This window comes from Streptomyces sp. DvalAA-43 (assembly GCF_900091725.1).
Lineage (GTDB): Bacteria > Actinomycetota > Actinomycetes > Streptomycetales > Streptomycetaceae > Streptomyces > Streptomyces pulveraceus.
Genome location: NZ_FMBW01000031.1, coordinates 1 through 56,034 on the forward strand (window position 1 = coordinate 1; position 56,034 = coordinate 56,034).

52 protein-coding genes (1 of these 52 only partly in view) are annotated in these 56,034 nt (G+C 70.9%); 14 read left to right on the forward strand and 38 right to left on the reverse strand.

The window, feature by feature from the left end:
• Positions 1–10: 10 nt before the first annotated feature.
• From GA0115234_RS07940 to GA0115234_RS07955, 4 genes are read right to left on the reverse strand one after another with little or no spacing between them, the layout of a single operon-like run.
• A complete protein-coding gene (locus GA0115234_RS07940; protein ID WP_093540173.1) occupies positions 11–676 on the reverse strand; it encodes a response regulator in 666 nt (221 codons plus the stop codon).
• Positions 673–1,965, reverse strand: coding sequence for a sensor histidine kinase (locus tag GA0115234_RS07945; protein WP_093540457.1), 1,293 nt, complete (start codon positions 1,963–1,965; stop codon positions 673–675). The genes GA0115234_RS07940 and GA0115234_RS07945 overlap by 4 nt, the downstream gene beginning before the upstream one ends.
• Positions 1,966–2,012: 47 nt before the next feature.
• Positions 2,013–2,834 carry an ABC transporter permease gene (locus tag GA0115234_RS07950; RefSeq protein ID WP_093540174.1) on the reverse strand — a complete coding sequence of 274 codons (822 nt, stop codon included), beginning with the start codon at positions 2,832–2,834 and terminating at the stop codon, positions 2,013–2,015.
• Entirely contained in the window at positions 2,831–3,775 is a 945-nt protein-coding gene (locus tag GA0115234_RS07955; RefSeq protein WP_093540175.1) for an ABC transporter ATP-binding protein, read from the reverse strand. Before GA0115234_RS07955 ends, GA0115234_RS07950 begins: the two co-directional genes overlap by 4 nt.
• 141 nt (positions 3,776–3,916) lie before the next feature.
• Here GA0115234_RS07955 and GA0115234_RS07960 point away from each other — a divergent pair, with 141 nt between their 5' ends.
• Positions 3,917–4,477 (forward strand): GNAT family N-acetyltransferase, encoded by a 561-nt coding sequence (locus tag GA0115234_RS07960; RefSeq protein WP_093540176.1) that lies wholly within the window; start codon positions 3,917–3,919, stop codon positions 4,475–4,477.
• A gap of 109 nt (positions 4,478–4,586) precedes the next feature.
• On the opposite strand, the gene GA0115234_RS07965 is transcribed toward GA0115234_RS07960, so the two are convergent.
• The 7 genes from GA0115234_RS07965 to GA0115234_RS07995 form a co-directional block, all read right to left on the reverse strand.
• On the reverse strand, positions 4,587–6,158 hold the full coding sequence (locus GA0115234_RS07965) for a type IV secretory system conjugative DNA transfer family protein (RefSeq protein WP_093540177.1): 1,572 nt from the start codon (positions 6,156–6,158) through the stop codon (positions 4,587–4,589).
• 1 nt (position 6,159) lies between these two features.
• Positions 6,160–7,578 (reverse strand): ATP-binding protein, encoded by a 1,419-nt coding sequence (locus tag GA0115234_RS07970; protein ID WP_093540178.1) that lies wholly within the window; start codon positions 7,576–7,578, stop codon positions 6,160–6,162.
• 87 nt (positions 7,579–7,665) lie between these two features.
• Positions 7,666–9,216, reverse strand: a complete 1,551-nt coding sequence (locus GA0115234_RS07975) for an SCO6880 family protein (protein WP_093540179.1) — start codon at positions 9,214–9,216, stop codon at positions 7,666–7,668.
• The gene (locus GA0115234_RS07980; protein ID WP_093540180.1) at positions 9,213–10,586 is read right to left on the reverse strand and encodes a hypothetical protein; all 1,374 of its coding nucleotides are present in this window, start codon (positions 10,584–10,586) and stop codon (positions 9,213–9,215) included. The genes GA0115234_RS07975 and GA0115234_RS07980 overlap by 4 nt, the downstream gene beginning before the upstream one ends.
• Positions 10,576–11,451, reverse strand: coding sequence for a hypothetical protein (locus GA0115234_RS07985; protein WP_093540181.1), 876 nt, complete (start codon positions 11,449–11,451; stop codon positions 10,576–10,578). The genes GA0115234_RS07980 and GA0115234_RS07985 overlap by 11 nt, the downstream gene beginning before the upstream one ends.
• A gap of 186 nt (positions 11,452–11,637) precedes the next feature.
• Positions 11,638–11,946, reverse strand: a complete 309-nt coding sequence (locus tag GA0115234_RS07990) for a hypothetical protein (protein WP_018101695.1) — start codon at positions 11,944–11,946, stop codon at positions 11,638–11,640.
• A 303-nt stretch (positions 11,947–12,249) separates the two neighbouring features.
• Positions 12,250–12,876, reverse strand: coding sequence for a DUF402 domain-containing protein (locus tag GA0115234_RS07995; protein ID WP_176729108.1), 627 nt, complete (start codon positions 12,874–12,876; stop codon positions 12,250–12,252).
• 211 nt (positions 12,877–13,087) lie between these two features.
• Between GA0115234_RS07995 and GA0115234_RS08000 the strand changes: the two genes are divergently transcribed.
• Positions 13,088–17,182: a hypothetical protein gene (locus tag GA0115234_RS08000; protein ID WP_093540182.1), complete on the forward strand. Its 4,095-nt coding sequence runs from the start codon at positions 13,088–13,090 to the stop codon at positions 17,180–17,182.
• A 294-nt stretch (positions 17,183–17,476) separates the two neighbouring features.
• Positions 17,477–17,854 (forward strand): VOC family protein, encoded by a 378-nt coding sequence (locus GA0115234_RS08005; RefSeq protein ID WP_093540183.1) that lies wholly within the window; start codon positions 17,477–17,479, stop codon positions 17,852–17,854.
• A gap of 160 nt (positions 17,855–18,014) precedes the next feature.
• On the opposite strand, the gene GA0115234_RS08010 is transcribed toward GA0115234_RS08005, so the two are convergent.
• From GA0115234_RS08010 to GA0115234_RS08020, 3 genes are read right to left on the reverse strand one after another with little or no spacing between them, the layout of a single operon-like run.
• Positions 18,015–18,266 carry a DUF397 domain-containing protein gene (locus GA0115234_RS08010; RefSeq protein ID WP_093540184.1) on the reverse strand — a complete coding sequence of 84 codons (252 nt, stop codon included), beginning with the start codon at positions 18,264–18,266 and terminating at the stop codon, positions 18,015–18,017.
• On the reverse strand, positions 18,259–18,450 hold the full coding sequence (locus GA0115234_RS08015) for a DUF397 domain-containing protein (RefSeq protein ID WP_093540185.1): 192 nt from the start codon (positions 18,448–18,450) through the stop codon (positions 18,259–18,261). The genes GA0115234_RS08010 and GA0115234_RS08015 overlap by 8 nt, the downstream gene beginning before the upstream one ends.
• 12 nt (positions 18,451–18,462) lie before the next feature.
• Entirely contained in the window at positions 18,463–19,314 is an 852-nt protein-coding gene (locus GA0115234_RS08020) for a helix-turn-helix domain-containing protein (protein WP_093540186.1), read from the reverse strand.
• A 209-nt stretch (positions 19,315–19,523) separates the two neighbouring features.
• Between GA0115234_RS08020 and GA0115234_RS08025 the strand changes: the two genes are divergently transcribed.
• Positions 19,524–19,958 (forward strand): ATP-binding protein, encoded by a 435-nt coding sequence (locus GA0115234_RS08025; protein ID WP_093540187.1) that lies wholly within the window; start codon positions 19,524–19,526, stop codon positions 19,956–19,958.
• Positions 19,959–20,057: 99 nt separating this feature from the next.
• Positions 20,058–20,966 carry an endonuclease/exonuclease/phosphatase family protein gene (locus GA0115234_RS08030; protein ID WP_093540188.1) on the forward strand — a complete coding sequence of 303 codons (909 nt, stop codon included), beginning with the start codon at positions 20,058–20,060 and terminating at the stop codon, positions 20,964–20,966.
• 36 nt (positions 20,967–21,002) lie between these two features.
• Here GA0115234_RS08030 and GA0115234_RS08035 read toward each other — a convergent pair whose 3' ends face one another.
• Both GA0115234_RS08035 and GA0115234_RS42775 read right to left on the reverse strand, forming a co-directional pair.
• Positions 21,003–21,389 carry a hypothetical protein gene (locus tag GA0115234_RS08035; protein ID WP_093540189.1) on the reverse strand — a complete coding sequence of 129 codons (387 nt, stop codon included), beginning with the start codon at positions 21,387–21,389 and terminating at the stop codon, positions 21,003–21,005.
• 119 nt (positions 21,390–21,508) lie between these two features.
• Complete coding sequence (locus GA0115234_RS42775; RefSeq protein WP_237541149.1) at positions 21,509–23,692, reverse strand: polymorphic toxin-type HINT domain-containing protein; 2,184 nt, start codon at positions 23,690–23,692, stop codon at positions 21,509–21,511.
• Positions 23,693–23,891: 199 nt separating this feature from the next.
• Between GA0115234_RS42775 and GA0115234_RS08045 the strand changes: the two genes are divergently transcribed.
• Positions 23,892–24,482, forward strand: a complete 591-nt coding sequence (locus GA0115234_RS08045) for a TetR/AcrR family transcriptional regulator (protein WP_093540191.1) — start codon at positions 23,892–23,894, stop codon at positions 24,480–24,482.
• A 41-nt stretch (positions 24,483–24,523) separates the two neighbouring features.
• Here GA0115234_RS08045 and GA0115234_RS08050 read toward each other — a convergent pair whose 3' ends face one another.
• The 8 genes from GA0115234_RS08050 to GA0115234_RS08085 all read right to left on the reverse strand — a co-directional run bounded on the left by GA0115234_RS08050 (position 24,524) and on the right by GA0115234_RS08085 (position 33,253).
• Positions 24,524–25,747: a DUF4185 domain-containing protein gene (locus GA0115234_RS08050; RefSeq protein ID WP_093540192.1), complete on the reverse strand. Its 1,224-nt coding sequence runs from the start codon at positions 25,745–25,747 to the stop codon at positions 24,524–24,526.
• A 64-nt stretch (positions 25,748–25,811) separates the two neighbouring features.
• Positions 25,812–26,804, reverse strand: a complete 993-nt coding sequence (locus GA0115234_RS08055) for an alpha/beta hydrolase (RefSeq protein WP_093540193.1) — start codon at positions 26,802–26,804, stop codon at positions 25,812–25,814.
• A 66-nt stretch (positions 26,805–26,870) separates the two neighbouring features.
• A complete protein-coding gene (locus GA0115234_RS08060) occupies positions 26,871–27,857 on the reverse strand; it encodes a hypothetical protein (protein WP_093540194.1) in 987 nt (328 codons plus the stop codon).
• A gap of 58 nt (positions 27,858–27,915) precedes the next feature.
• On the reverse strand, positions 27,916–28,884 hold the full coding sequence (locus GA0115234_RS08065; RefSeq protein WP_093540195.1) for an LGFP repeat-containing protein: 969 nt from the start codon (positions 28,882–28,884) through the stop codon (positions 27,916–27,918).
• Between the two features lie 124 nt (positions 28,885–29,008).
• Entirely contained in the window at positions 29,009–29,482 is a 474-nt protein-coding gene (locus GA0115234_RS08070; RefSeq protein WP_093540196.1) for an RICIN domain-containing protein, read from the reverse strand.
• Between the two features lie 112 nt (positions 29,483–29,594).
• Positions 29,595–31,049, reverse strand: coding sequence for a serine/threonine-protein kinase (locus GA0115234_RS08075; RefSeq protein WP_093540197.1), 1,455 nt, complete (start codon positions 31,047–31,049; stop codon positions 29,595–29,597).
• Between the two features lie 45 nt (positions 31,050–31,094).
• Positions 31,095–31,931: a serine/threonine protein kinase gene (locus GA0115234_RS08080; protein ID WP_370804128.1), complete on the reverse strand. Its 837-nt coding sequence runs from the start codon at positions 31,929–31,931 to the stop codon at positions 31,095–31,097.
• Positions 31,932–32,491: 560 nt separating this feature from the next.
• Positions 32,492–33,253, reverse strand: coding sequence for a DUF4232 domain-containing protein (locus tag GA0115234_RS08085; protein ID WP_093540198.1), 762 nt, complete (start codon positions 33,251–33,253; stop codon positions 32,492–32,494).
• A 487-nt stretch (positions 33,254–33,740) separates the two neighbouring features.
• Here GA0115234_RS08085 and GA0115234_RS08090 point away from each other — a divergent pair, with 487 nt between their 5' ends.
• From GA0115234_RS08090 to GA0115234_RS08105, 4 genes are all read left to right on the forward strand, one after another.
• On the forward strand, positions 33,741–36,029 hold the full coding sequence (locus tag GA0115234_RS08090; protein ID WP_256088671.1) for an alpha/beta hydrolase: 2,289 nt from the start codon (positions 33,741–33,743) through the stop codon (positions 36,027–36,029).
• Positions 36,026–36,640: a hypothetical protein gene (locus GA0115234_RS08095; protein ID WP_176729109.1), complete on the forward strand. Its 615-nt coding sequence runs from the start codon at positions 36,026–36,028 to the stop codon at positions 36,638–36,640. Before GA0115234_RS08090 ends, GA0115234_RS08095 begins: the two co-directional genes overlap by 4 nt.
• Before the next feature lie 255 nt (positions 36,641–36,895).
• Entirely contained in the window at positions 36,896–37,858 is a 963-nt protein-coding gene (locus tag GA0115234_RS08100) for a C40 family peptidase (protein WP_272922051.1), read from the forward strand.
• 335 nt (positions 37,859–38,193) lie between these two features.
• A complete protein-coding gene (locus GA0115234_RS08105) occupies positions 38,194–38,925 on the forward strand; it encodes a phosphatase PAP2 family protein (RefSeq protein ID WP_093540199.1) in 732 nt (243 codons plus the stop codon).
• Positions 38,926–38,944: 19 nt separating this feature from the next.
• Here the strand turns inward: GA0115234_RS08105 and GA0115234_RS08110 are convergent, their stop codons facing one another.
• Positions 38,945–40,576 (reverse strand): FAD-binding oxidoreductase, encoded by a 1,632-nt coding sequence (locus GA0115234_RS08110; protein ID WP_093540200.1) that lies wholly within the window; start codon positions 40,574–40,576, stop codon positions 38,945–38,947.
• Positions 40,577–40,691: 115 nt separating this feature from the next.
• On the reverse strand, positions 40,692–40,883 hold the full coding sequence (locus GA0115234_RS08115) for a hypothetical protein (RefSeq protein WP_093540201.1): 192 nt from the start codon (positions 40,881–40,883) through the stop codon (positions 40,692–40,694).
• Positions 40,884–41,016: 133 nt separating this feature from the next.
• Between GA0115234_RS08115 and GA0115234_RS08120 the strand changes: the two genes are divergently transcribed.
• Entirely contained in the window at positions 41,017–41,925 is a 909-nt protein-coding gene (locus GA0115234_RS08120) for a hypothetical protein (RefSeq protein WP_093540202.1), read from the forward strand.
• A 137-nt stretch (positions 41,926–42,062) separates the two neighbouring features.
• Entirely contained in the window at positions 42,063–42,245 is a 183-nt protein-coding gene (locus tag GA0115234_RS08125) for a hypothetical protein (protein WP_093540203.1), read from the forward strand.
• 30 nt (positions 42,246–42,275) lie between these two features.
• On the opposite strand, the gene GA0115234_RS08130 is transcribed toward GA0115234_RS08125, so the two are convergent.
• Positions 42,276–42,626 carry a metal-sensitive transcriptional regulator gene (locus GA0115234_RS08130; RefSeq protein WP_093540204.1) on the reverse strand — a complete coding sequence of 117 codons (351 nt, stop codon included), beginning with the start codon at positions 42,624–42,626 and terminating at the stop codon, positions 42,276–42,278.
• A gap of 200 nt (positions 42,627–42,826) precedes the next feature.
• Between GA0115234_RS08130 and GA0115234_RS08135 the strand changes: the two genes are divergently transcribed.
• Positions 42,827–43,447: a DUF47 domain-containing protein gene (locus tag GA0115234_RS08135; RefSeq protein ID WP_072488031.1), complete on the forward strand. Its 621-nt coding sequence runs from the start codon at positions 42,827–42,829 to the stop codon at positions 43,445–43,447.
• 5 nt (positions 43,448–43,452) lie between these two features.
• Positions 43,453–44,451: an inorganic phosphate transporter gene (locus tag GA0115234_RS08140; protein WP_093540205.1), complete on the forward strand. Its 999-nt coding sequence runs from the start codon at positions 43,453–43,455 to the stop codon at positions 44,449–44,451.
• Positions 44,452–44,574: 123 nt separating this feature from the next.
• Here the strand turns inward: GA0115234_RS08140 and pstB are convergent, their stop codons facing one another.
• From pstB to mshD, 11 genes are all read right to left on the reverse strand, one after another.
• Positions 44,575–45,351, reverse strand: a complete 777-nt coding sequence (pstB, locus tag GA0115234_RS08145; RefSeq protein WP_093540206.1) for a phosphate ABC transporter ATP-binding protein PstB — start codon at positions 45,349–45,351, stop codon at positions 44,575–44,577.
• A gap of 28 nt (positions 45,352–45,379) precedes the next feature.
• Complete coding sequence (gene pstA, locus GA0115234_RS08150; RefSeq protein ID WP_093540207.1) at positions 45,380–46,465, reverse strand: phosphate ABC transporter permease PstA; 1,086 nt, start codon at positions 46,463–46,465, stop codon at positions 45,380–45,382.
• Positions 46,462–47,457, reverse strand: a complete 996-nt coding sequence (gene pstC, locus GA0115234_RS08155) for a phosphate ABC transporter permease subunit PstC (RefSeq protein WP_093540208.1) — start codon at positions 47,455–47,457, stop codon at positions 46,462–46,464. Before pstC ends, pstA begins: the two co-directional genes overlap by 4 nt.
• A gap of 156 nt (positions 47,458–47,613) precedes the next feature.
• Positions 47,614–48,750: a phosphate ABC transporter substrate-binding protein PstS gene (gene pstS / locus GA0115234_RS08160; RefSeq protein WP_093540209.1), complete on the reverse strand. Its 1,137-nt coding sequence runs from the start codon at positions 48,748–48,750 to the stop codon at positions 47,614–47,616.
• 188 nt (positions 48,751–48,938) lie between these two features.
• Complete coding sequence (locus tag GA0115234_RS08165) at positions 48,939–49,385, reverse strand: NUDIX hydrolase (protein WP_202553498.1); 447 nt, start codon at positions 49,383–49,385, stop codon at positions 48,939–48,941.
• Positions 49,382–50,380, reverse strand: a complete 999-nt coding sequence (locus GA0115234_RS08170; RefSeq protein ID WP_093540464.1) for a CHAD domain-containing protein — start codon at positions 50,378–50,380, stop codon at positions 49,382–49,384. The genes GA0115234_RS08165 and GA0115234_RS08170 overlap by 4 nt, the downstream gene beginning before the upstream one ends.
• Positions 50,367–52,616, reverse strand: coding sequence for an RNA degradosome polyphosphate kinase (locus GA0115234_RS08175; RefSeq protein WP_093540210.1), 2,250 nt, complete (start codon positions 52,614–52,616; stop codon positions 50,367–50,369). Before GA0115234_RS08175 ends, GA0115234_RS08170 begins: the two co-directional genes overlap by 14 nt.
• A 269-nt stretch (positions 52,617–52,885) precedes the next feature.
• Positions 52,886–53,851 carry an ABC transporter permease gene (locus tag GA0115234_RS08180; RefSeq protein WP_176729107.1) on the reverse strand — a complete coding sequence of 322 codons (966 nt, stop codon included), beginning with the start codon at positions 53,849–53,851 and terminating at the stop codon, positions 52,886–52,888.
• Positions 53,848–54,747, reverse strand: coding sequence for an ABC transporter ATP-binding protein (locus tag GA0115234_RS08185; RefSeq protein ID WP_093540211.1), 900 nt, complete (start codon positions 54,745–54,747; stop codon positions 53,848–53,850). The genes GA0115234_RS08180 and GA0115234_RS08185 overlap by 4 nt, the downstream gene beginning before the upstream one ends.
• Positions 54,744–55,154 (reverse strand): GntR family transcriptional regulator, encoded by a 411-nt coding sequence (locus GA0115234_RS08190; protein WP_093540212.1) that lies wholly within the window; start codon positions 55,152–55,154, stop codon positions 54,744–54,746. Before GA0115234_RS08190 ends, GA0115234_RS08185 begins: the two co-directional genes overlap by 4 nt.
• A 106-nt stretch (positions 55,155–55,260) precedes the next feature.
• Positions 55,261–56,034, reverse strand: partial view of a mycothiol synthase gene (gene mshD / locus GA0115234_RS08195; protein ID WP_093540213.1) — the 3' portion only. Its footprint extends 150 nt past the window's final position; only the last 774 of its 924 coding nucleotides appear in the window; its start codon lies off the right edge, out of view; its stop codon occupies positions 55,261–55,263.

The following is a 56,034-nucleotide window of genomic DNA, read 5'->3' on the forward strand; positions in this document are numbered from 1 at the left end:
ACGGGCCTTTCTAGGCCGGCGCCACCAGGTGGGTGTCATAGGCCAGGATGACCGCCTGCACGCGGTCACGGGATCCGGTCTTGGCGAGGATGCGCGTGACATGGGTCTTCACCGTCGATTCGGCGAGGTGGAGCCGTGCGGCGATTTCCGTGTTGGACCAGCCCTGGCCGATGACGGTGAGGATTTCCCGCTCCCTTTCGGTGAGGGAGGCGATGCGGGCGTCCAGAGGGGCGGGGCCGCCGGGAACGGTCGGGAGGTGCTGGACATACGCGTCCAGCAGACGGCGGGTCAGGCTGGGGGCCACCACCGCGTCGCCGCCGGCCACGGCCCTGATTCCGGAAAGGAGCTCCTCCGGCAGCGCGTCCTTGATGAGGAACCCGCTCGCTCCGGCGCGGAGGCCGTCGTATGCGTACCGGTCGAGGTCGAAGGTCGTGACGATGAGGACGCGGGTGCGGGCACCGGTCCTGACGATGCGGCGGGTGGCTTCGATGCCGTCCAGGAGCGGCATGCGGATGTCCATCAGAGCGACGTCCGGGCGATGCTGCTGGACGAGGCCGAGGGCTTCGAGGCCGTTGCCGGCCTCGCCCACGACGGTCATGTCGTCCTGGCTCTCCAGCAGCATGCGGAAGCCGAAGCGTTGCATCGGCTGGTCGTCCGCGATGAGCACGGTCGTCACGAGGGTGTGTCCTCCAGAGGGAGTCGGAGTCGTACCTGCCAGCCGCCCACGGGTGCGGATGCCGGCAGCGGGCCCGCTTCGAGCGTGCCGTCGTAGAGGGAGGCCCGCTCGCGCATCCCGGTGATGCCCTGGCCACCCGCGTCGGGCCCGTGACGGCCGACGGTGCCGGTGCCGGTGTCCGTGACCAGGGCCTCCAGTTCGGTCGCCCGGTACGTCAGGGTGACCTCCGCGGTCGGCGACGGATCCGTGCCGCCGTGCTTCAGCGTATTCGTCAGAGCCTCCTGCACCACCCGATAGACCGTCAACTGCCGTCCTGCGGTGGGCGGGGAGGGCGGTGGCGTGCCGTGGACGCGCAGACGTACGGGGAGGCCCGCTGTCCGTACGCCGGTGAGGAGCTCGTCCATGTCGTCCAGGGTGGGCTGCGGGGCGCGGTGCGCCTCGGCGGGGTGGTCGCGCAGGACGCCGAGCAGACGGCGGAGTTCGGTGAGGGCCTGGCGGCTGGTGGTGCCGATGGCTTCCAGGGCCTGGGCGGCCCGTTCCGGGCTTCTGGCGGCCGCGTAGGCCCCGCCGTCGGCGAGACCGGTGATGACCGACAGGTTGTGGCCGATGATGTCGTGCATCTCCCGGGCGATCCGGGTCCGTTCGGCGGCGGCCGCGAGCCGGGCCTGCTGGTCGCGCTCCAGCTCCAGCCGACGGGCCCGGTCGACGAGGGCCTCCGTGTACTCCTTGCGCGTACGGACCACGATCCCGAGCATCGCCGAGAGCGCGAACGCCCAGACGTGGGGGGCGATCAGCGGGTCCCAGCTGTGCGGGCGGTGTGCCGCGCCGGCCAGGAGCGGGGCGGCCACCAGGGCGCCCGCCCACGCCAGGGCCCGGCCGGGCAGCCGCAGCGCGATGTTGAAGACGACGATCTGCTGGACGTAGGCGGCCTGGACGACGGCGCCGGACCAGACGTTCACCAGTGCGACCGGTGCCGTGAACGCCAGCACGGCCAGGGGATGCGTACGCCGCCACAGCAGTGGTACGGAGAAGGCCACGCTCATCAGCAGGACCAGCGTCCCGGACACGTCCGGGTCGAGCGCCACGGTGCGCCAGCCGCCCGAGGTGACATCGAGTACGGCGAACAGCACCCAGCACGCGGTCAGCAGTCCGTTCCAGAGCAGTGGCCGGCGCAGGTCGAACGCGCGGACGCGGCGGAGCAGGCGTTGGATGGGCCCGGTGATCGGGGTGGTGCCGCCTTGCGTGCTGCCCTGGGTGTTGTCGGGGGGCGTGCCCGGGGCCCGGTTCATGTCGTCGTCCGTCACGCGTCCATCCTCGTGGCCGGTCGCCCCCCGGGTCATGCGTCGCGTCGGCTGAGCAGCAGGGCGGCCGCGCCCAGGCTCGCCCCGGCCCACAGGCACAGCGCGATCACGGCGCCGCCCACGGAGGCATCGCCTTCGAGCGGGGTGGCGGAACCGAGGACACCGGCCGCCTGGGTCGGGAAGTACGTGAGGGCGCTCTTCACCGCGCTGTACGGAAACATGGAGAGGACCTCCGGCAGGATCAGCACGCCGCCGATGTAGGCGCCGATGGCCCCCGGCACCGAGCGGAGCAGGGCGCCGAGCCCGAGCGCGATCAGGCTGAGCAGGGTGATGCCCGCCGCGTTGCCGACGACCGCGCCGAAGACGCCCGGGTCGCTGAGTGAGGCCGCCTGGTCGGTGTCGTGGAGGAAGAACTGCGCGACGAGGAAGGTGACCAGGGAGGTGGCGAGCATGGTGACGAAGACCGTGGCGGCGAAGACCGCTGCCTTCGCCCACAGGACCGGGAGCCTTCGGGGGACCGCGGTGAGCGAGGCGCGGATGAGGCCCGTCGAGTACTCGCCCGCAGTGACCAGGATGCCCAGGACCACGGTGCACAGCGTGCTGAGCATCGAGCCGTAGAGGACCAGGACCACGGTGTCGACGTCGGAGTCGCCGCCGTCGCTGGTGTAGGTCGTGCCCATGAACAGGCCGACGGCGAGCATCAGGACGGCCGCCGATCCCAAGGTGATCCAGGAGGAGCGCAGGGACCGGAGCTTGTGCCACTCAGAGCGTACGACCCGGGCGGGGGTCACCCGGTACGTGTGGGGCTCGTGGGCCGTGTGCGAACGGTGGTCGGGGTGGGCTGTCGGGGTGGTCATGCGGGGGCTCCGGTCGGTTCGGGGGCGGTGATCCGGTACTCGACCGACTCCTGGGTCAGGTCCATGAAGGCCTGCTCCAGGGAGGCGGTCCGCGGGGTGAGTTCGTACAGCGGGATGGCGTGGGTGGCGGCCGTGCGGCCGATGTGCGCCGCGTCCGTGCCGCGGATCTCCAGTTCGGCGGGGGAGGCGCCCTGGTCGGCGGTGATGCCGATGTCGATGCCGGGGCCGGTGAGGAGGTCGCGCAGGGCTTCGGCCTGCGGGGTGACGACCTTGACCGAGGCGTCACCGGCCGTGGCGACGAACTCGGCGACCGTGGTGTCGGCGAGGAGCCGGCCGCGCCCGATGATGATCAGGTGGTCGGCGGTGAGGGCCATCTCGCTCATCAGATGCGAGGAGACCAGGACCGTACGGCCTTGCCGGGCAAGGGATCTGAGGAGGTTACGGATCCACCGCACGCCCTCCGGATCGAGGCCGTTGACGGGCTCGTCGAGGATGAGCGTCGCCGGGTCGCCGAGGAGCGCGGCGGCGATGCCGAGCCGTTGGCCCATGCCGAGCGAGAAGCCCTTGACGCGTTTGTGGGCGACCGCGCCCAGCCCCGCCAGGTCGAGTACGTGCTCGACGCGGTCGCGCGGGATGCCGTGGGTATGGGCCAGTGCCATGAGGTGGTGGAAGGCGGTGCGGCCGGGGTGGACGGAGCGGGCCTCCAGGAGCGCGCCGACCTCGGTGAGCGGCGCGCGGTGGGTGGCGTACGCCCGTCCGCCGATCGTCGAGCGGCCCCGGGTGGGTGCGTCCAGGCCGAGCAGCATGCGCATCGTCGTCGATTTCCCGGCGCCGTTCGGGCCGAGGAATCCGGTGACGGTGCCGGGCCGGACCGTGAAGTCGAGGTCCTGGACGACGGTGTTGTCCCCGTATTTCTTGGTGAGTTCGTATGCCCTGATCATGCGGTCGACGCTACGGAGCGGGGCCCGTGGCCGGCGTCGGACCTGGGGCGGGATGTGGCGGTGCGCGTAGTACCGGGGTACGACACAGGGCCGTGCGGAATGTTGTTTGCGCAGGTCGGACGGGCGGGGCAGGATCGGCGGATGGAACATGTGATGCGGGTCGTGCGCGCCGATGAGTGGCCTCTGGTCAAGGAGTTGCGGCTGGCTGCCCTGCGGGATCCGGCCGCACCGGTGGCGTTTCTGGAGACGTACGAGCAGGGCGCGGCCTACTCGGACGAGTTCTGGCAGGAACGGGCGCTCGGCGGGTCCGAGGCCGGGGGCGGTGATGTGCGGCAGTTCGTCGCCGTCGCGCCGGGCGGGCGGTGGGACGGCGGAATCACCGTGCTGATCGAGCGGCCGGACGCGGAGGTGCGGTTCGGGGAGGCGGTCGACGTCCACCAGGCGCATGTGGTCGGCGTGTTCGTACGGCCCGGGGCGCGGGGCGCGGGGCTGGCCGAGGCGCTGTTCCGGGCCGGGATGGACTGGGCGTGGTCGCTGGCGGAGCCGCGGATCGAGCGGGTGCGGCTGTATGTGCACGAGGACAACGCGCGGGCGGCGGCGTTCTACCGGCGGATCGGGTTCGTCGCGACCGGACGAACGGTGCCGATGCCGGGTGACCCGTCCGCGCGGGAGATCGAGTACGCGGTGGAGCGGGCGGGGTAGGCGGGGCTGCGTCGGGGCGGAGCGGATGTCGTTTCGCGGCGGCGCTGTGGTGTGGCGGCGCTGTGGTGCCGTGTCGGGGTTTCGCGGGTGCCTTGCGGGCTGTTTCCCGTCAGGGTGACGTGGTGAGTTCCTGGGGCCAGCGGGCGCGGGCCTGCTCCTGGGAACGGAGGAGGGCCAGGGTCGGCAGCCCCATCGCCTCGCCGGTCGCCAGGAGCTCCGGGAGCCGGGGGAGGGGGGCCACCGCGGCGACATCGTCGAGCACCAGCGTCATTGGTGGGTCGAGCCGACCGTCGGTTGACCGTGCGGCCAAGCGGCGGCCGTGCTCGACCACGTGTGAGGCGAGGGCCGTGAGCAGGGGCATTGCTCCCGGTCCCGAGCGGGGGTCCTCGATCGGCTCACCCACCACATAGAGGGTGCCCCCCTCGGCCGCGAAAGATTCCAGTACGAGCGAATCGGCTCGGTTCGGTGTGCACGCGTCACGGATGTGGACCGAGGAGAGCGCGCCGAAGGCCCGTACCGTCAGCTCCTGGGCCATTTCGCGGCGTTCGGGGTGGGCGGTCAGTGCCGACTCCAGCAGGCCGGCGAGTCCGGAGGCCGCCTTGGGGTGGGTGCGGAGCAGGCGCACCGGTTCGTGGGCGCTGCCGCCGAGTGCCCAGCGGTGGACCTGGCGGAAGGGGCGGCCGTCGACGGCGGCGGCATGCAGCCAGCACTGAAGGAGCGTTTCGGCGGTGTCGGCGGTGGCCGCGTCGATACGGGCCTGCGGCCGGACCGGGGCCAGGAGCGCGGCGGCGCGGGCGGCGGCCGTCTCGGGCTGCTCGCAGCCTGCGGTGGGGGACCAGTGCAGACGGGCCGGGGTGTCGCAGAGGTGGCCCGGGTCGTAGACGAGCACCGGTCCGAGCTTGGCGCGGGCGTCCTTCGTCTCGGCCCAGACGGTGGGGTCGGAGGTGACGACGAGCGCGGGGCCGCTGGCCTCCAGGATGGCCTGGACGACGGCGGGGCGGCGCGTCGCGGCCGGTCCGTAGACGACGAGGGGGGCGCGGGGGGAAGGGAGCGGGGGGAGGACGGGGGCGGGAGTTTCGCTTCCGGAGCCGGAGCCGGAGCCGGTTTCGATGAGCAGAGTGGTCTCGGCCGGTGTGTGCTCGACGGGGGCGGCAGGGACTGGGGCTGGGGCGGGGATCGGGGCAGGGGCAGGAACGTGGGGCTGTGCCTGGTGGTGGGGTTCCTGGTGTTGCCGGGACCGTACGGAGGCGGCCTTGGACCCGTTCTCGGCCCCGTGCCCGTCCCCGGCCCCGTACCGTCGCTCGTCCCGCCGGCGTGCCCGTACCGCCCGCCAGCGGACCACCGAGCCCAGTACGAAGATCACCAGCACCCCCAGCACCATCAGTTCGCCGATGAACAGGCCCCAGAAGAGCCCGTACCCGGAGAGTTCGCCCGCCGGGGTGTTCGGCCAGGCGGCCGGGAGGTCGTGCGGTGCGGTGACGAGCCGGCGTATCGACAGGGGCGTCTCGGCGAGCGTGACCCCCTCCGGCCAGGCGCCGTGTGCGAACAGTCCGGCCAGACCGGTGGCCGTCCACGCCAGCAGCGTCAGCCCGAGCAGGAAGGCGAGCAGCCCGATCAGCAGGCCGTCCGGGATGCCTCCGCCTCCGTTGCCGCCGGTACGTTCCTCAGGGCGCCCCGCCATGTCATGCCACCGTTGACTCGGACGACTCGTTCAGTCGTTGTTGGTTCTCGATCCGCGCGGCGCGCTGCTCCGCCTCCAGGTCCGCGGCGAGTACGTCCTCGGGGAGGAGCTCGGTGGCGGAGGATTCGGTCATCGCGCGGTCGGTGAAGACCAGGGGGCGTTCCGCCTCGGTGATCAGGTGCTTGACCACCTGGACGTTGCCGTTGACGTCCCAGACGGCGATGCCGGGGGTGAGGGTCGGGATGATCTCGACCGCCCAGCGGGGCAGGCCGAGCACCCGTCCCGTCGCTCTGGCCTCGTCGGCCTTCTGGGCGTAGATCGTGCGGGTCGACGCCATCTTGAGGATCGCCGCGGCCTCGCGGGCCGCCGCTCCGTCGACGACGTCGCTGAGGTGGTGGACGACGGCCACGAACGACAGTCCGAGGCGGCGTCCGAACTTCAGCAGGCGCTGGAAGAGCTGGGCGACGAAGGGCGAGTTGATGATGTGCCAGGCCTCTTCGACCAGGAAGATGCGCTTCTTCCGGTCGGGCCTGATCCAGGTGTGTTCCAGCCAGACGCCGACGATCGCCATCAGGATCGGCATCGCGATCGAGTTCCGGTCGATGTGCGAGAGGTCGAAGACGATCAGCGGGGCGTCGAGGTCGATGCCGGCGCTGGTCGGTCCGTCGAACATGCCGCGCAGGTCACCGTCGACCAGCCGGTCCAGGACGAGGGCGACGTCCAGGCCCCAGGCCCGTACGTCGTCTATGTCGACGTTCATCGCCTCGGCGGATTCGGGCTCGGGGTGGCGGAGCTGTTCGACGATGTCGGTCAGGACCGGCTGCCGGTCGGTGATCGTCTCGTTGACGTAGGCGTGGGCGACCTTCAGCGCGAAGCCGGACCGCTCGTCCAGGCCGTGCCCCATCGCGACCTCGATGATCGTACGGAGCAGGGCGAGCTGGCCGGTGGTGGTGATCGAGGGGTCGAGGGGGTTGAGCCGGATGCCGCCGTTGAGGGCGGCGGTCGGGTCGAGGCGGATCGGGGTGAGGCCGAGCTCCTGGGCGATGAGGTTCCACTCGCCGACGCCGTCCTCGCCCTGGGCGTCCAGGACGACGACCTGGCGGTCGCGGAAGCGGAGCTGGCGGAGCACGTACGTCTTCTCCAGCGCGGACTTGCCGTTGCCGGACTCGCCGAGCACCAGCCAGTGCGGGGCCGGCAGCTGCTGTCCGTACAGCTGGAAGGGGTCGTAGATGTAGCCCTTGCCGGAGTAGACCTCGCGGCCGATGATCACGCCGGAGTCGCCGAGGCCGGGGGCCGCGGTGGGCAGATAGACGGCCTGGGCCTGTCCCGTCGACGTGCGGACGGGCAGCCTGGTCGTCTCCACCTTCCCGAAGAGGAAGGCGGTGAAGGCGTCCGACAGCGCGGACAGCGGATCTCGCATGGCGTGACCGACCTCCCTTTCGGTTCTCTCGGTTCTCTCGGTTCTTTTGTTTCTTTTGTTTCTTTGGTTCTTTTGGCCGCTGTGTCGTCAGCGGCGGATGCCGGTGGCGAACGGCAGGGTGTTCACGAAGGCGCGGTGGTGCTCGCGGTCGCACCACTCCAGCTTGAGGTACGACTTGCCGGCCGAGGCCCGGATCGTCCGCTTGTCACGGGCGAGGGCCTCCGGCGAGCGCGACGACACGGTGATGTACCCGACCAGGTTCACCCCGGCCGCGCCGCTCGCGAGGTCTTCGCCCCGCTGGTCGAGACGGCCGTGTGCGGCGATGTCGCGCGGGTCGACGGTGCGGTTCATCTTGGCCTGACGGCTGGCTTCCGCCTCGTCGTTGGTCTTCTCGGTGAGCATCCGCTCGATGGCGACCTCGGTGGGTTCGAGGTCCATGCAGACCGCGACCGTACGGATCACATCGGGTGTGTGGACGAGGAGCGGGGCCAGGAAGTTGACGCCGACGGGGGTCATCGGCCACTCCTTCACCCAGGCCGTGGAGTGGCACCAGGGAGCGCGGGTGACCGACTCGCGGGTCTTGGCCTGGAGGAACGTCGGCTCGACCGCATCCAGTTCGGCCGGCCAGGCGTTGCGCTTGGTCATGGCCTGGATGTGGTCGATGGGGTGGTCGGGGTCGTACATCGAGTGCACGAGGGAGGCGAGCCGGCTCTGGCCGAGCGGCTGGCGGACCCGGATGTCGGCCTCGGCGAGGCGGGCGCAGATGTCGGTGAGCTCGCGGGCCATGACGACGGCGAGGCCCGCGTCCCGGTCGAGCCTGCGGCCGGCCTGGGGGCGGGCGGCGCGGGCCATGGCGTTGGCCTCGGCGGCCAGTTCGCGGGTGTAGTGCATGCAGGCCACGAGGTAGGCGCGGTGCTGCTCGCTGGAGGTGGAGACCATGGACTGGAGCTGGTCGTACGAGTCCTGGAGCCAGCCCGGGGACGTCCTGTCGCCGCGCTGCGCGACGTCCTTGGCGTGTGCGTCGGGGTCGGCGGGCAGGGTGCGGGCCAGCATCTGGATGCGGGTCACGAAGCCGTCGCCGTTGGCGACATGCTTCAGCAGTGTGCCGAACCGGTCGACGAGCGCTTCCTGGTCCTCGCTGTCGCGCAGGCCGACGCCGGGGCCCTCGATCTCGATCGCGGCGGTGACGGTGCGGCGGTCGGCGTGCAGGAGCACGGCGATCTCGTCCGGACCGAAGGGGGCGGCGAGCCAGTTGATCCGGCCGATGCCGGGGGGCGGTCCGATCTCGACCTCGCGCCCGTCGGCGCTGACGCCGGCCTCCATGGCGGCGGAGCGGTAGGTCGTACCGCGGCGCAGGGAGCGCTTGTAGCTGCGGTTGATCTCGAACCATTTGTAGAAGGTGCGGTGCTTGTACGGGAGGTACACGATCGCCAGGGCGAGGAGCGGGAAGCCCACGAGCAGCATGATCCGCGGGCCCAGGTAGGGGACGGCCAGTCCGCTCATCATGCCGAGGAACGCGCCGACGATGATCAGGGCGATCTCGCCGGTCTCGCGGTTCTTGCCGACGATCGCGTTCGGCCGGGCCCGGCCGATGAGATACGTACGGCGGGGCGCGATCGTGTGGGACGGAGTCGTCAACGCCCTCCACCTCCCGTGCTGTTGTTACCTGAACTGCCTGATCCGCCACCTCGGTGGGAGCGGCTGCCGTGCGGGGTGCCGGAGGTCGGTCCCGATCCGCTGCGCGGCGGAGGAGCGGCGGAGGAGCCGGATCCGCGCCCGCCGGAGCCGCGGGAGCTGTGCGCGGCGACACCGCCGCTGATCGGGTTGGCGGGCCTGCCGCCGCCGCTGTTGCCGCTGTCGCCGCTGTTCTGGCCGCCGCGGCTGCTGTGGGTCTTGATGCCCTGGGAGACCAGAGCGGCGGGGGAGCTGATCATCGCGGCGGCCTGGGAGCCGTCGGTGGCCTGCTTGCGGTTGGTGCGGGCGCCCTGGATCTCGTCGCCGAAGCCGGGGACGAACCGGTAGATCATCGCGGAGGCGAAGATCGCCAGCAGGATGATGGCGAGACCGGAGACGACGGCGGAGAACGCGTTCGGCCCGTCGTTCTGGGAGAGCGCGCCGGCCAGCCCGAGCACCACGGCGATGACCGGCTTCACCATGATCACCGCGACCATGATGCCCGCCCAGCGCCGGACGTGGCCCCACATGTTCTTGTCGACGAGCCCCGCGTAGACGATGGTGCCGAGCAGGGCGCCCACGTACAGCAGGGCGGCCCGGATCACGAGCTCCAGCCAGAGGATGCCCGCGGCGAGGATCGAGACGAGCGAGACGACGATCAGCATGATCGGGCCGCCGCCGATGTCGGAGCCCTTCTTGAGGGCTTCGGCGAACGACCCGAAGAAGACGTCGGTCTGCCCGCCCGAGGACGTGGCGATGACCTGGGTGACGCCGTCGGTGGCGGAGACGACCGTGTAGAGGATCAGCGGGGTGAACGCGGAGGCGAGGACCGTCAGCCACAGGAACCCGATGGCCTCGGAGATCGCGGTGGTCAGCGGGACGCCACGGATCGCCCGCTTGGCCACGGCGAGCAGCCACAGGACGAGCGTCAGGACGGTGGAGGCGGCGAAGACGATCGCGTACTGCTGGAGGAACTTGGTGTTCGTGAAGTCGACGTTGGCGGTGCTCTTCACGGCCTCGCTGAGCTTGCCGACGATCCAGGCGGCGGCGTCGGCGCAGCCGCGGGCGAGGGATGAGAGGGGGTCCTGGGTGCTGTCGAGGGTGGAGGTGCCGGTCTTGGAGGTGCCGGCGTCGCCTCTTTCGCAGTAGTCCTTGGCGAGCCCGACGATGAGGTCGCAGGCATCGTCACTCTTGCTGGGTGACGGGCTGGGTGAAGACGTGGGCGACGGAGAGGGGTCGGCTACGGCGCGCGAAGCCAGTAGGACCACGGTGGCCGGCAGGCTGCCGAGGACCGCCAGGAGGGCGCGTGTGCTTGGGCGGTGGCTAGCGGGCATAGGTGAAACCTCCATATCCCTGTACCGCACCGGCGATCTCGTCCGCTGTCGATGCCCTGTTGTCGCCATTGACGGGTGTGGGGCCTTCCGACTGGCTCGACGACTCGATCCGCCAGTCACCCCCGACCCATTTGAGCTTCTCCGAGATGGTGAACCATGTCGCGGTGACAGGCTTGGTGGAGCCCTGCCCCGCCATTCCGACAAGCCCCGTGCACCAGACTTCGACGGTTGCCGTGTCGCCGCTCCGCTCGACCACCTTCGTGCCGACAGGGATGGTCCGAGAGACGAAGGTCAGGTCACTGGGAGTGGTGCCGTCCGCGTTGAGACCGACGTTCTTGAGGAAGTCCGGTGAGTAGGCCTTCGTCAGGGCGGCCAGCAGATTGTCCACGACAGCAGGGTCGTGGGTGGACTGAATGATGCTCCGCCGAGTGTCCGTGTTGAACATCCCGACCGACCCCAGCGCCACCGCGTAGTTGGACGCCGCGCTCTGCGCCCCCTGCTCGTCATGGGCGAAGCCCGACGGGATCGATCCGTTCTTCCCCGTCACCGGCTTCGTCCCCGTGGCCGCCGTGGACGACGAATCCGGCTTGCTCCCGCCGCCCCCCGAGCCGCCGCCGTCGTCGCCGTTCCCGCCGCCTCCGCCCATGTTCGCGAACGCGATAGCCGCGATCAGGAGGACGACCACGCCGACCATCATGACCAGGGAGCGGGACTTACGGGCGGGCCGGCGGGGCGTGCCGTAGCTGTCGCCGCCCTCGCCGTCGGGGAGGCGGGTACGGGTCTGGCGCGTACCGCCGATGGTGCTGTATCCGTCGTCCGTACGGCCTGAGTCGTTGCCGTAGCTGTTGTCGTCGCCGAGGCTCATGCCGCGTACGCCCCCTCAACCGTTGCCTGGACCGGGTAGTACGACGGTAGCCCCGCGGGTTTGCGCGCGGGCGCGGTGTGGTGACTCGACATCAGGGAGACGCAACCTCTGCCGGTGGGCACGACGGACGGATGGTGTGGGGGTGGGCGGGGACCGCCCCTGGCGTGGACGTGGAATGACAGCCGGTCAGACGGCCATTCCGTAGACGATGGTGAACAGGGTTCCAAGGGATCCGATGATGAACACACCGGTCAGACCGGCGACGATCAGCCCCTTGCCCTGCTCCGCGCTGAACGTGTCGCGCAGTGCCGTCGCGCCGATGCGCTGCTTCGCCGCACCCCAGACCGCGATGCCGAGGCAGAGCAGGATGGCGATGGCCATCACGACCTCGATCATTACGCGGGCCTCGTTGCCCAAGGTCCCGAACGGCCCCCAATTCGGGGCGATTCCGCCGATGATGGTGGTGATGTCGCCCTTTTCAGCTGCCAGGATCATGTAAGTCACCGCCCCTGTTGGGTAGTTCATTGCCCCTGCCGGACGACACGGGTCACTCTCTATCTTCGCTGATGAAACTGCTTTCGTACGACGGCTTGACAGCTCTCTTTGCCCGGATCTCGTACATGTGGCCGGTGTGGCCGCCTTGACCTGCGGATCGAAATAGTGTGTGACTGAATATGTATGGTTACTCTGTGTATCACGGGGTGTGACCCCGGGCAATGATTGCCATCCCGCCACCCTGGCCGAGAATTTTGCGCATGCCCTGGTCAGCGTGCCGGACCTGGTCGGAGCAGGGGACGGTCAGAGCAGAGGATGGCGGGGAACGGGCGGTCGGGGCGGGGTCGTCCAGGTGGGCGGTGGCCGGAAATCGCACCAGGTGCCGTCGAAGGGAAACGTTCCGGCCTCGGCGAGCCGGACGACCGAGGCGCCCTCGTTCCGGATCGCGGACGCTTCGTCAGCCGACCAGTAGACGGGGTGACCGGTCTTCTCGGCGAAGGACTCCTCGTCCTTCCACTTCCAGGTCCGGTCCGGTGCCACATTGATGTCGAGCTCGTGGTCGGTGATGTCGATGTCGTCACCGCGATGGATCCGGCGCTCCAGATTTACGTACCAACCACGGAACTTCCGTCCACGTCCGAAGAGCCAGAGCACCGAGTGCGCGGCGCCGGTCGGCTGGTAGAAGAGCGCGTTGCCCATCGGCCAGCGGTCGGCGACCACCGGGTAGCCGCCGGAGGGGCGGTCGTCCGGGGCGATGTCCCGCAGATGTCTCCCGCGCGGAAGCTTCGTACGCCACATGGGCGTGCCGGTCTCCATCCAGACCAGCTGGCCCGCGTCGGTGCGCTCGACGAGGCGTACGGGCACCGACGCACTCAGGTGGCCGCCGATGAAGAAGTTCCAGCGGAGGATCCTGCCCGGCTCGTCGTCCATGCCGTTGATCATGCCCGCGGCGCGGGGGCCGGACACGTGGTCCGATCACGTTGTCGGATCAGCTGATGCGAGGCCGTCGGGCGGCAGCAGTGCGGTAGCAGTGCGCTGTGCGCGGGAACCTGTACAAGCTGACGCGGCCCGGACTCCCGGGTTCCTGGTCCCCCGGACCGCGGGACGCCCGTTGTCAGTGCCGACTGCCAGACTCGTACGCATGACCAGCAGCACCGGAACTCCCTTTCCGTTCCCGGCCAATCACCACATCTCCGAGACGTATGCCGACTGGGCGCGCGCCCGGGTGCCCGGTGCCGAGGCCGGTGCCCGCGATGTGCTGGAGCGGGCGGGCCGTGGCCGGTACAGAGCCTGGGAGAAGCCCGGACGGTTCGTGGACGAGGCGGAGCGTCTGGCCCGGGGCCTGCCCGCCGCCCATCTGCCGTGGTTCTGGGACACCATCGGGCACTGGATGCTGGAGACGCACCGCCGTTCCGCCGCCCGCGCGTACGCGAACGCGCGCGCCGCGGAGCACGCCCACGGGCTGCCCGTCGACCCCGGCTGGCGGTGGGCGAACCTCCAGCTGTTCGCCCGGTTCGGCGCGCTTCCCGCCACCGAGCTCGGCGGCGCCCCGGCCTGGTTGGCCGAGGTGTACGAACCGGGCGACGCGCACCGCGAGTTCGTGCGGCTGCTGGCCCTCTGGGCGGCATCGCCGGGCGAGCTCCCCGCCGATCTGGCCCGCCGGGTCCGGGACTCCGCACGTACGGCCGGTCTCGGCGCCGAGGAGGAGGCGCGGGTGCTGGGCGAGGTGCTCGCGTCGGCCCGCGGAAAGGCCGTGCCGGACCGGCTGCTCGACGCGGCGCTCGGCCCGCTCGCCGCTCATCCCCCGGCCGACGACCGGGCCGCCGCCCTGCTCGATCTGTTCCCCGAGTCGAAGAGCGACGCGGCCGCCTGGCTGCGGCTGCTGATCGGCTGCGGGGCCGCCGATGCCGCCGCGGCTGGCCGGATCACCCCGGAGGGCGGTCTCGGCGAGTGGCTACGGCGGTACGCCACCCGGTACTCCCACCGCAGGTCCGGTGGCGGGGTGTACCGCCAGGCCATGCCCGCCGAGCTGTTCGACCTGGTGGCCCGGTTCGCGCCGCTGCTGAAGGAGGACGGCACCCCGGTCCGGCTCCACGAGGACCGCTACCAGTGGCCGCATCTGGACGCCGATCTGCTCGATGTCTGCCTCGCCGAGGGGATCCCCGTCCACGACCCCGGCCCCACCATCGCCCTGGAGTTCTGGGACAAGGACGCGCGGCGCGACCTCAGGGCCCTCGCCGCCGACCCCGTGTTCGGCTCCCGGCTCGAAGGCACGGTGCACGCCGGGCTTCGCTCCCGGGGAGGCTCCGCCATCAGTCGCCTCCCGCACAATCCGGGCATCGCGGCCGAGGCGCACGGCCGGATCGAGAAGCTGCTCGACAGTCTGCGCGGCGGCGGGCTCGCCGCCGCCGACGAGGCCGTCGAGGAGCTGCACGCCCTCCTCGACCGGCCCACCGCCATCGCCCTGGACGGCATCGAGGAGGCTCTCGACGCGCTGGACCTCACCGGCCCGCTGGCCCGCGCCCTGCGCGCCGGTCTGCCCGAGGAGCTGGGTTGGCCCGCCCTGGAGGAGGCCCTCGCCGAATTCCGGCCGGATGAGACGGTGTACACCACCTGCACCTGGCCGGTGCTCACCGTCTACGGGGAGCGCCGCGCGTTCGCCGTCGATCACGCGGGCCGGCGCGGCGAGCACACCCTGGAGCTGCCGGACGGCGCCGGTCGCCCCACGGTGCACTGGGTCGGCGGCCAGTTCCTCGTCGCCTGGACGGGTTCGGGAGACGAGCACGGGATCAGTACGGCGTACTGGTCCGCCACCCCCGCCGACACGTTCGAACCGGAGCAGTCCTACGGGCTGCGCCCCTACGGCGGCAGCATCCAGGGCGGCCTCGGCTACCAGTTCCAGACCCCGGACGGCAGCGGCCGGTTCGACGGCGAGAACGTCCTGCGTCCCGGCGACACCACGGGCATCGGCCACCACGACTACCAGATGTACGACGGCCGGGACTTCTGGAGCACCGAGGTGTTCAGCGAGGACCACGGCAGAGGCTGGGCCCGTCTGGACCCCGCCACCGGTGCGCCCACCGCCGACCGCACCCTGCCGGGCTTCCATGCGACCGACACGTTCCCGGAGGGCACCAGGCCCTTCCCCGACCACCGCATCCTCGCCGAACTGCCGCCCGGCGCCCCGCCGTCCCCGCTCGGCCAGGACGGCCGGCTCACCGGCTGCCGGGTCGGCTACCGCACCCCGTACGCCGGTCCCTCGCCCCGCGCGTTCGTCCTGGAGTCCGCAGACGGGCGTACCGCGTCCTACCACACCACCGTCTGGGGCCGCCGCCCGTGGGGCATCCTCGCCCTTCCGGCCGGTGGTGAGGACGCCGTGGTGGTCGGCAGCACCACCGTCCGCTGCCATGCCGCCGAGGACAACTCGCTGCTCTGGCAGGTCCGGGGCTTCGCCGGAAGCCACCGTCGTGGACCGGTCCGGGCCACCCTCGGCGAGCGAGCGGGCACCGTGCCACCGCCCGCCTTCTGGCACTTCCTCACCCCGCGCGACGCATCCTCCTCCCGCGTGCTGCGCACGGTCACCGACGAGGCAGTCCGCGAACTGCTGCGATCCGGCGCCGAGGACGGACTGCCCGGGGTGAGCGATCCCCGGATCCGGCAGGGCGTCGCCCATGCCGTCCGCCTCGCCGCGGATGTGCTGCGCCGCCGCCGGGAGCTGTCGCACCGGGTGGCCGTCATGCGCTCCGGACCGGTCGTCGAGCTGCCCGACCCGGTGCCCGACACCCGGCTCGTCCCGGCCCTGCACGGCCTGCTGGCCCGGCTGCGGGCGTACGAGGAACGGCCGCCGCAGCCGCACCCGGCCCTGCTCACCGCGGTCGCCGCCGACGGCCGGTATCTGCGCGACGAGATCGACGACGAGGTGCGGGTGCTGGCCCCGCCCGCCCCTCCGGCCGAATGGGCGGTGCTGACCGGCCGGACCGACGCCGTGGCCTGGCGGGCCGCCGTCGCCGCCACCCCGGACGAGCAGCGGCAGGCACTTGCCGCGCTGCTCGACGTGTGGAGCCGTCAGCCGTTCGCGGAAGCGGGCACCACGTGGCGCACCGGCCGTGCCCCCGAGCCCCGGATAGCCGAACTCCGCGCGTCCGGTGCGTCGGTGGCCTCGGGCCCGGTCCGCAGCGACCTCGTGCCCTTCCTCCACCGGGCCGCCGACCCGGTGCCCGCCGGGGCCGAGGAGTGCGAGACCCGTACCGTCGCGGGTGACGACACCACGCGGCTGCCCCGCCTGCTCGCCCTGCTCGCCGAACGCGGCCCGCTGCCGGTGCCCGACGAGGCAGTGGACGTGTTCCGGTGGCGTACGGGGGTGCCGCGCGCGATCGCCGCCCTGGTCCTCGACGGATTCGCCGGCAGCGACGACTACGCGGCTCACCTGAAGCTGTGCCGCGCCAAGCCGTACAAGGCCGACCGGGCCACGGTGCACGCGTACGACGAGATGCGGGTGCGTCTCGGCCTCGCCGGCCGCCATGCCGTGCTCGCCGCCGCCGTCCCCGCCGATCCGGCGGAGCTCTGGGCCCCCGGAGGCATGACCGCCGCCGCGGACCGGATGGCCGCCGCGTGGTCCGAACGAATCGCCGCCACCCCGTACGCCGACGACGGCAGCCATGCCGCCGCGCTGGCCAAGGACCACGGCCTGCCCGCGCCCTGGGCCACCGCCCTGCTCACCGGACGCCTGGCGGAAGCGCCGCTGGACGCGGAGGGGATACGGTCCGCCGTCACCGCCCTCACCTGGGCGTTCACCGAGCGACCGGTGGGCGACCCGGCCGCGGAGGGTGCCCGCGCCCTGCTCGACCGGCTCACGGACGTCCCCGCCGATGAGCGCACGGCCCTGCGCGCCCTGGCGGACCGCTCGGCGACCACTCCGGTACCACCGGGGCAGTACGAGTCCAACCCGCTCTTCAGCGCCCCGGCCCTGGTGGACGAGGCGGCGGCATCCTTGGGCGTCAGCCGTGACGCGGCGGCCCTCCATCTCCAGCTGCACGCCTTCGACCGCCCGGCCGACCGCACCGTACGCCGCTGGAACACCTGGACCCTCGACCACCACCGCGCCGTCCGCAAGGAACTCACCGCCGCGAAGGCCCCGCGCCCCGTGCCGGCAGCTCCGACCGCCGCCGTCCCGCCGCCCGCGCACGAACGGTTCGCCCGCGCCTGGGCGGGGGCCGGTTTGCGTTCTCGGCCGTGAGGGGCCCCGACCGTCGGCCCGCTCACGACGCATCAGTCAGGTCGCTTCGGTCAGGTTCAACTGGAACGTGAACGTCGACCCGGCCTTGTTCCGCTTCGCCCACTTGTGGTTCGTCGAGGCCGTATTCACCGACAGGCCGGGTGATCGGTGCGCCTGCGCCTGCGTCCGCGTCTGCGCCTGGCCGCTTGCGCCGGACGGGCAGCGCACCCGGTTCTGCCCCTTGTGCCCTTCTGCCTTTGCGATCCCGGCTGTTCTAGGGGCGACGCATCCTGGGGTCCACTTAAAATCATCCCCATGATCGCGGACCTGCAATGCGTGGTGCTGGACTGTTCGGACCCGGCGGAGCTCGGCGCGTTCTACCAGTCGTTGCTCGGCGGGACCGTCAATCAGCCGGACGAGCGGTGGGCGCTTGGCGATGGCTGGGCGACACTGCACACGCCGTCCGGTCTCGTCCTCGCCTTCCAGCGGGCAGCGGAGTACCGGCCGCCGCTGTGGCCCGACCCGGCCCGCCCCCAGCAGTTCCATCTGGATTTCGGTGTTCCGGATCTGGACCGAGCCCAGGCGCAGGTGCTGGCCCAGGGAGCGACGATCCTGGACGGCGGTACCGATGGGCGGAGCTGGCGTGTCTACGCCGATCCGGCAGGGCATCCGTTCTGCCTGGTCCGTCACTGAGCGCGGACCGCCGGATGCGGCCGCGCCCAGCGTGACCAGACCCGGGCCGCCCCCGGATGGGCGGTGCCGCGACAGGCGAGCGTGCCGTCGCGGCCGTATCCGCACGTGCTCGGGGGAAGGCTCCCATGAGCCGCGTCAGTACCCCTGCGGGGCAGTAGACCTAGCCGGCGGCCGGGGCCTCCCCGTCGAGTCCGGCGAAGTGGTCGAACTCGCCCGCCAGGACGCCCTTGACGAAGGCCTCCCATTTCGTCCGGGTGGTCGTGACGATGTTGGTGGGGTCGCCGGTCTCGCGGAGGTGGACGAGTTCGTCCGCTCCGAAGGCCACCTCGATCCAGGGGCCGGGCGCCTCCTCGCCTTCGGGAGCGGCGCGTATCCAGGTCAGGTCGGTGAGGATGCCGGGGGTGTCAGTCATGGGTGCGTTCCTTCTTGATGGTGCGGACGAGGGCGGCCCAGGCGGTGGGGGTGGTGCGGAGTATCGCTGCGGTGGGGTCGCCGGATTCGGTGAGGAGAACGGTGCGCGCGGGTGAGGCGGATATGTGTATGCACGCATCTCCTTCCCCGCAGTACGACGACTTCTGCCAGGGGGATGTGGGCACGGCGTCGCCCTTTCACAGTTCCTGTGCGATGCGGCGGATGAAGTTCTGTGACTTCTTCGAGGTGAGCGCGACGGATTCCATCCGGTCGAGGAGCCTGCGGTACTTCAGCAGCTGATGCTCGGCGTCCAGCAGAACCGGCCCGTGGGACTGGTCGAGATGCACTGTGTCCAGTTGAGGAGCCGGGCCGCGCCCGTACGCGACCGATTGTCCGGATCCCGGATAGGCGCCGGCGTCGAACGGGATCACGGAGACGGTGATATGTGACTGGCTGCTCATCGACACGATGTGCTCCAGCTGTTTGCGTGCTGCTTCGCGCCCACCGAACTTCATTCGGAGAGCCGCCTCGTGTATGACGGCCGAGTATGTGACGGGAGATGCCCGGTAGATGACGTCCTGGCGCTTGATGCGGTGGGAGACGCGGTGCTCGATCTCCGGCGGCGTCAGTTGCGGTACGACCTGGCCGAACACGGCGCGTGCGTGATCCGGGGTCTGGAGCAGCTCTGGGATGTGACAGGTGTAGGCGGTTCGCAGGGCGACCGCGTGGTGTTCGAACTCCGCCAGGTCCAGCAGCCCTGCCGGGAGGATGTCCCGGTACTGCTCCCACCAGCCGGATGACCGCTCGATCGCCATGGCGGCCAGCGCATTGACGTAGGCGTCGTCGGAACAGGCGTAGACGCGCGCCATGGCACGCACTCGTTCGGGGCTCACGCCGAAACGGGCGGATTCCACGTTGCTCAACTGTCCTGAGCTGGTTCCCACCCGCTTCGCGGCCTCGGTCGCGGTCATCCCCGCCCGCTCCCTGAGCTTGCGGAGCTCAGCTCCAAGGCGACTGCGACGGGCCGTGAGCGCTGGCCTCGCTGCCATCGAACTCCTCCTGACCTGGGGCTGGTTGGAATGTCACTCACACGAGGGAATCGACCTGTATTTTCTCGCGATTCGACAAAACTTCTTTGTCGCGAGTCTAGTCTCGGTCTCAGGCCGCCCGCCCGGAAGTACCCCGCTCGACGGAGCGGCCTCGTCGCCGGGCAACCGGAAATCCGCGACCCAACTTCCGCCCGTGAACGGAGACTTCCATGGTCGGTTCCACGGTATCCCCGCCCTGGACATACACCCTCCAACTCCCGCAGGATCCCCGCGCACCGGGTGTCGCCCGCGCCACCCTCCGCAACGTCCTGCGCGTGCACGGCATGCCCGAACTGACCGAGATCGCCGAACTGTTGGCGAGCGAACTGGTCACCAACGCCTACCTGTACTCCTCGGGGCCGTACTCCCTGCGCCTGCGCGACGCCGGGCGCAGCCGCGTCCGGCTGAGCGTCCGGGACACCGATCCGCACATCCCGGCACCGTTCCGATGGGGCGCCGGGACTCCGGAGGAACTGGCCGAGCGGGGGCGGGGGTTGTATCTCGTCACGCTGTACGCGGAGTGCTGGGGCGGGTACCCGATGCGGGGCGGGCTGCCGGGGCGGGGCGGGAAGGTGCTCTGGGTCGAGTGCGCGGCGAAGGCGTAGAGGAGGGCGAGGACGGCGGGGCCCATGACGGAATGCTGCGGGCCCGTGGCGCGAAGATCGGTGGCTGGGAGCGGTTCGCTCTCGAATCGCTGGGGGGACGTGCAGTACGCCCTGAAGGGGCAGAGCGAGGGCCTGTACGTCTCCGCGGAGAAGAACGCCGCCGGGAACGACTACGGGCTCCTGCGGGCCCGTGCCGGTTACGTGGGTTCGTGGGAGCGGTTCACCCTGGTGAAGGCCGGTGCGGCCGGGATCCCGGAAGGCACCGCCGACGCGGGAAGCGCTGTGCCGCCGCTCGCCGGTTCGGCCGCCGCGACCACGGCGCGGATCACGTCCTGGAACGTCTGCGGCGACATCAACACGGTGAGCCCGTGCAACGGCGGCAAGCCGATCGGCGAGGACGCCCTTGCCGCGGGCCTCAAGGAGTGTCTGGCCGAGGCCGTGTCCTACCCGGACGTGATCTTCCTCCAGGAGATCTGCGAGAAGCACGCCAAGACGGTGGAGCTGGCGCTGGAAGAGGGCCCCTACCAGTGGGACGTGCGCTTCGCGCCGATCAACTACAACGTCGACGGGACCGGGCTGAAGGCGCAGAAGGAGTGCATGGACGCCGACGGGTACGACCGGGGAGCGTACGGCGTGGCCATCGCGGTTCCCGATGCGTACGCCTGGTATCAGGCGTACGAGCTGCCGTCCCCGGCCACGTACGTGAACAAGGACGGGGTGACCCGCAAGGCCGAGCGGCGTACGGCGGTCCGCGCCACCGTTCCGTCCCGGGCGGCCATGTACTGCGCCGCGCACTTCAGTACCGGGGGCAAGGGCTGGGACGACCCCGAGCGCACCTGGCAGAAGAAGCAGGCGGCGACGGTGTACGACGGCCCCAACACCAAGGACGGCGAGAAGATTGACTACATCTTCAGCCTCTACTCGTTCAGCGCGTGCTCGGTGACGGCGTACGTCGGGCTGTCCGACCGCTACTCCATCCACGGGTCGGTGCCGCTGCCCGCCAAGTGACCGGGACTTGAGCGGTGGAGTCGCCGTCGATCGGCGTTACGCAGGACTCCGGCCATCCGTTTTCGCAGGTACACGGGCCGCCGTGACTACGCCGGAAAACGAAAGCTCCACCACGATGTGGTCACCGGGTGAATATATCCAGAATTCCGGCGTGAATTCCGCGATGCCGGGCAGGTGGGTGAGGGAGGATTCGACCCCCATCTCCACGCTCGGAACCGCCAGGCTCCCCCAGAAGAAAATCAGGTTGCCGATTTTTGGGGTGAACTGCTGAATTACGGTGCTCTGCTCGGTGGAATCCGAGTCCATCGAGCAGAGCACCAACTCGTCAGCCACCGCACTCCACTCGATCGCGCCGTCGGAATTGCGCGGGTAGCGGCCGAGGCTTTCGTGCTCGTACCGGAGATGCTGATCGAGGGTCAGCAACTGTACCCCTGACCGTCCGACCCAGGTCAGTCGCCGATTGGTCTGCTTATCCGCGCGAACCAATCGGACCATGGACCGGGGCAGGAGGTCCGGTCTGGTCCCGTACACACCGTCGAGTGTCAAGAATTACCGCCGAGGGTTTTCGCGAAATCTTCTTCCGTCCCCTTCCATGGTACGGCCCACTTGCGTGCGGAGTCGCCCTTGCCGATTTCCACGTTGATGTGGGGCCCCTTCTCGGGGTCGTAGTCCATCCTGAACCTCTTGAATTCGCCGTTCACCCGAGTGGTGAATCCCACTACTTTGCCATAGGTTGTCGGTGCGGATTCGAGACGGCCGATGTACGGCTGCCGAGTAGCCGGATCGATCTTGCCCAGCAGTTCGAGCGCCTTGTTCCGGGCCTGCTCGAAGCTGTCGAATCTGTCCAGAACGACTTCCTTGCACGCCCCTCCGGAATTGTGGACCAGGACCGGTGTCCCGCCCGCCAGCACGTAGTACGTGTGGAGACCGCCGACGGTGAGGTCGTGCGTGCGCTGCCTGCCCTGCTGGTCGAGGACTCCGGCCACCCGGAGCGAGGCGCCGGTGGGGCTGCGGACCTCGTCGCCGATGCGGATGTCCGCCGCGTCGGCCCAGTCCTTGGTGTTGGTGAGCCAGACGGGGTGGTTGTCGGTTGCCGTGAGGGTGGCGGCGCCGTGGCCGGTGGTGAGGGTGAGGCGGGTGAAGTTCTTGTCGTCGTCTGTGGTGATGGTGTTGGTGACCGGGCGCGCGGCGGTGAGTCCGCTGCCCGGGTCGGTGGCGGTGACCCGGTCTCCGGTGCGGATGTCTTCGATGGAGCGGTGCGTGCCGTCGGCAAGGAGGACCTGGGTACCGGAGGGGAAGCTGTGGGGCTTCACGCAGTCCCCGACGGTCCGTTCCCCCTGCACGCCGTCGACCAGTGCCTTGACCTCGACCGCGGCCAAGGCGCTGGCCTCGACGAGGGTGTTGGCGCGGAGCGGGATGCTGTAGTGGACGACTCGGCCGCCGCTTGCGCGTGACTGGGCCTCGGCCCTGGCCTTGTAGCGCTCGGCCACCGAGGAGTAGACGGAACCGGCGCCGGGGTTGGAGCACCTCAGGGTGCCGGCGGCGTTGTTGCCGGTGAGGCGGAAGGTGCTGCGCGGGCTGGTGCACTTGCCCGCGGACTGTCCGCCGATGGAGAAGGTGGCGGTCAGGACGGCGGAGACCTGCCCCTTGCTGACGCGTTCGTCCCGGGCCTTGGAGGTGACCTCGCCGGTGAACTTCTGGGTGACGGAGCAGCCCGACGAGCTGCAGTTCATGTCGCCCGAGCCGTCGATGGTGAAGTCGATGCCCCGGTCGCCCGCGTTCTTGAGTTGCTTGGTGTGGTCGAGCAGGGTGTCGAACATCGCGTCGACGGCGTCCCCGAGGACCGGCATGATGTCCATGCCTTCGGGGCTGCCGACCGTGAGCGGCCCGCGGGTCACCTCCGGGATCGTCTCCGGCGCCTCGCCTTCCTTGAGCCGCTCGGTGAACTCATGGAAGTCGTAGGGCTCCAGGCGGAGGACCTGGTGGGGTTTCTGCCGGGTCACCAGCAGCCGGCCGGCCGAGGTGTCGATGGCGAGGGCGGGTTTCCCGTGCACGCTGCGGGGTTTCTCGTCCGGGCGCTCCGCCGCGGGCGGGGCCTTCTCCAGGGCGTCGAGGGCCTGGGTGAGGACCTCCGCCAACTGGGGCGGAGGCAGGGTCCGCCGCAGTGCCTCCTGTACGAGGGAGTCCTTGTCCTCGTGGTCGGCCATCCACTTGCCGGGCTTGCCCGACTCGGCGCCCGGGGGCGGTGCGGGGTCCTGGGACCACCGCATGAAGGTCTTGCCGTCGACGTTCAACAGGCCCTGCTCAAGCCGCTTCCCGCCGGAGGAGGTGGTGCCGTACTTGCTGCCGCCCGCGGTGGCCGTGATCCGGTTCTCGGTGACACCGAAGGCGGACGTGTCCTGGTACGTCAGCCCCTGCGCCGCACCGAGCTCCTCGACCGCCTGCCGGAACGGCTGGAGGTTCCGCTTCGCCACCGCCTTGCCGTCGTCGGACCCGACCGCGCCGGAGACCGTCAGCAGCGTTCCGGCCACCAGCGCCAGGACCAGGACCCCGACCCCGCCGAAGAGCAGCAGGCGTTGGCGGTCCGTCAGCCGCCGCCACCAGGGGGCCCCGGGGCCGGGCGGCGGCGCCGGCATCGGTACCGGCATCGGGGGGTACGCGGGTGGCGGGGGCGGGGTGGGCGGCTCGTCCTGCCGGCGGCCCCGGAAATCGCTCGGTTCGGTCATGCCGTCTCCCTCGACGACTCGATACGCACGGCCCACGGCCATGGCGCCGCTCCTGACACCGGCTCAGTGTGGGGGCCGGGGCCCAGAATTGGAGTGGTTTTCTAGAAAAAATTCCAGACACCTTGGTCTGTGCCTACACTGACGGCGGAGAGGGCCTCGACGTCCTCCGTGTTCAGATCAGACCGAGGACGTCCGCTCGATGAGCCCGAAGCAGCAGCGCGGGGAAGCCACCGCCGAGCAGGTCCTGGACTCCGCACTGGGGATCTACGCCGCCTCCGGCGAGGCCGGCCTCACCGTCGGCGCGATCACCAGGGCCAGCGGTGTCAGCGCCGGAAGCGTCTACCACCACTTCGGCAGCCTCCAGGGTGTGCACAACGCCCTCGCCCTGCGCTGTCTGGGCAGACTCCTGGACGAACTCGTCGCGGAACTGCGCCGCACCACGGATGCCCGCTCCGGGGTCCAGGCCCTCGTCCGGACGTATCTGGCCTTTGTGCAGGCCCGCCCGGACGAGGCCCGGCTCCTGCATTCCGCCACCGCCGACCACGAGTCCATGGCCCAGGCAGGGCGGATCCGCGACTCCCAGGAAGCACGGCTGACACCCCTCGCACTCTGGGTGCGGGGGCGCCGGGAGGCCGGTGAGATCACCTCGCTCCCCGCGCCCGTGATCGAGGCGCTCGTCCTCGGACCGGTCACCGCCGTGGCCCGGAGGTGGCTGTCCGCCGGGGACGTGGACATGGACGAAGCCGCCCGGACCCTGCCCGATCACATCTGGCGTTCGATCAGTCCCTGACCGGGTGGCCGGGCCCATGGCCGCGACGGGGGCAGCGGGCATCAGGGCTGGATGCCGTCGTACTGGAGGACGCGGTACGGCGTCTTGCCCTGGTTCACCGACTGCCACTGCGAGGCGATCAGGGTCAGGGACGTGGCACTCGCGCTGCCGGGATGGATGTATCCGCCGTAGAGGAACGGGAGCTGGGGCCTGCCCCAGTGGTGCGGCGGCAGACCGTCGCCGACGATCTGGGGCTTGGGGGCGGTCCAGACGGCATCGGGGCGGGACGCGGTGCGGGTGCAGATCGCGTAGTCGTCCACGTCGAAGTAGCTCATGCAGTACGTGCTGCCGATCCGCTTGACGGAGAACTCCCCGATCCTGTTCCCGGAGAGCATGATCGACGGTGCCGGCGCCGTCGTCCACTGCCAGCGGTTGTCCAGGAAGGCCCAGTTCTCCTGGGCCCCGAAGTTGCCCGCGCGGAACTCGTCCGGCCGGATGCGGAACAGCTGGATCGCGCCGCCGTCGGCGGTGTTCGAATGCGTGCCGTTCCAGCGCTTGGAGAAGATGTACAGCCAGCCGTCGGGATCGATGCCCGCGAACGACCACATCCCGTACATGGACTGGTTCGTCCCCTGGGTGTCGCCCGCCCAGTGGTACGGGTAGTCCTGCCAGGTCACGCCGTAGTCGTCCGAGTACGCGACGCCCGACATCAGCGAGCCGTCGTACCCGGCCGGGATGTTGTCCCACAGGGCCACCGAGGTGTACTGGATGTACGTGCGGCCGCCGAACTCGATGCAGTCGTTGGGGATGCGGGAGATCTCGAAGCCGTGCCCGTTGTCCGCCCGGTGCGCGTAGTCGAAGCACTGGCGGGCCGCGCCTCCGGTGGGCAGCGCCCAGGTGAACGAGATCGGGCTCGCGCCGGAGGCGTCGAAGCCCGCCTGGTTCAGGATCACCGGAGACCCCAGATAGGGATCGGCCTGGGCGATCCCGCCGAACGCGTCGCCGAACACATAACCCCAGGTGTTGTCGTGCTCCCGGTAGTACGGGATCGCCAGGTCACCGGAGCCGAGACCCTGCGCGCTCGCCGAGTCGCCGGGCTGCTCGCACAGCGGGGCGCCGCTCTGGAGCAGCCGCGCGGCCGGGCGCCCCGGGGCGGACCGGTCGCGGGCGGCGGCCACGCCGGGGGCGGCGCCCAGCAGTCCGGCACCCAGGGCGAAGCCCATGCCTGCCTTGAGCGCCGACCGGCGGGTGGCGGCCCGGCGCTCCGGCTGTGAGGGGGTGGACATGGTCGGATCCTCCGTGTGTCGGGGAGAGCGGGTGCGGCGGCGAGGGGTGGGGTACGGCGCCGGGTCACGCCTTGCGGAGCCGGGCGATGACTCCGTCGAGGTCGCGCTGGAAGAGATCGGGGCGCACGAAGTGCCCGCCGGGCACCTCGTGCCACTCGTGCGGGATGCCCGCCTGGCCGAGCCGGTCCCGGAACTCCCGCTGGCCCGCGAGCACCTGGGTCTCGTTGACCGTGTCGAACCAGTTGACAGGGTCGGGACTCGTGCCGGCGACCAGGTAGACCCGCTTGTTCCGGTAGCTCTCGATGCGCTCGACGGGGTTGTCGGCGCTGACCCTGGCCTCGTCCCACAGCGGCGCCCCGTAGACCGTGCCGCCGCCCAGGTCCAGGGCGGCGGAGGAGGCGTTGGCCCAGTGGGCGACCAGACCGAAGTCGCGGCGCAGGCTGGCGGGGCCGGAGTGGGCGCTCACCGAGGCGAAGTGGCCGTAGTACTTCGCCGCGTACTTCAGCGCGCCGAAGCCGCCCATCGAGAACCCGGCGACCGCGCGGCCGTCGTACTCGGCGAAGGTGCGGAAGTTCGCGTCGATCCACGGGACCAGCTGGGCGATGTGGAAGGTCTCCCAGTTCCGGGCGCCGGTGTTGGAGCTGACCGGGTTGGAGTACCAGCCCGCGTGACCGCCGTCGGGCATCACGACGATCACCGGCTTGCCCGCGGTCCAGTCGCGGATGCCCAGGCGGTCGAAGGTGATGAAGTCCTGGTCCGTGCCCCCGCCGTGGAACACGTAGAGGACCGGGTAGGTGCGGCCGCTGGTGTGGTAGTCGTCGGGGAGCAGCACGTTGACGCCGGGGTTCCAGCCGATCGCGTCGGTCTGGAACCGGTAGTACCACATGCGGTGGTCGCTCTCGTTGCGGTCCACGATGTGCAGCCCGAAGCCGTCACCGGCCGCGCTCGCCGCCGTGGCCGACGCGAGGACGCCGCCCGCGCCGAGCGCCAGTGCGGCGGAGAGGCCGCCTGCGGTCTTCAGGATGTTCCTGCGGGTGGGGTGCTGGTGCGTGCTCAACGCGTTCTCCTGGTCGTCGTCAGTGGTGATGAAGCGAGTGGCAGTGGAAGTAGCGGCTGGGGTGGGCTAGTTGTCGGTGATCCAGGTGCCGCGGTCGGCGTTCCAGTGGATGGTGGCCTTCTGGAACTTCTGTGCTTTGCCGCCGCCCGCTTCGTCGGTTTCGTCGGTGAGGGGGTAGCCGAGTGCGGTTTCGTGTCCGGCGGCGTGGAAGGCGTCGTAGATGGCGCCGTGGACGGTGTGGGCTCCGGTCTGGGGGGACCAGAGGAAGAGGCCGTGTTCGAAGAACTGGTAGCGGCCCCGGGTTCCGTCGGGTGCTGGTGCGGCGTCGGCTTCGTCGGTGGTGGGGAAGCCCCAGCGGCGTTCGGCGTCGGTGTCCCAGAACTTGGTGAGGATGTCGCCGTAGATGGCGTGGGCCTCGTCCGGGTGCCAGAGGATGATCCCGTTCTGGAACTGCTGGAAACGTCCGCCGAGCGAGGAGTCGCGTTCCCCCGTGATCGGCCGGCCCAGCGGTCCGCCCGGCCCGCCCGTGCTGTCGTACTTCGCCGCGATGGTGCCGTACGGAATGAGGTCGTCCAGGTTGTTGTAGCGGCGGGGCGCGAAGCCCCTGAGCCCGTCGCCCCACACCCGCTCCTCGGCGACGTGCCCGAAGTCGTACTCCTCGCGCACCACCGGCTGGGTGCGGGCCGGGTCCGCCCAGCGGAGGAAGAGCGCCACATGGTCCGTGCCGCCCGAGTCGCGCAGCAGGGCGTCGCCGGGCTGGAGGTCGCCCGCGGGGATGTCGAAGGTGACGTCCCACAGGCCCCAGGTGGTCAGGGACGTACCGAGGTTCCAGGCCATCGACACATAGCCCGAACAGTCCGGCCGGTAGCAGCCGAACTGGTTCTCGTGGCAGCCGCTCTGGCTGTACGGCACCTGCTCGGCGATCCACGACCACGCGCGGTCCATCGCCTCGCCGCGCCCGATCGGCCCGCCCGGTTCCGAGGCGCTCGCGGCGGGCGCCGTGGTGAACGTGATCGCGAGGGCCGCCAGGACCAGGGTCACTGCCCCGATCATGCGCCGAAGGCTCAGAAGGATCAGCGGTCTCATGGCTGTCTCCCGGTCGGTTGTCCGGTCAGTTGTCGGTGATCCAGGTGCCGCGGTCGGCGTTCCAGTGGATGGTGGCCTTCTGGAATTTCTGTGCTTTGCCGCCGCCCGCTTCGTCGGTTTCGTCGGTGAGGGGGTAGCCGAGTGCGGTTTCGTGTCCGGCGGCGTGGAAGGCGTCGTAGATGGCGCCGTGGACGGTGTGGGCTCCGGTCTGGGGGGACCAGAGGAAGAGGCCGTGTTCGAAGAACTGGTAGCGGCCCCGGGTTCCGTCGGGTGCTGGTGCGGCGTCGGCTTCGTCGGTGGTGGGGAAGCCCCAGCGGCGTTCGGCGTCGGTGTCCCAGAACTTGGTGAGGATGTCGCCGTAGATGGCGTGGGCCTCGTCCGGGTGCCAGAGGATGATCCCGTTCCGGAAGAGCTGGAAACGTCCGCCGAGCGAGGAGTTCTCCTCGGCGCGGAGCGGCGGGCCGAGCGGGCCCCCGGGGCCGCCCAGGTCGGCGTACTTCGTGCCGATCGTGCCGTACGGCTGGAACGCCTCGGCCATCAGCTCGCGGGCGTAGCCCTCCGCCTGGGGGTAGCGCTCCGGGTACGCGGAGCGCTGGACGGCCTGGGCCAGCTCGCCCGCGGTGTCCCAGTCGGGCTCTATCTGCTGGGCCACCTCGAAGAACTTGTTCGCCGCGAAGTCGACGTCGAGGCACTGGGCGGGTTCGCACCAGCCCATCGAGGGCCGCTGCTGGAAGACCCCGAGCGAATCCCGGTCCCCGCACGCCAGGTTGTTCATACGGGACTCGACCCAGCCCGTCTCGAAGCCGGCGAGCATCACCTTGTCGGACACGCCCCGGCGCTGCCCGACCTCGTACACCTTGCGGGTCACGGCGATGTCCCGGTCCGCCGGGATGTCGCAGAACAGTGTGGCCGGGGCGGTGTTGGCGAGCGGGCCCGGCACATCGCCCGCGTCCCGGGCGAAGGCCGGGTTGCCGAGGCCGGTCACGGCCACCATGACCAGCAGGACCGCTGATCTCCGTATCGCGCGTCGTCGTTCGGTCGAGCCACGCACCTGACTGCTCCTCGGGGGAGTTGGGGGAGTTGGGGGGGAGACGGCAGTGTTCGCGGTGGTGGCCGCGTCAGAACCAGCTCTGGTACGGGGTGTCGTTGCACGGCCAGGTGCGGAAGCCCAGGGAGCTGTCGTCGATGCACCGCAGGGTCGCCTGGTTCTGGAAGCGGACCGTGCCGTCGCCCCAGACCTTGATCCACCAGCTCTGCTCCGGTCCGGAGCCGCAGGTACCGACGGTGCGGAACCCGTTGTCGCTGTCCTCGACGCAGCGGTTCGTGTTGACGTTGCGCAGCTGGCGCGTTCCGTCGGCCCAGACCTTCACGTCCCACAGCTGCGGATTGCTTCCGTTGCAGCTCCAGGTGCGGAAGCCGTCGTCGGTGTCGTCCATGCAACGGCCCGTGGCCTGGTTACGGAAGCTCTGGGTGGCATCAGCGGCCCGCGCGGCGGACGCGGAGCCGTTCTCGGCGGCCAGGGCGCCGGGCGGCGCGGTCAGGGAGGCGAGGACGAAGACCCCGCCGAGCAGGAGCGAGCGCGTGCCGCGCATGGGCTGTTCCCTCTTCCTTGCGGTGGCTGTGGTCCGCAAGCCTGCCGCCGGGCCGCCCGGCGGGACATCCGGAACGATCCGGAGTGACAGCCCGCGACGCCGACGCCGACACTCATCGGACGGGTTCGGGCCGCGGGCAGTCGGGAACCCGGGGGCGGTCCGTCGTGCGCACGGCGGGCAGCCAGGCCGAGGAACGGGAGGAGCCGGCCGGCAGACGGACCCGGTACCACTGGGTGGAGCGGGCGTCCGACTCGTCGATGATGGGCACCCCCTTGGGGAGGCGGCACTCGACGGCGAGGACGTCGCCGTGCCACACCCGTGTCGGTACGACGTTGTCGATGGTGTACGGCACAAGGGGATCGATCGCCAGGCCGAGACTGCACTGCGGGGTCCGGTCCGTACGGTCCCGGCAGGTGTCGTCGGCGTTGAACACCCGGAGCCTGCCGGGCGGTTCGCCCCTCGCGCCGGACGCGCCGCCGCCGAGGTGCGACCAGACCGTGGCGGCCACCGCGCACACCGCGACGGTCAGCAGGACGGCGCGGGTCCCCCACCGGCGGCGGACCGGGCGGGGCGGCACCGACCGGGCGTTGATGCGCGCCAGCAGGCTCTCGGCGGTGTGCGCGGAGCGGTCGGCGTGGGTGGGGGCCAGGCAGTCGGCGGCCAGGGCCCGCCAGAACGGCGGCACCGCACTGTCGAGCCGCAGCGGCGCGCGCCCCTCGGCGTACTCCTGTACCGCCGCGCCGCGTGACACCGGGGTCGCACCGGGGAACGGCGAGGCGCCGGAGGCGAACACCTCGTGGACCATGATGCCCAGGGCCCAGATGTCGGCACTGGGCCGGACCTCCACACCGTGCTCGCCCAGCGGGGCCTGCCAGCGCTCGGGCGGGAGGTAGTCCAGGGTGCCCATCGGCGGCGCGTACCCGTGGGTGCCGTCGGTGCCGGTCAGTTCGGTGGCGAGCCCGAAGTCCGAGAGCTTCAGCGCACCGTCGGCCATCAGCAGGATGTTCTCCGGCTTGAGGTCGCCGTGCACCCAGCCGCTGCCGTGCAGATGGGCCAGGCCCTCGCAGATCTCGGCGAACAGCCTGGGAATGTCCGCCTCCGCGGCTCCGGCGTCGAAGAGGTCCCGCAGACTGCGCGCGGCCCGCTCCATCACCAGCACGATCGCGCCGTCCAGGAACGCCCGGTCCGGATCGCTGACCACGACGGAGTCCAGCAGGCGGATCAGCCGCGGATGGCCGGCCCGGCGGGCCAGTTCGACCTCGCGACGGGCGGTCTCCGCGACCTTGCGGGCCTGGCGCGGTGCGAGCCCGGCGGTCGGCAGGAACTTGAGCGCGACCTCTGCCGGGACGGTGGCCGGGCCGGCTAAGCGATCGGCCGAGGCATCGCGCGGGTGGTCGGCCGGGCCGCCGGCCGGGCCGTCGGTCCTGCCATGGGCCGGGCGGCCCGCGTACACCGTCGCCCAGCCGCCGGACGCGATCGGCTCGACGACCTCCCAGCCGCCGACCCGGTAGCCGCGCGGGAGCAGTTCCGTACGGTCACTTCCTGAGGTGTCGCTCCTGCCACGCACCGTCTCCCCCTCCGGTGGGCCCGCCGCACTCCGGGGGCCCGTGTCTCAACTGCTCGTCTCCCGTTCCCGGATGCGTATCGGCGTCCGGGGCGGCAGCAGTGCCAGATGTTCCTCCCGTACGAGGCCGAAGCGCAGCGCGATCCCGACCAGGGCCTCCCGCTTTCCGTTGCGGCGCGCCCCACCGGAGCCGTGCTCGGCCGGAGTGCTGATCCGCATCTTCTCCTCGGCGAGGTAGTCGATGTGCGAGCTGACCGCCCGCGCCGTCAGCCGGCCGCCGCACGCGGCGTGCCACTTGAGCCGCTCGACGATCTGCGGGGTGGTCGGTACGGCGACCGGCGACTCGTCGCGCAGCCGCGGTTCGCAGAGCGCGACCAGGACCAGGAAGTAGAGGGCCGTCTCGTCCAGCGAGTACGCCGTGACGGTGCGGCTGCCCCACTGGCCCACCATGCCGTCGGGGTCCAGATAGACGTGGTCGGGGGCGAACACCTGGAAGGCGACGGTGGTGTCGCGGCGGGTGGGCAGCACGACCCGGGAGAACTCGAAGGGGATGGGGGCGCCGGCCCGCCGGGGCGGGACCCGCAGATACTCACCCGCCCCCTCGGGGTTCTCCACCAGGTAGCTCTGGGTCGCGCTGTGGTTGCTGAGCTGCCAGTGGTCGTCGGTCACCCGGATCTCGCCGGCCAGCCGGGAGATGGCCTCGTCGTCGAGGCGCAGTTCGACCGGGGTCGTCGCCGAGCCCCGTCCGAAACGCGCCACCTCTCCCGGGCCGAGCCGCAACGTCACCGGGCCGCCGCACGGCACCCCGTCGGCGTCACCGCTTCTTCGCGTACTCCGCGGCGGACAGACCACGTTCTGCGGCAGATAGACCACGATCCCGCTCAGTGCCCCCACCTCGCCCCCGTGCCGGTGACATTGACATCGGTCGAACGGTACCCATCCCGGACAGTGGTCCCGGTCCGGATTCTGGTCGTTTTCGGGCCGTCCTCAGGCTGTCCGCCCTGGAGCGGTGCCGTCCGGGGGAGGCGCGAATCGGCGGGGCCCGTGCCGGGCGCCCAGCTTCGGGTTCTTCCGCGGGGAGACCGGGGCGAGCCGCGCGGACCCACGCGGAACCGGGCGTACGGGAGGGAGTACGCGCCGTGGAGCGCGGTTTCGCGTACTCCGGTGAACTGGCTCGATCTGGCGCATCCGGCGGAGCGGCGCTCCGGCTTTTTCGGGCCATGCTCACGGGCGCGCGCGGCGCATGCTCACGCGCGCGCCGCGGTCGGCGGCCACAAGCGATGCCGAGGGCTCGGATCGTATGCGCCGAGGGTCCGGACCACATGCGCCGAGGGCCCGGATCGCATGGATCCGGGCCCTCGGTGTGGAGTGCTGGGTGCTGGGTGTGCGGCGAAGGGGGAGGGGCGGCGCCCCCCGGAGTTCGCCGTAAGGCCGTGCTCAGCGGTTCAGGACTTGCCCGCCGACTTCATGGAGCTCACCGCGTCGGCGACCGTGCCCCGGTACAGGCCGAGCTTCGGGTCGCGCACCTTGACGTCCGGGCCGAGCTCGAAGTTCTGGGTGTCCGCGTTGGGCATGTGGTCGCCGTCGGCGAGCACGTTCATCTCGTTGATCCAGGTCAGCCCGTTGCCGCCGCTCGGGTTGAGGTCGATCACCGCGATGGCGGCGGTCTTCGGCTTGACCGGGTAGGCCGGTGCGCCGCCCAGGCCACCGGGAACCGCCGGCGTGATGTCCCCGCTGTGGTCCGAGGCCTTCGAGGCGCCCAGGCTGACCCGCGGGAAGTAGCTCAGGCCGCAGGAGTTCGCGCCGGTGTTGTTGACCTCGATCACCTGCTGGGTGGCCGAGCCCTCGCGGGGGTAGACGCGCACCGACAGGTCGCTGCTCTTGCACGGGTGCTTGTAGGCGTAGCTGTCGCTGGTGTTGCCGCTCGCGGTGCTGCCGCCCTTGGACGTGCTCGTCTTCGAGGTGCCCGTCTTCGTGGCACCGGTGTTCTGCGCGGTGCTGTCGGCCTTCGAGGTGCCCGTGGCCTTCGTGGCGTCCGAGGACTGGCCGGCGTCGGTCGACGCGCCGGCCGACGCGGCGTTGTCCGCGCTGCCGGCGGACTTCGTGCCGGTCTCGTCGCCGCCACCGCAGGCGGTGAGTGCCAGAGCGAGGACCGCGGTGACGGCGCCGAGGGCGGCGGTGTGCTTGCGGGTGCGGATCGTACGCATGGAATCTCCCAGGGCGAGGGTGAGAACAAGGCCCGGATCCTGCGGCGAACCGCTCTCTCTGACCTCTTGACAACCTCAGCATCCTGTGGATCGCTCACGTTCCGCTGACGCCTCACTGACGTCCCGCTGACGTCTCCGGGACCGGCCCCGGACCGGGCGCCGCCCCGGTGCGCGGGCGGGCGCGGCGCGTCAGCCGGGTCCGGCGCGGCGCCGCTCCGGGGCCGGGGAGCGGGGGGTGGACGGATGGCCTGAACTGGCGGGCCGGGCGCGGACATTGAGTCCGGCATTGGGCCCTGGGGCCCATGCCGGGTCCCGTGTTGCTGTGGTCGCATACGGATACCGGGGGGAACTGTCGCTGTACCCACTCACAAAGCTGGGGAGACTCGCCGTGTCGGGCATACGAGAACTAGCGGTACCGGGCGGTGCCGCCTTGAGCACCGCCGAGGTCCCTCCGGGCAGACAACCTTTGTCGCGCTCCTTGCAGGCGGTGCTGATTCTCGTCCGGCTGCTCTTCGTCCTCACGGTCGTCGGCACCTTCGACGCGCTGGTCGTGGCCTCGTCCGTCGATGCGCTGGACGGCCGCCTGCTGGGCATGGTGCTGTACGCGGCGCTCCCCGGGATCGCCGGGTTCGTGCTGTCGCTGTACCTGAGGACCGGCGGCGTCTGGATCCGGCGCGGGCTCCTGGCCGTACACGCCTGGCTCATCCTCGGCGCGCTGGCGACGCTGAACGACGCGGAGAACGGGCGGGGCGTGACGCAGCTGGTGCTGCCCGTCGTCGTCCTCGCCCTGCTGTCCCGGCCCAGTGCGCGGGCCTGGTTCCGGCTCGCCCCCGAACAGCGCGTCGAGCACCGGCCGTTCAGCGTCGTCAGGCGGATGGTCAAGTGGCGCCGGGACAACGGTCAGACCGCGATGGAATACCTGGGCATGATCCTCGTGGTCGTCGCCCTCATCGGCGGGCTCGTGGCCACGGGGATCGGCGGGCAGGTGTCCGGCCAGCTCCGGAACGCCATCTGCCAGCTGACCGGAAGCGCCTGCCCGCCGCCCGGCGCCATCGCGGGCGGCAGCAGCGGCAATGGGAACGGCAACGGCAACGGGAACGGTCAGGGGAGCGGCGGTGCCAGCTCCGGCGCCGGGTCCGAAGGTGCCACCGTGACCGGTGGGACGGGTGCCGACGGGTCGGATGCGACCGGCGGTGCCGGCGGGGCCGGGGGATCTGAAGCCTCAGGCGGTGCCGGTGGTGCCGGTGGCTCGGACGGATCCGGTGGTGCCGGTGGTGCCGGTGGTGCCGGTGGTGCTGGTGGTTCGGACGGAACCGGTGGTTCTTCTTCAGGAGTCGACGCGGGTAGACAATCCCCGACCACGGGTTCCACCCACCGCCCGGACGGCAACTTCTTCACCGGCATCGTGGGCGACGACGGTCTGCTGGGCGACGTCACCGGCGCCATCGACACGATCGCGCACCCGGTCAACACCGCCAAGGGCGTCGCCGACCAGTACGCCCAGGCCGCCAACAAGGCGGGCGACAAGTGGAACAAGGGCAAGTACGTGGCCGCCGCCTGGGACCTGACCAAGGGGTCCGGCGGAGGCGGCAGCGCGCTCACCGGACTGCCCGGCTCCGGCGGCCGCGTCGAGTCGGCGGTACGGGACGGGGAGCGGCAGTACCTCAACGACCGCATCCCGCGCGGCTCCAGCCCGGCCGGGCGCGAGGCGTGGTGGAAGGGGCTGACCCAGGAGCAGCGGGACCGGTACCTGGAGCTCTCCCCGGACCAGATCGGCAGCCTGGACGGCATCCCGGTGGCGGACCGGGACACGGCCAACCGCCGGAACCTGCCGGACCTGATCTCGAAGCTGGAGGGCCAGAACGACAAGGCGTCGAAGGAGAAGCTGGCCGGGCTGCGCGAGATCGACCGGCAGCTGAAGGAGGGCAGCCAGCCCCCGATGTACCTCATCGGCATCGGCGACGAGGGCAACGGGCGCGCGATCGTCTCCTACGGGAACCCCGACACCTCGAAGAACGTGTCGGCGTACGTACCGGGGCTGAACACCTCCCTCGACGAGGAATTCGCGAAGAACGACCTCAAGCGCGCCCGTGACACGGCGATCGGCGCCCAGGGCTACGACCCGTCCAGCGCGTCGATCGTCTGGCTCGGATACGACGCGCCGCAGACGCCGGACGGGCTGTCGAGCCTGGCGGTCGCGGGCACCGGCCGGGCGGAGAAGGGCGGCGTGGCGTACAACGACTTCATGAGCGGCATCTCGGCCACCAACCAGAACAAGGACCCGCACATCACGGCCATCGGGCACTCCTACGGCTCGCGCACCGTCGGCGCCGCCGCCAAGCACATCGGCGGGATCCCCGGGGTGGACGACATCATCCTGGTCGGCAGCCCCGGGGTGGGCGTGGACCGGGCCGTGGACCTCGGCGTCGGTGCCGGGCACGTCTTCGTCGGCGCCGCCGCCAACGACCCGGTGACCAAGCTCCCGTCCAAGACGCAGGTCGTCGTGGGCGGGATCGGGATGATCCTGGGCGGTCCGGCCGGCGCGTACATCGCGGGTGACCTGGCCGACCGGGGCGACGACGATCTCTGGTTCGGCAAGGACCCGGCGAGCAAGGCCTTCGGGGCCACGCGGTTCCCGGTGGACCCGGGCAAGCCCATGAGCTTCGATTCGCACTCGAACTACTTCAACCCGGTGCGGGACGCCGTGTCCGCCGACAGCATCGCCCTTATCGTGTCGGGACACTCCGACCGGCTCAAGATGGAGGAACAGCGATGAGGCGCAGATTCCAGATCGTCGCGGTCGCTCTGGCTGTCGGCTTCACGTTGTCCGCCTGCGGCAGCGAGAAGGCACAGTCGGGTGCGGACACGAGCACCCCGGCCGCCGAGAGCGGCACGGGCAGCAAGGACACCAAGGGCACCAAGGGGAACAGCATGGACATGCAGGAGGCCGCCGACCGGGCCGACGGCATGCTCGACGCCGTACTGAAGGAGATCAACCCCGAGGTCCAGTGGGCCCACGGTCCCACGTCCAAGGGCAGCTGCGATGTGACGCGCAGGCGCACCGTCATGACCATCGTGTCCGCGGACCGCCGACAGGGCTTCCTGGACCAGGTCGAGAAGTTCTGGCGCGCGAGCGACTACCGCATCAAGGCGAAGAACAACGATACGGAGTTCCCGGCGGTCTACGCGGTGACGAAGGACGGCTTCGGCATCAGTGTGAGCGTCCGCGCCAAGGGGCAGGCCTTCTTCGAGGCGGACACCCCCTGCGTGAAGGAGTCGAAGGTCGCCGACTCCGTGTCCAAGCCGAACGGTCCGGCGTACGAGGGCGTCTATCCGCTCCCCAGCCCCAATGTGCGCTCAGAGTTCTGGTCCGCCGGCGCTTCCTGACGGTGCATCGGTGATGCGGTGTGGTGCGTCGGTCGGTCGATCCGGCCGGCGCACCGGGTGCGCCGGGTGCGCCGGGCCGCGTGTCCGGTGCGCCGGGCCGGTGGTCCCGTGCGCCGGAATGGCCGGTCGATGCCCCTCGGTGACCCTGATTACTCGTACACACCCTCGAAACCGCCCATGAACACGTCCCCGATGGGGGATGGTTGAGGGGTGCGGAAATTCTGGGTGATCGGTGGCATCGGTGTCGGCATGGCCATGTGCTTCGTGGCGTTGCTCGTCGTCGGTACGTACTCCGCCGCCGCCGGGCTCGCCGGTCCCGGCGGCGGTGCCGTGGCGCTGGCCAAGGGGGCCGTGCCCGCGAAGTTCCAGTCGCTGGTGCAGAAGTGGGGCAACCTCTGTCCCGCCATCAACCCGGCCCTGCTGGCCGCCCAGCTGTACCAGGAGAGCGGGTGGAACCCCCGGGCCCAGAGCCCCGCCGCCGCGCAGGGCATCGCCCAGTTCATCCCGGGCACCTGGGCCACCCACGGCATCGACGGGGACAACGACGGCGACCGGGACGTATGGGACCCGGCCGACGCGATCCCCTCCGCCGCCTCGTACGACTGCGAACTGGCCGGGTACGTGAAGAAGGTGCCGGGGGATCAGACGGACAACATGCTGGCCGCGTACAACGCCGGCGCGTACCGGGTGATCCGGTCCGGCGGGGTGCCGGCCATCTCGGAGACGCAGAACTACGTCACCATCATCCGCTCCCTGGAGAAGAGCTTCGCCAGGCCCGTCGGCCGCGTCGCCCCCTCGGAGCAGGCGGCCGGGGCGATCTACTTCGCCCAGAAGAAGCTCGGTACGCCGTACCTCTGGGGCGGGAACGGCACGCCCGAGCAGAACGGGCGGTTCGACTGCTCGGGGCTGACCCAGGCCGCGTACCGGACCGTGGACATCGAGCTGCCCCGGGTGGCGAACGATCAGTACAACGCCGGGCCGCACCCCTCCCGGGACGAGCTGCTCCCGGGCGACCTGGTGTTCTTCTCGAACGACCTGGGCAACTCACGGGCCATCCATCACGTGGGGATCTACGTCGGCGGCGGCTACATGATCAACGCTCCGTACACCGGGGCCGTGATCCGGTTCGACAAGATCGACGCGCCCGACTACTTCGGCGCGACGCGCGTGACCAAGGACGGGGCCGCGGCCCTTCCGACGGCCCGGCCGGCGGCATGACGCGGTGGCGGCGGTGGCCGGAACTCTCCGTGAAGCCTGGGCCCTGAGCTGCGACGACGAGTCTCTCTTCGATAACGTCATGGTGATCATTCGGTGGAGAGTGGAACGCGGGCACGGGCGACGTCGTTCCCTGGGTGGACCGGAACCACGGCGCATCGAGCATGCGGCGGCTGTCCGAAAGGCCCTCGCGGGCGGAGCAGCCGCACGGCACCGATCCACGCAGTACGGATCAGCGCAGTACGGATCAGCGCAATGATCGAACCGACACGGGGGTTCGTCACAGCGGTGCACATGGGCGTGCCCGCGGCAGCAGACAAGGCAAGGGGCCGCAGCAGATGGCTGGACTCGCACTGGATGGGTCGAACCCCGACGTCAGCCTGCTCTACGACATCAACGGACTCGCGAAGTCCGCTCCCACCTGGTTCGACCGGGTCATGGAGTTCGTCGGTGAGTACGGAATCATGCTCGGCATGGTCCTGGTGGTCCTGTGGTGCTGGTGGAGCGTGCGCCGCCGCGGCACGGTCGACGACTCGGTGACGGCGGTCTCCGGAATCGTCTGGGCCCCGCTCGCCGCCGGGATCGCGCTCCTGATCAACATCCCGATCCGCGGATTCGTGCACCGGCCCCGCCCGTTCCGGGACCACCAGGGCCTGGACGTCCTGGTGTCGGGGAAGACCGACTTCTCCTTCGTGAGCGACCACGCCACGATGGCGATGGCACTGGCCGTCGGGATCTTCGTGGCCAACCGGAAGTTCGGCATCGCCGCGATCGCGCTCGCCCTCCTGGAGGGCTTCTGCCGGATCTACATGGGCGTCCACTACCCGACCGATGTCATCGGCGGATTCGCGCTCGGCACGGCGGTCGCCCTGCTGCTCGCCCCGCTGGCGATGATGCTGCTGACCCCGCTGGCGGCGGCCGTCTCGCGGTCGGAGCGGTTCGGGTGGCTCGTACGGTCGCGTCGGCCGGAGCCGGTGCCCGCGGCCGGTGGCCGGGCCGGGGCGTTCGGCATCCCCGAGCCGCGGCCGGGCACGGGCGGCGGCGACGGCGAGAAGGACCTCGCCGCATAGGCCTGTCCGGCGGCAGCCCTCAGAGCCCCTGCGGGAAGGCGAAGAGGCGGTCGGGGTCGTACTGCTTCTTCAGGGCGGTGAGGCGCTCGGCCGCCGAGCCGTAGTAGGCCCGGCGCCAGTCGGTCAGCGCCGGGTCGGTGTAGTTCTGGTAGGCCGCTCCGGACGCGTGGCGGCGCATCGCCGCATGAGTGTTTTTCAGCCAGTCCTGCTGGGCGCCGCCCGCCGTGCCGGGGTTCCAGGAAGCGATGTACTGGCTGAGCACCCGCGAGCCGCGGTGGACGAAGGCCGTCGCCTGCGGGGAGACCCGGTTGATCGCCCCGCCGAGCGCGGTGAGCGCGACGGAGCCGGACCCGCCGCCCCGCGTCACCGGAATCCGGGTGAACGCCTCGGTCCGGTCGAGCAGCGCCTGTATGCCCGCCGGGGACAGGGAGCGGTCGTAGAAGTCGGACGCGGCGGCGTACGTCTCGCGCCGGAGCGTGCCCTGGGTGGTGCGGCCGGGCGTCGTCCCCGGCAGATGGCACTGCGCGTCGGTGATGCCCGAGCAGCCCGCGTACCCGAGCATCGAATCCTGGTAGCTGCGGCGGCGCAGCGAGACGGAGGAGGCCGGGGCGCCGATCCGGTCGGCGAGGCGGTCCACGGCGTTCTGCAGGTCGCCGTAGGTGCCCAGGCTGAACGCGGCGACCGAGACGGTCGGGGCGACGCCTCCCGGGCCGGCGTCGAGATGCGCCGAGGACCAGATCTCGTCGGGCTGGGACGGGCCCCACTCCTGCCAGGCCGAGACGACGGACCGGGCGCGCGACCACGGCCACGACAGGTACGCGGTGACCGTCCGCGGGACCGGGCGGGTCCGGAACGTCAGCTCGGTGACCACGCCGAAGTTGCCGTTGCCCGCGCCGCGCAGCGCCCAGAAGAGGTCCGGGTGGTGCCCTGCGTCCACGGTGAGGGTCTTGCCGTCGGCCGTGACGATGGTCGCCGCGGTCAGGCTGTCGCAGGTCAGGCCGTATGCGCGGGAGGCGACGCCGTGGCCGCCGCCGAGGGTGAGGCCGGAGATGCCGACGGTGGGGCAGGAGCCCCCGGGGATCGTCAGACCACTGCGGGCGAGGCCCTGGTAGACGTCGATGAGCCGGGCGCCCGCGCCGATCGTGCCGTCCGGGCCGACCCGGGAGAGGGACGAGACGTCCAGGACGAGGCGCCCGTCGCCGCTCGACCAGCCCGCGTAGGAGTGGCCGCCGCTGCGGATGGAGACGGGGGTGCCCGTGCGGCGGGCGAAGGAGAGGCACTCGCGGACGTCCGCCTCGTGCCGTACGTAGGCGACGGCCGCGGGCTTCAGGTCGTCGAAGCGGGTGTTGTAGAGCTGACGGGCGGTCGGATAGGAGGCGTCCTGGGGCCGTATGAGGCTGCCGTCGAGGTTCCCGGCCAGGGCGGACCAGTCCGCGGCCCCGGCGGAGGAGGGCTTCGGCGGGGCTGATGTGGCGGGTGAGGCGGGTGTGCTGCCCGTGCCGTCCGTGCCGCCCGGGGTGCCGGACGCGCCGGGGGACGCGCCGTCGGAGGTGGATGTGCCGCTGCAGGCGGTGGTGGTGGCGCCGGTGAGCACCACCGCGGCGCCCGCGGTGAGCAGGGTGCGCCGGGCCGGCGGGCGTGGCTGGTTCATCGGATCTCCGAGTCTTGGCGCTGACGGGCCGGACGGTGGGGGGCGGAGGCCGGACGGTGGTGGGGAGGGCGGAGGCCGGGCACGGGGGGATCACCCGGTCGGGTCGGGGGAGATGTCAGGGGGCCGCCGCGCGGTGCTCCGCGGCGTCGGTGCGGGCCCGGTCTCTGGAGCGGCGGGCCGGTCCGGACCAGCCGCAGCCGCAGCGTGCGGTGCAGAAGGAGCCGCGTTCCACGGTCGTGGGCTGGTGCCCGGTGGACGCGGCGTCGGGGGCGGTCGGCGGGACCTCGTCGGTGGGTCGCTCATGCACCCGTCCACGGTACTGGGCACGGCCACCCGGCGGTGCGGCGGACGGGGGCGGCGTGACGGGGGACACGGGGCGTCGTTATGCGGAACGGATGGGCCTCTCGGGCAGGCGTTACGGCGTTGGGGGTTGGCAGGCGATGGTGGTGCGGCAGCACAGGTCCGGAAGCGGGGTGCGCGCTGTCTGCGCCCTCGCCGTGGTGGGCGTGATGGCGACGGCCGCCGGATGCTCGGGCGGTGGTGGCGGTGGCAGTGCCGTGGCCGACGGGCAGGGCGGGGCCGAGGCCCTCGACACGGTCCACCGCGCGGCCGCGGTGCTCGCGGGGACGGCGAGCGGGACCGGGACGACGGCCGTGGCCGGGGTCGGCCCCGCGACCGGGGCCACCGCCGGGACCGCCGAGGTGCGTACGGCGATGGAGACGGCGGCGGGCGGCACGCGGGTGACCATCAGGGGCCGGGGCTCGTACGACTTCCGCAGCGGCAGGGGCCGGCTCACGGTCGTACTGCCCAAGGACGCCGCCGGTGAGGACGAGCACCGTCCCATCACCGAACTGCTGGCCCCGGGCGCGCTCTACATGAGGAACCGGGGCGCCGGGGTGCCCGCAGACAAATGGGTCAGGGTCGACACGACGACGCTGGCGGACGGCAACCTCGTCACCGGCGGGGTGACCGATCCGATGGCCGCCGCCGAGCTGCTGCGCGGGGCGCGTCGGGTGACGTACGTGGGGAGGACCGTGCTCGCCGGGATCCCGGTGCGGCACTACCGGGGGACGGCGGAGATCGGGCTCGCCGCGCGCGGGGCCGGGCCCGGCTCGCGCGGGGCGCTGGCCGCGGCGGCGAAAGGGTTCCGCACGGACACGGTGCCGTTCGACGCGTACCTCGACGACCAGGGGCGGCTGCGCAAGGTGCGCCACCGGTTCAGCTTCGCCAACGAGGGGCCGCCGGTGGAGGTGGTGTCGACCACCCTGCTGTTCGGGTTCGGGGCGCCGGTCTCCGTACGGCTGCCGGACGGCCGGGACATCTACACGGGGCGGATCCGGCAGCGGTAGCCGAGGGCGGACAGGTGCGGATGCGGGCGGTGGGATAGGCATGCCGGCCGTGACGAAATGGTCCGTCCGTGCCATGCGCGGCGTGTGGTCCGCTCCCTACGCTAGGAAGCCGGCGACGGCAGTGAGAGGTGAGTGACGTGGTGACGCTCAGCGTGCGGACCGTATCCGACCATGTGGCCCTCGCCGAGATCGAGCTCTGCGGTGAGCTGATGATCGCCGCGTCGGCCGCGATCGGGGAACGGCTCAGCGCGGACCGTATCGACGAGGTGCTCGACGTCCGGGAGACCACCGTCCCCCGGCAGGGCGACCACCGGGGGTGAGCGCGGCCCCGCGCCCGAGGACCCCCGCCATCAGGTGCGGAGCAGCCGGGCGATCGCCTTCGTCGCTTCCTCGACCTTGGCGTCGATCTCCTCGCCGCCCTTGACCGCCGCGTCCGCGACGCAGTGCCGCAGGTGCTCCTCCAGGAGCTGGAGGGCGAAGGACTGGAGCGCCTTCGTGGATGCCGAGACCTGGGTCAGTATGTCGATGCAGTAGACGTCCTCGTCGACCATGCGCTGGAGGCCGCGGATCTGGCCCTCGATCCGGCGCAGCCGCTTGAGGTGCTCGGCCTTCTGGTGGTGATAACCGTGTATGCCACGGTCATGGTCGGTGACGGTGGATTCCGTCTCCGTGGTCGTCCCGGCCGTCTCGGTGGTGGTCATTACTGCCTCCCGTTTTCCCTTTACCCTGCCGTTTATATACCCCTGGTGGGTATATCCTAACGAATTCAGCTGAAACGTGACCGGGGGCCCGTGCTGATCACAGTGCCTGATGCGCGACACTGAAGAACGCCGGTTAGCCGTGGCCGGATGATGCGCCTAGCATCAGCCTGACCGAATCCAAAGCACCCCGAGGACCCCACGTGCGCTTTCGTCTGACCCCCAGGGAGACGAGCTTCTACGACATGTTCTCCGCATCCGCGGACAACATCGTCACGGGCTCGAAACTCCTGATGGAACTGCTCGGGGCGGACTCTGCCTCCCGAGTCGAGATCGCGGAGCGCATGCGGGCAGCGGAGCACGCGGGGGACGATGCCACCCACGCGATCTTCCACCAGCTGAACTCCTCTTTCATTACGCCGTTCGACCGCGAGGACATTTACAACCTCGCGTCGTCGCTCGACGACATCATGGACTTCATGGAGGAGGCCGTCGACCTGGTCGTCCTGTATCAGGTCGAGGAACTCCCCAACGGCATTGCCCAGCAGATCGAGGTGCTGGCCCGTGCGGCCGAACTGACCGCCGAGGCGATGCCCGGTCTGCGGACGATGGACAATCTCACCGAGTACTGGATCGAGGTCAACCGCCTGGAGAACCAGGCCGACCAGATCCACCGCAAACTGCTCGCTCATCTCTTCAACGGCAAGTACGACGCCATAGAGGTGCTGAAGCTCAAGCAGATCGTGGACGTGCTGGAAGAGGCGGCCGACGCGTTCGAGCACGTCGCCAACACGGTGGAGACCATCGCGGTCAAGGAGTCCTGAACCACGTGGACACCTTTGCGCTGATCGTGACCATCGGGGTCGCGCTCGGCTTCACGTATACGAACGGCTTCCACGACTCGGCGAACGCCATCGCCACGTCCGTCTCCACCCGTGCGCTCACCCCGCGCGCCGCGCTGGCGATGGCCGCGGTGATGAACCTGGCCGGGGCGTTCCTGGGCAGCGGTGTCGCCAAGACCGTCAGCGAGGGCCTGATCGCGACGCCCGAGGGGCACAAGGGGATGGGAATCCTCTTCGCCGCGCTCGTCGGCGCGATCATCTGGAACCTCGTCACCTGGTACTTCGGGCTGCCGTCCTCGTCCTCGCACGCCCTGTTCGGCGGCATGGTCGGCGCGGCGCTGGCCGGCGGGACGATGGTGCACTGGGACGGGGTGCTCGACAAGGTCGTCATCCCGATGTTCGTCTCCCCGGTCATCGGTCTGGTCGTCGGCTATCTGGTGATGGTCGCGATCATGTGGATGTTCCGGAAGTCCAACCCGCACAAGGCCAAGCGCGGCTTCCGGATCGCCCAGACGGTCTCGGCCGCGGGCATGGCGCTCGGTCACGGTCTGCAGGACGCGCAGAAGACCATGGGCATCGTGGTGATGGCGCTGGTCATCGCCGATGTCGAGAGCCCGAGCGACCCGATCCCGGTCTGGGTGAAGCTGGTCTGCGCGCTGATGCTCTCGCTGGGTACGTACGCGGGCGGCTGGCGCATCATGCGGACGCTCGGCCGGAAGATCATCGAGCTGGACCCGCCGCAGGGGTTCGCCGCGGAGACGACCGGTGCGTCGATCATGTTCGGCTCGGCGTTCCTGTTCCACGCGCCGATCTCCACGACGCACGTGATCACCTCCGCCATCATGGGTGTGGGCGCCACGAAGCGGGTGAACGCCGTGCGCTGGGGTGTCGCCAAGAACATCATCCTGGGCTGGTTCATCACGATGCCGGCCGCGGCACTGGTCGCCGCCGCGAGCTACGGAGTCGTGGTCCTGCTCTTCGGCTGACCGCCGGCCGTGATCACGGCGGTACGGAAACGGGGCCGCCCCCACTCCCTCTGCGGGGAGCGGGGGCGGCCCCTTCGCCTTGTGGTGGCACCGCCATGCAGCACCTCAAGGCCGTCTGGGGTTCTATCCGAAGCGTCCCGAGATGTAGTCCTCGGTGGCCTGGACGGACGGGTTGGAGAAGATGCGTTCCGTCTCGTCGATCTCGATGAGCTTGCCGGGCTTGCCGACCGCCGCGAGGTTGAAGAACGCCGTGCGGTCGGAGACCCGGGCCGCCTGCTGCATGTTGTGCGTCACGATGACGATCGTGAAGCGCTCCTTCAGCTCGCCGATCAGGTCCTCGATGGCGAGGGTGGAGATCGGGTCCAGGGCGGAGCACGGCTCGTCCATCAGCAGGACGTCCGGCTCGACCGCGATCGCGCGGGCGATGCACAGGCGCTGCTGCTGACCGCCGGAGAGACCGGAGCCGGGCTTGTTCAGCCGGTCCTTGACCTCGTTCCAGAGGTTGGCGCCGCGCAGGGACTTCTCGACGATGTCGGGCAGCTGGCTCTTCTTGTACGAGCCGTTCAGCTTGAGGCCCGCGGCGACGTTGTCGAAGATCGACATGGTCGGGAACGGGTTCGGGCGCTGGAAGACCATGCCGACCGTGCGGCGCACGGTGACCGGGTCGACGTTGGCCCCGTACAGGTTCTCGTCGTCCAGCAGCACCTTGCCCTCGACGCGGCCACCGGGGGTGACCTCGTGCATGCGGTTCAGGGTGCGCAGGAAGGTGGACTTTCCGCAGCCGGACGGGCCGATGAAGGCGGTCACGGAGCGGGGCTCCACGGTCATCGAGATGTCCTCGATGGCGAGGTGGGAGCCGTAGTAGGCGGACAGGCCGCTGACGTCGATGCGCTTGGCCATCTGAATCACTGCTTCTTTCGTGCCGCGGTCAGCGGCCGGTCTTCGGGGCCTTCCAGCGGGCGATGCCGCGGGCCACCAGGTTGAGGATCATGACGAAGGCGATCAGGACCAGCGCTGCGGCCCAGGCACGGTCGTACGACTGGTCGGTGCCGACCTTGTACTGCTCCCAGATGTAGAAGGGGAGCGAGGACTGTGCACCCTGGAACGGGTTGGCGTTGATCAGCTGGCTGCCGAAGACCAGCAGCATGATCGGCGCGGTCTCACCGGCGATACGGGCGATCGCGAGCATCACACCGGTGGTGATGCCGCCGATCGCGGTCGGCAGGACCACCTTCAGGATGGTGCGCCACTTCGGGACGCCGAGGGCGAGCGATGCCTCGCGGAGCTCGTTCGGGACGAGCTTGAGCATCTCCTCGGTGGAGCGGACCACGACCGGGATCATCAGGATCGTGAGCGCCAGGGCACCCATCAGACCGGACGGCTGGGTCTTGGTCATCAGCATGATCGACAGGATGAAGAGACCGGCGACGATGGACGGGATACCCGTCATGACGTCGACGAAGAAGGTCACGGCCTTGGCCAGGGCGCCCTTGCCGTACTCCACCAGGTAGACGGCGGTCAGCATGCCGATCGGGGCGGAGATCAGGGTGGCGATGCCGACCTGCTCCAGCGTGCCGATCAGTGCGTGGTAGACCCCGCCGGTCGGCTCGGAGCCGAGCACGCCGGCCATCGAGTGGGTCAGGAAGTACCCGTCCAGGCGCTCCGCGCCGTGGCTGACCGTCGTCCACAGCAGTGAGGCGAGCGGCACCACGGCCAGCAGGAAGCAGACCCAGACGACGCTGGTGGCGAGCCGGTCCTTGGCCTGGCGGCGGTTCTCGACGACCGAGGTCGCGATGTACGAGATGACGAGGAAGAGGAGGGCGGAGACCAGCCCCCACTGGGTGCGGCTCTGCCAGCCCGCCGCGATGCCGGTGCCCACGCCCAGGGCGATCGCGACGGCCGCGAAGGCGAGAGGGGCCCAGCGGGGGAGTGCCCGGCTGCTCAGGCTGCTCGGGCGCGCGGACGCCGTCGCGGCGGGGCGCTCCTGTATGCCGGTGTTGGCTGCCTGGCTCATGCGTTGGCCCCCGAGTATTCCTTGCGGCGGGCGATGATCAGCCGGGCCGCGCCGTTGACCAGCAGGGTGAGGACGAAGAGCACGAGGCCCGAGGCGATCAGGGCGTCACGCCCGTACTCGTTGGCCTCGTCGAACTTCGCGGCGATGTTCTGGGCGAAGGTGCCGCCGCCCGCGTTGAGCAGGTGCCCGGAGATGACGAAGCTCGGCGACAGGACCGTGGCGACGGCCATCGTCTCGCCGAGCGCGCGGCCCAGGCCCAGCATCGAGGCGGAGATCACGCCGGAGCGGCCGAAGGGGAGCACCGAGAGGCGGATGACCTCCCAGCGGGTGGCGCCCAGGGCGAGGGCGGCTTCCTCGTTCATCCTCGGGACCTGGAGGAAGACTTCGCGGCTGACACTGGTCACGATCGGCAGGATCATGATCGCGAGCAGGATGCCGACGGTGAAGAGCGAGCGGGCGACGCCGACCTCGGTCTTCTCGAAGATGTACGTCCAGCCGAAGAACTGGTCGAGCCAGAGGTTCGGGCCTTCGAGGTACGGGACCAGGACGAGGGCGCCCCAGATGCCGTACACGATGCTCGGCACTGCGGCGAGCAGATCGACGACGTACGCGAGGGGCGCGGCCAGCTTGCGCGGCGCGTAGTGCGAGATGAACAGGGCGATGCCGACAGCGACCGGGACGGCGATGGCCATCGCGATGATCGAGCTGACGACCGTGCCGAAGAGGAGGACCGCGATGCCGAAGACCGGCGGGTCGCCCGCCGGGTTCCAGTCGAAGGTGGTGAAGAAGTTGCCTTCGTCCTTGGAGACGGCGAGGGCGGCGCGGTAGGTCAGGAACACGGCGATCGACGCCATGATCACGAGCAGCAGAATGCCCGAGCCCCTGGAGAGGCCCAGGAAGACCTTGTCGCCCACGCGCCCGGACGTGGTCCCGGCGCGCTGGCGCGCCACCGGCGCGGCCGGCGGCGTTTCTATCGGTGTGGTGGAAGCCATGGTCTTTCCGGTCTGTGTGGGGGAGCGGTCTGGCTCCCCTGGCGGCGGTGCACCGGATGGAGGGTGGCGGACCGGTCCGGAGGGGTGCACCGGACCGGTCCGCCGGATGTTGCTGGTGTTGCTGAAGGTGTTGCTGGTGGGGCTTGCGCGTCCGGGTTACGAGAGGGAGGCGATGGTCTCGCGGACCTTGGCGTTGATCTCGGCCGGGATCGGCGCGTAGCCGGCCTCGGTGAGGAGCTTCTGGCCCTCGTCACCGGCGGTGTAGTTCAGGAAGGACTTGACCGTGGAGAGGGTCTCGGCCTTGTTGCCCTTGTCGCAGACGACCTCGTACGTCACCAGGACGATCGGGTAGGCGCCCTCGGCCTTGGTCGTGTAGTCGAGGTCCAGCGCCAGGTCCTTGCCGGTGCCCTTGATCTTGGCGGCGGCGATGGCCTTGGAGGCGTTCTCCGAGGTGGCCTTGACCGGGGCGGCGCCACCGGTGTTGATGTCGACGGTGGAGATCGACTGCGAGGTGGCGTAGCTGAGCTCGAAGTAACCGATCGCGCCGTCGACCTGCTTCACCTGGGCGGCGACACCGGAGGAGCCGGACGCGGCCTGGCCACCGGGGGCCGGCCACTTCTTCTCGGCCTCGTACTTCCAGTCGCTCGGGGCGGCCGCGCCGAGGTACTTGCCGAGGTTCTGCGTGGTGCCGGAGTCCTCGGAGCGGTGGAAGGGCTGGATGGCCTTGTCCGGGAGCTTCGCGCCGGTGTTGAGCTTGGCGATCGCCTGGTCGTTCCACTTCTTGATCTTGCCGTCGAAGATCTTGGCGAGCGTGGGGGCGTCCAGCGTGAGGCTGTCGACACCCTCCAGGTGGAAGCCGATCGCGATCGGGCCGCCGACCATCGGGAGGTTGATGCCCTGGCCGCCCTTGCAGATCTTCTTCGAGTCGGCGACCTCTTCGGGCTTCAGCGCCGAGTCGGAACCGGCGAAGCCGACCGTGCCCTGGTTGAAGGCGACGATGCCCTCACCGGAGGAGGACGACTTGTAGTTGATCTCGACGCCCTTGCAGCCGGCCATGTAGTTCTTGGCCCAGAGGTCCATGGCGTTCTTCTGCGCGCTGGAGCCGGAGGCGGGCAGCTGACCCTTGGCGTCGTCGCACTTGATGTTCGACGCGGCGGTCGTCTTCCCGCCGTTGCCACCGGTGGAGCCGCTGGTGTTGTCGTCCGAACCGCACGCCGTGAGGACCAGGGCGCCGGAGACGGCGAGGGCACCGAGCGCGGTGGCACGAAGCCGGTTCTTGCGCTGAAGCTTCACTTTTCGGGTGTTCCTTCCAGGAGCCGCCGAGGTCTTCTTCGTTCTACGACGGCGTGCGATGTGATGGGTGCTCCGGCGTTTCGCCGTGCACCGTGTACTGCCGAAGTTAGGCAGATCAGGTGAAGCGGCCTACGGGAGGGAGTGAACGGAAGGTGAACCGTGCGGGGCGGCGCGGTTCTTTCGCTCGCTCAGGTGTTCGACAGTAGGGCGAGTGCGGCGTCCAGGAGCTCCCGGTCGCGGTCCTGGGTGAGGCGGGTACGGGCCTCCGCCGGGGCGAGCCAGCTCACCCGGTCGACCTCGGCGTTGGGCACGAAGGTGCCGCCGGTCGCCTCGGCCGTCCAGTAGGCGACCTCCTTGGGGCGGCCGTTCGCGCGGTAGCGGACCGTGGGGAGCGGGGCGCCCGGGGCGCAGTGGTGGCCGGTCTCCTCCAGGACCTCGCGCCGGGCGGCGTCCAGCGGCGGCTCGCCGCGCTTCAGCTTGCCCTTGGGGTACGACCAGTCGTCGTACCGGGGCCGGTGGACCAGACAGAACTCCAGCCCGCCGGACGGCGGGCGGCGCCACAGCACGCACCCCGCGGCGAGCACCGGCCCGGTCACGGCGCGCTTGGCGCCACGGGCGCCCACCGTTCCGCTCATGGCGCGCTCACGGCCGCGGTGGCGTACGGCCAGCTCGCCCGGAACACGCCGCGGGCCGCCTCCACCTCGTGGCGCTGGTCGGCGTGGAGCACCCCCAGCGCGTACGCGGTCGCGGGCGCGATGCGGGGCGTACGGGCCGCCGACGCCGCCGCGGCGGCCGCCTCCGAGGCGTCCCGGTGCAGATCGAGCGCGCGCCCCGGCGCGGCCAGGACCGGATCGGAGTCGCCGCGCACCACCTCATGGGCGTACCGGTGCAGCCGCAGCAGCAGTCGGGTCCGGTGCCAGGGCGCGTCCTGCGCCTCGTTGTACGGCTCGGCCGCCCGGCCGGACGGGAGCGCCGCCACCGCGCCGAGCAGGTGCTGTTCGGCCCGGTCGGAGGGCCCGTGCAGCATCTCCTCGGCCGGGGCCGCGGCGGCCCCGGCGAGCGGGACCTCCGAGGCCAGCAGCGCGACGGCGTCGGCCACCGCGTGGAAGCGGGAGGAGCCGAGCGCCTGGAGCGCCGCGGAGTGGGCGCGGGTCCGGGCGAGGGTGAGCTGCCGTTCGAGGAGGGCTCCGGCGCGGGCCGCGCCGACGCCGAGGACGGCGCGCTCCTTGTCGGCGGTGCTCCCGGAGCCGGACCCGTCGCGGGCGGTGGGCAGCGAGGTGCCGGACAGGGTGTGCAGCGCTTCGAGGAGCCGGTTCAGCCGGGTCGCGTAGGCGTGTTCCCGGGCCAGGGTGCCCGAGAGCCAGGCCAGTTCGGTGCGGAGCTGCTCGGCCCAGGCGGCGTCCAGCGCCGCCCGGAAGGTGTGCAGCGTGCCGCCGATCCGGCGCGCGGAGCGGCGCAGCGCGGCGGCGGCCTCCTCGGCCCCGTGGCTCCCGGCGTCCGTGGGGGCGCTGTTCTCGCGGTGCAGGCGCAGGCTGCGGAGGAATTCGGCGGCCTGTTCCTGAAGGTAGGGCGCGAGGACCGCGCCCGCCGTAAGGTCCGCCTGCGTCGTCTGCTGGTCATGGCGTCGCACGCCGGCGCCTCCGGGCGTCAATGAGCATTTCCTGTACGTGCCGCAGCGGCTGACCGTCCGCGTCCGTGGCGTGTCGGGTCCAGTTCCCGTCGGGACCGAGGTGCCAGGAGGAGGTGGTGTCGGCCATGCCGGTCTCCAGGAGACGGCTGAGCGCGGCGCGGTGGGCGGGATCGGTGACCCGGACCAGTGCTTCGATCCGGCGGTCGAGATTGCGGTGCATCATGTCGGCGCTGCCGAACCACACCTCGGGTTCTCCGCCGTTGCCGAAGGCGAAGACCCGGGAGTGTTCGAGGAAGCGGCCCAGGATCGAGCGGACCCGGATGTTCTCGGAGAGGCCGGGGACGCCGGGGCGGATCGCGCAGATGCCGCGTACCCAGATGTCCACCGGCACGCCCGCCGCCGCGGCCCGGTAGCAGGCGTCGATGATCGCCTCGTCGACCATCGAGTTGACCTTGATGCGGACGTAGGCGGTCCGGCCGGCCCGGTGGTGGGTGATCTCCTTGTTGATCCGGGCGATCAGCCCGTCCCGCAGGGATTTCGGGGCGACCAGGAGACGGCGGTAGGTCTCGCGGCGGGAGTAGCCGGAGAGCCGGTTGAAGAGGTCGGAGAGGTCCGCGCCGACCTGCGGGTCCGCGGTCAGCAGGCCGAGGTCCTCGTAGAGCCTGGCCGTCTTGGGGTGGTAGTTGCCGGTGCCGACGTGGGAGTAGCGGCGCAGGGTGTCGCCCTCCTGCCGGACGACCAGCGAGAGCTTGCAGTGGGTCTTGAGGCCGACGAGGCCGTAGACGACGTGGCAGCCCGCCTCCTCCAGCTTCCGTGCCCACTTGATGTTGGCCTGCTCGTCGAAGCGGGCCTTGATCTCCACGAGCACCAGGACCTGCTTGCCGGACTCGGCGGCGTCGATGAGGGCGTCCACTATCGGTGAGTCGCCCGAGGTCCGGTACAGGGTCTGCTTGATGGCCAGGACGTCGGGGTCGCCGGCGGCCTGTTCCAGGAAGGCCTGTACGGAGGTGGAGAACGAGTCGTACGGGTGGTGCAGGAGTACGTCGCGTTCGCGCAGCGCGGCGAAGATGTCGGGCGCGGAGGCGGATTCGACCTCGGCGAGATCGCGGTGGGTGCCGGCGATGAACTTGGGGAACTTCAGCTCGGGCCGGTCCAGCGACGCTACGCCGAAGAGCCCGGTGAGGTCGAGCGGTCCGGGCAGCGGGTAGACCTCGGCGTCGGACACCTTCAGCTCGCGCACCAGCAGGTCGAGCACGTACGGGTCGATGGACTCCTCGACCTCCAGGCGGACCGGCGGGCCGAAGCGGCGCCGCATGAGCTCCTTCTCCAGGGCCTTGAGGAGGTTCTCGGCATCGTCCTCCTCGACCTCCAGGTCCTCGTTCCTGGTGACCCGGAACATGTGGTGGGCGAGGACCTCCATGCCCGGGAAGAGCTCTTCGAGGTGGGCGGCGATGACGTCCTCTATGGGCACGTACCGCTGCGGCGACGCCTCCAGGAAGCGGGTCAGCAGCGGCGGCACCTTGACCCGGGCGAAGTGGCGGTGGCCGCTGACCGGGTTGCGCACGACGACGGCGAGGTTGAGCGAGAGCCCCGAGATGTACGGGAAGGGGTGTGCCGGGTCGACGGCGAGGGGGGTCAGGACGGGGAAGACGCGCTGCCGGAAGAAGGTGAACAGCCGGGCCTGTTCCTTCTCGGTCAGCTCGGGCCAGCGGATCAGCTGGATGCCCTCGTCCGAGAGCGCGGGAGCCACGTCCTGCTGGTAGCAGGCGGCGTGCCGGGCCATGAGTTCGCGCGAGCGGGTCCAGATCAGGTCCAGGACCTCGCGGGGCTGGAGTCCGGAGGCGGACCGGGTGGCGACTCCGGTGGCGATACGGCGCTTGAGTCCGGCCACCCGGACCATGAAGAACTCGTCCAGGTTCGAGGCGAAGATGGCGAGGAAATTAGCCCGTTCGAGGAGGGGGGTCGCGGGGTCCTCGGCCAGTTCGAGCACTCGTTCGTTGAACGCGAGCCAACTGCGTTCACGGTCCAGGAAGCGGCCCTGGGGCAGTTCGTCGCCGTCGACATCGGGCTCGTACGCGTCCACGTCGGCGTCGATGTCGGGATCCAGGTCGGCCGCGGTCGACAGGGCGGCGCCGTTGGACGCGGCGACGGCGTGCGGCCGGTGGGCGGCGAGCGAGCCGACCGACGGCTGCACGGCGGACTGGACCGGTACCTCGGAGCTGGGCTGCTGGCTCATGGCCCTATTCTTCCGCGCGGACGGCTCCGGGGGCGCGTCGGCGGGTGCGGAGATCGCGGGGAACGCGCGGTTGACGTCGTTCGTGCGGGCTCCGCCGGGATTTCTCCCGTTGCGGGGGGTCGGCACAGCTGGCTGCATTGTCAGAGGGTCGCAAGCGCGTCTGAATGGCTGGTAACGGCGACATGACGTGCAGGAAGCGGTGTGCCGTGCGCGGATTGGTCATACGAACCGATTCCGGGCCCGGGGAGGGCCCGGAACCGGTTCGGACGTCAGCCGTGCCGGCGGCGCAGCACCCGGAAGGCGAGCGCGACGGCGAGGGCGGCCAGGACGAGCAGGATGCCGGTCTCGACGAGCTGGAGGGGCCAGAAGTGCGAGGCGGGGTGGTAGTCGGCGAATCCGGTGGCTTCTTTGAGCCCGCGCATGCAGGCGGCGGTGTCCCCCGCGCCCCCGAAGCAGTCCTTCGGGTAGATCGCCTTGCCGGAGGCGGTGAGCATCCCCGAGTCGACCAGCCAGGCATCGCCCCCGGGCCGGTCGCCCCCGAGGAACCGGGCCGTCGGCCAGAGGTCCTCGCGCACCCGGTTCAGGACCATCACCAGCGGGACGTACGCGAGCACGGTCACGGCCATCGCCGCGACCGCGCGCCGCAGCAGCAGTCCTATGAGCGCTCCGAGGGCCAGCATGCACAGGGCGTAGCCCACGGGGGCCGAGCCCATCGCGCCGTAGATCTCGCGCTCGTACCAGTCGCCCCTCGGGTAGTACGTGCCCTTCGCCCGCGACCAGGCCCAGGCGGAGAAGGCGGACAGCACGGAGACCCCGGCCAGGGTGAGCACGGCGGGTACGGCGAGCCTGGCGGCGAGCCAGCGCGCGGGCGACACCGACTGGGACCAGGAGGTGATGTACGTACCGTTCTCCAGCTCCCGGCCGATCAGCGGCCCGGCGACGAACATGCCGACGCAGGCGGGCAGGATCATCATCGCCAGGCCGGCGTAATCGACGGCCTGGCTGAACCGCAGTTCGGTGTCGAGGAAGGCGCGGACGGTGTCGCCGCAGCCCCGGACCGTGTTCTCGACCGAGCAGCCGCTGCCCGCGAACGTGCCGGAGGCGGACGACGCCCACAGCCAGGCGGCGACGACGGCGGCGACACCCACGAGCGCGAGGGCTCCGGCGCTCCACAGGGCGCGGCGGTGCTGGTATATGACGACCCGCTCCGGGCCGCGCAGGGCGATCGCGCTCATACCGCCGCCACCTCCTTGCCGCCCTCGGCGGCCGTCGCGCTCGGCGTCAGCAGCGCCGGGGCCTCCGGCGACCGCAGATGCGCCAGCAGCAGTTCTTCCAGCGAAGGCTCGGCGGCCTCCCACACAGCGGTGTCCACGGGTCCCTGCCTCCGTACGAGTGCGGTCTGAAGCCGTCCCGCGGTGCGGGACTCGACGACGGTGTGCGGTGCGGTGTCCCGTACCGGGCCGGTGAGCAGGGCGTGGGCGGCGAGGATGTCCTCCGCCTCGCCGCCGAGGCGGACCCGGCCCCCGTCGACGAGCAGGAGGTAGTCGCAGGCGCCCTCCAGCTCGGTGAGGATGTGCGAGGACATCACGATGGTGGTGGCGTGCTCGGCGGCCTCCGCCATCAGGGAGCCCATCAGCTGGTGGCGGGCGAGCGGGTCGAGATCGGCCATCGGCTCGTCCAGCAGGAGCAGTTCGGGCCGCTTGCCCAGCGCGAGGGCCAGGGCGAGCCGGGTGCGCTGGCCGCCGGAGAGGTCACGGACCCGGGCGTCGCGCGGGAGCTCCCCGGCGATGCGTTCGGCGGTGTCCTGGTCCCAGGTGGCGGGATTCAGCTCGGCGCCCGCCCAGAGCGTCGCGGCCACCGTCAACTGCGGGTACAGCGGCTTGTCCTGGGCCACGAAGGCCATCCGGCTACGGGCCTGGCCGGGGGTCGTGCCCAGCACCCGTACCGCCCCCTCCGAGGGGCGCAGGAAGCCGGCCGCGAGGGCGAGCAGGGTGGACTTGCCCGCGCCGTTGGGCCCGACGAGGGCGCAGACCCGCCCGGCGGGCAGCCGGAAGGAGCAGTCGCGCAGCGCCCAGCCCCTGTTCCGGTACTTCATGCCGAGGCCGGTGGCCTCGATCGCAGCGCCTGTCATCCGGCCCGATCCCCCTCGAAAGTCCTGTCCAGTACGGCGGTGAAGAGCGCGCTCACGTCGTCCTTCTCCAGCCCGGCCGCGCGGGCCCGGCGGGTCCACTCGGCGAGTTCGGCGCGCAGCGGTGCGTCGTCGGCGGCCGCCGCGCCGCCGAGGGCCCGGGTGACGAAGGTGCCGAGCCCGCGCCGGGCCTCGACGAGGCCCTCGCGCTCCAGCTCCCGGTAGGCCTTGAGCACGGTGTTCGGGTTGATGGCGGTGGCCTCGACGACCTCGCGTGCGGTGGGCAGCCGGTCACCGGGCCCCAGCAGGCCGAGGCGGAGCGCCTGCTTGGTCTGCTGGACGATCTGGAGGTACGTGGCGACGCCGCTGCGCCGGTCGATGCGGTACTCGACCGCTGCGGACTCTGCCATGTTCACCCCTTTCACTAATTGAGTAGTGAAAGAGTGGCGCAAAGAAGGGGCGGCGTCAAGCGACGCCGCCCCCGGGGGAGTTGATCCGGTGCCGGTCCGTCCGGGCTCAGGACTCCGTGCGGTACATCAGGTCCACCTCGTGCGTCACGAAGCCCATCCGCTCGTAGACGGCCAGGGCCGCCTTGTTGTCCGCGTCCACGTAGAGCATCGCGGTCGGCAGCGCCTCGGCGGCCAGATGGCGCAGCCCGATCGCGGTGAGCGCCTTGCCGAGGCCGCCGCCCTGCGCGTCGGGCCGGATGCCGACCACGTACACCTCACCGAGCTGCTCCTCGGCGTGCACCTTCGTCCAGTGGAAGCCGATCAGCTCGCCGTCGCGCTCGGCCAGGAAGAACCCCTTCGGGTCGAACCACGGCTCCGCCTTGCGGTCGTCCAGGTCGCGCTGGGTCAGCGAGCCCTGCTCCGGGTGATGGGCGAAGGCGGCGCGGTTGACCGCGAGCCAGGCGTCGTCGTCCTCGCCGGGCACGAAGGTGCGGACGGTGACGCCGGGCGGAAGCACCGGCTCCGCGATGTCCGGCGGGGTCAACGGGCGGCGCAGCTGGCGCAGTTCGCGGAAGAGCGAGAGCCCGAGGACCTGCGCGAGATGCCGCGCCGCGGACTTCCCGCCGTGCGCCCACACCCGCAGCCGCTTCCCGGTCGTGGCGAGCAGCGCCGCGCCCAGCGCCCGCCCGTGGCCCTGCCCGCGGTACGCGGGGTGGACGACCAGCTCGGCGGCCGGGGCCTCCACGGGGTCGGTGTCCTCCAGCTGGGCGTACCCGACCAGGACCGGCCCGCTGGTCAGCAGCAGATGCCGCACCCCCTCGCGCCGGCCGCCCCGCAGCTG

Coding starts and splice junctions, on each gene's coding strand:
- GA0115234_RS07945 (WP_093540457.1), bottom strand. CDS start 1,965: ATGAACCGGGCCCCGGGCACGCCCCCCGACAACACCCAGGGCAGCACG.
- GA0115234_RS07950 (WP_093540174.1), bottom strand. CDS start 2,834: ATGACCACCCCGACAGCCCACCCCGACCACCGTTCGCACACGGCCCAC.
- GA0115234_RS07955 (WP_093540175.1), bottom strand. CDS start 3,775: ATGATCAGGGCATACGAACTCACCAAGAAATACGGGGACAACACCGTC.
- GA0115234_RS07960 (WP_093540176.1), top strand. CDS start 3,917: ATGGAACATGTGATGCGGGTCGTGCGCGCCGATGAGTGGCCTCTGGTC.
- GA0115234_RS07965 (WP_093540177.1), bottom strand. CDS start 6,158: ATGGCGGGGCGCCCTGAGGAACGTACCGGCGGCAACGGAGGCGGAGGC.
- GA0115234_RS07970 (WP_093540178.1), bottom strand. CDS start 7,578: ATGCGAGATCCGCTGTCCGCGCTGTCGGACGCCTTCACCGCCTTCCTC.
- GA0115234_RS07980 (WP_093540180.1), bottom strand. CDS start 10,586: ATGCCCGCTAGCCACCGCCCAAGCACACGCGCCCTCCTGGCGGTCCTC.
- GA0115234_RS07985 (WP_093540181.1), bottom strand. CDS start 11,451: ATGAGCCTCGGCGACGACAACAGCTACGGCAACGACTCAGGCCGTACG.
- GA0115234_RS07990 (WP_018101695.1), bottom strand. CDS start 11,946: ATGATCCTGGCAGCTGAAAAGGGCGACATCACCACCATCATCGGCGGA.
- GA0115234_RS07995 (WP_176729108.1), bottom strand. CDS start 12,876: ATGGACGACGAGCCGGGCAGGATCCTCCGCTGGAACTTCTTCATCGGC.
- GA0115234_RS08000 (WP_093540182.1), top strand. CDS start 13,088: ATGACCAGCAGCACCGGAACTCCCTTTCCGTTCCCGGCCAATCACCAC.
- GA0115234_RS08005 (WP_093540183.1), top strand. CDS start 17,477: ATGATCGCGGACCTGCAATGCGTGGTGCTGGACTGTTCGGACCCGGCG.
- GA0115234_RS08010 (WP_093540184.1), bottom strand. CDS start 18,266: ATGACTGACACCCCCGGCATCCTCACCGACCTGACCTGGATACGCGCC.
- GA0115234_RS08020 (WP_093540186.1), bottom strand. CDS start 19,314: ATGGCAGCGAGGCCAGCGCTCACGGCCCGTCGCAGTCGCCTTGGAGCT.
- GA0115234_RS08025 (WP_093540187.1), top strand. CDS start 19,524: ATGGTCGGTTCCACGGTATCCCCGCCCTGGACATACACCCTCCAACTC.
- GA0115234_RS42775 (WP_237541149.1), bottom strand. CDS start 23,692: ATGACCGAACCGAGCGATTTCCGGGGCCGCCGGCAGGACGAGCCGCCC.
- GA0115234_RS08045 (WP_093540191.1), top strand. CDS start 23,892: ATGAGCCCGAAGCAGCAGCGCGGGGAAGCCACCGCCGAGCAGGTCCTG.
- GA0115234_RS08050 (WP_093540192.1), bottom strand. CDS start 25,747: ATGTCCACCCCCTCACAGCCGGAGCGCCGGGCCGCCACCCGCCGGTCG.
- GA0115234_RS08060 (WP_093540194.1), bottom strand. CDS start 27,857: ATGATCGGGGCAGTGACCCTGGTCCTGGCGGCCCTCGCGATCACGTTC.
- GA0115234_RS08065 (WP_093540195.1), bottom strand. CDS start 28,884: ATGGTGGCCGTGACCGGCCTCGGCAACCCGGCCTTCGCCCGGGACGCG.
- GA0115234_RS08070 (WP_093540196.1), bottom strand. CDS start 29,482: ATGCGCGGCACGCGCTCGCTCCTGCTCGGCGGGGTCTTCGTCCTCGCC.
- GA0115234_RS08085 (WP_093540198.1), bottom strand. CDS start 33,253: ATGCGTACGATCCGCACCCGCAAGCACACCGCCGCCCTCGGCGCCGTC.
- GA0115234_RS08095 (WP_176729109.1), top strand. CDS start 36,026: ATGAGGCGCAGATTCCAGATCGTCGCGGTCGCTCTGGCTGTCGGCTTC.
- GA0115234_RS08100 (WP_272922051.1), top strand. CDS start 36,896: ATGTGCTTCGTGGCGTTGCTCGTCGTCGGTACGTACTCCGCCGCCGCC.
- GA0115234_RS08105 (WP_093540199.1), top strand. CDS start 38,194: ATGGCTGGACTCGCACTGGATGGGTCGAACCCCGACGTCAGCCTGCTC.
- GA0115234_RS08110 (WP_093540200.1), bottom strand. CDS start 40,576: ATGAACCAGCCACGCCCGCCGGCCCGGCGCACCCTGCTCACCGCGGGC.
- GA0115234_RS08120 (WP_093540202.1), top strand. CDS start 41,017: ATGGTGGTGCGGCAGCACAGGTCCGGAAGCGGGGTGCGCGCTGTCTGC.
- GA0115234_RS08130 (WP_093540204.1), bottom strand. CDS start 42,626: ATGACCACCACCGAGACGGCCGGGACGACCACGGAGACGGAATCCACC.
- pstB (WP_093540206.1), bottom strand. CDS start 45,351: ATGGCCAAGCGCATCGACGTCAGCGGCCTGTCCGCCTACTACGGCTCC.
- pstA (WP_093540207.1), bottom strand. CDS start 46,465: ATGAGCCAGGCAGCCAACACCGGCATACAGGAGCGCCCCGCCGCGACG.
- pstC (WP_093540208.1), bottom strand. CDS start 47,457: ATGGCTTCCACCACACCGATAGAAACGCCGCCGGCCGCGCCGGTGGCG.
- GA0115234_RS08165 (WP_202553498.1), bottom strand. CDS start 49,385: ATGAGCGGAACGGTGGGCGCCCGTGGCGCCAAGCGCGCCGTGACCGGG.
- GA0115234_RS08175 (WP_093540210.1), bottom strand. CDS start 52,616: ATGAGCCAGCAGCCCAGCTCCGAGGTACCGGTCCAGTCCGCCGTGCAG.
- GA0115234_RS08180 (WP_176729107.1), bottom strand. CDS start 53,851: ATGAGCGCGATCGCCCTGCGCGGCCCGGAGCGGGTCGTCATATACCAG.
- GA0115234_RS08185 (WP_093540211.1), bottom strand. CDS start 54,747: ATGACAGGCGCTGCGATCGAGGCCACCGGCCTCGGCATGAAGTACCGG.
- GA0115234_RS08190 (WP_093540212.1), bottom strand. CDS start 55,154: ATGGCAGAGTCCGCAGCGGTCGAGTACCGCATCGACCGGCGCAGCGGC.